Here is a 57,671-nt window from a genome sequence, read left to right as displayed (position 1 = left end):
GCGAAGGACGGAGAAGCCATCGTACCCGCGCACATTTACATCGCCCCGGGCAATTACCATATCTATGTCGTACGGCAGGGTGCCGGTCTTGTTATCAAGCTTTCTCAGGATCCGCCCCGTAACGGACATCGTCCTTCGGCGGATTACCTCTTCGAATCGGTCGCAAAGATTTATCAAAATCATGCGCTCGGTGTCATCATGACCGGCATGGGAAGGGACGGAGCGGCTCAGCTTGCGGAGATGCGAAAGCAGGGGGCGTGGACGCTCGGACAGGACGAAGAGTCGTCGATCGTCTACGGTATGCCGAAAGTCGCATGGGAATTGGGCGGCGTTCAGGAACAGGTGCCTCTCGACCGCATGGCGGCGAAGATAAACGAACTCGTTCGCGATCACTCGAAGTAAAAAAGAAGTCGAAAAGCTGTAAATCGACACGCAGGCGGGGGTATGTTCCGCATAAGCGGGGACTTTTGCCCCTGCTTATTGATACACGGCAGCGATATCGAGTTTTTCGGGATTTCGCTTTTTTTTCGCAACGAGCATGACGCAGGAGCCGGTCGCAAAGAAGAAAACCAGCACGCACAGCGCACGCAGCTGTTCAGTCACCGTTACATTGAAGACGGCTCCGATGGGGGATGCGGCAAAAAATCCTAAAACGGCGGCGAGCACGGGAAGAACGAGCGAAAAAAAGCTTTGCCGCGCTTCGTCTTTTGCGGATAACGCGATGCGCACTTTTTGACCGGGCTTTACGTCAAAGCGTTTGGTATTTGCTACGGTAATGTGCAGCGCGCACGATTTACAGTTTGCGTGGCAGGTTGCGCACGCGCTGCCGTTTTCCGCAGGCGTTACGGTAACGGTATTCGAATCGGCTGAAGTGACGATGTACTGTGTATTCATTTCGGCGCTCCGTGTTTTTCGATCTCTTTCATCCGCCTCGAACATTCCCGTTCGCCTTTTTCGTTTCCGAGTTCTTTATACGTGTCGCGGAGATTGAAAAGCGCGTCGTAATAATAGGGATTAAGCGAAACCGCGTGTTCGAACGAATCGCAGGCTGCAGTAAGCATTTGCCGGTTGAAGTAGATGACGCCGAGCGTGTTCCAAAGGTGCGGATTTTCCGGATTATACGCAAGCCCCTCTTCGCAATAATAGAGCGCAGCGGCAAAATCGCCGAGTCCGAAACACACAAGCGAAAGCGCTTCGACGATCTCTTCATCGGTGCAGTTTTGCGCATAAGCTTTTGTGAGCGCACCGCGCGAATATATCAAATTGCCCGCATCGCGGTAGGTAATACCGAGATTGAACCACAAAAGCGAATTGTCGTTTTCTATCGTAAGGGCGCGGACAAAGCATGCGATCGCTTCGGTGTAGTCTCCGTGCGAAGCGAGGATGATCGCCTGATTGTTGAGCTTTTCCGCCGTTTCATTAAGCATGCACTTTCTCCCGTACATAATCCGCTTCCTGTTTTGTTATCATTGAAGCGAATAAATCGATGATCAGCTGCGGCGTTTCGGTTTCGCTGGATGCGCCGTAAAGCGCGGCAAGTTCGGCGCTCTTTTCGCGGACGAGTGTCTTTCCTTTTTCAAACGCTTTTTCGACGGCACCGCTTCGTTCGATGAGCGAAATACACGCTTCAACTGCCGACGAATCGATGCCGCCGTCGTGTGCTTCGGCAAAAAATCGTGCGATGCGCGCTTTGTCTTCGGGGTGCGATTCTATGTGCAGCAGCACCGGCAGACTTTTTTTCCCTTCGACGATATCGTCGCCGCGTTTTTTGCCGGGGTTTCCCGTCGTGAGATTTTGCACGTCGTCAAGTATTTGAAAGGCCTCTCCGATTTCGGCGGCCGTCTTTCCGGCGCGTTCGATCTCTTCGTCCGTGCCGCCGCCTGCAAGCGTACCGATTTTCGCCGCGAGAGACGCGAGCGTTCCGGTTTTGTTTTGCACCATCGCCGAATACTCTTCGACCGACGGAAAGAGCTCCCGATTTTTGTGCCACAGAATATCCGCTGCCTGCCCGAGGTGGAGGCGGCGTACTTCGTTCGCATAAAGCGCGTAGAGTTGCGCCTTTACTTCGGGAGAAGCGGCAAGGCGATCGATACACACGCTCGCTTCGAAATAAAGCCAGGATGCCGCATTGAGCGCAGCATCGACACCGTATGTGATGTAAGCCGCAGGTTTTCCGCGCCGCGTGTCGGACGAGTCTTCGATATCGTCGTGGATGAGACTCGCCGTATGCACGAATTCGACAAGCGGCGCAAGCGAATACGTTTCGTCTTCGGTGAGAATAGCGCGGCTGCCGTAAAAAGAGCGCGCGTTTTCGGCACACAGCACGAGTAAAAGCGGTCGCCAGCGTTTTCCTCCGAGCTTGATGAGGCTTTTGCACGGCTCAGTGAGGCAAGCGATATGTGTATCCCGCACATCATTTGAAAACGCACCGAAAGAGACGAGCTTCCACGCCGCATCCGATGCGAGCGCGTTTTCGAGAAAGGTTTCGATCCGTGCAAGACGTGAAGAAAATACGCTGTCCATATTATATAATATACAATTATACCGCCGCAAAATCAATTCGTCTTTATAAACAAAAAAACCGAAACCGCGCCGATGCACGAATCGTGCCGACCGTCGATTTCGGTTTTATTAATTTTCGTATCGGCAGGCGCGCAAACGGAAGAACACCCGCCGCACGCCTTTTACCGAGCGATGTTTTAAATCGCGATATACGCGCGTTTATTTTTTAATATAATCGCAGGCCGCGTCTCCGGCGATTTTGCCGAACACTTCGATATCCGCGACCGCGTTGCCGCCCAAACGGTTTGCACCGTGAACGCCGCCGGTCACTTCTCCCGCCGCAAAGAGACCGGGAATCGCCTGACCTTTCGTGTTGAGCACTTCCGTCTTCGTATCGATTTTGATGCCGCCCATCGTGTGGTGTACGGCAGGTCCGATTTCGATCGCGTAGTACGGTCCCTTCGTCAGATCGCGCTCCAAGCCGTTCGGGTTGCGGTTGAAGTCGGCGTCTTTTTTGTTGTGCACATAATCGGCATAGGTTTTCAGCGTCTTTTCAAATTCCGCAGCAGGTATGCCGAGCTTTTGCGCAAGTTCTGCGGGCGTTGCGGCTTCGGTCAGCAAACCTTTTTTCGCATAGCCTTCGATCGCTTTCAGAGAAGCGCGCACATCCTGATCGAAGACGAGAAAAGCCGTTTTGTTCGGCTCTTTTAAAATCGCGGCTGACACGACATCGCGCGTTTCCATTTCGTTGATAAAACGCTTGCCCGTTCGGCTTACGAGGATCGCCCCGTTGCCGCGCACCGCTTCGGTGATCATGATGCCCTTGCCGGGAACGACCGTCGGATGCGTTTGGATCTGCTCCATCTGTGTAAGCGCGCCGTCGAATTTTTTGATCCATTCGAACGCGTCGCCCGTTGCGCCCGGATGATTCGTCGTGCCGAATCCCGCAAGCTTCGGATTGTATTTTACGACCATGTCGGAATTCGCACCGAAACCGCCGGTCGCGATGATGATCGCTTTCGCTTTGATTTTATAATCGCCGTTCGGAGACGTAACGGTAACACCTGCGGGTTTTCCGTTTTCCGCAAAGATGTCGGTCACTTTATTGTTGAGGCGGACATCCGCGCCCTGCTTTTGCGCCGCAGCGTATAAAAGCGGAACGAGGTGAGCGCCGATCGCAGCTCCTCCCTGCGGACGGTGAATGCGTTTGTTCGTCGCGCCGCCGAAAAGACCGACGTCGCTCAGATCCGCACCGACGATATCCGACTGCAGCCACTCTACGATCGCAGCCGAGTTGTCCACGAGCGTGTGAACGAGCGCGGGGTCGTTGAGATTTTTTCCGCCCTTCATCGTATCTTCGAAAAACTGCTCTTTCGAATCTTTAATGCCGAGCTTCTCCTGCTCTTTCGTATACGCGGCATTCAAACCGCCGGTCGCGCTGTTCGTATTGCCGCCGACGATACCCATCTTTTCAAGAACGATAACTTTTGCACCGCGGTGCGCCGCTTCCGTTGCCGCCGTAAGGCCTGCGCCGCCTGCACCGATAATGACGATATCGCACGACGTATCCGTCGCTTTTGCGGCAGTCGTCGTTTCACCCTTCGACGCTTTGATCGCAGCCTGCAGCGCCGCGATCGTCGCGTTCGACGTGATCGTCGCACCCGACATGGTATCGAGCCCTTCGACCGACTGCTTCGCAACCGCCTGATCGATAACGAATTGTTCCGCAGGCTGTGCAAAACCGGTTTCCGATTCTTTCGTCACCTTTGCACCGGTGATTTTGCCGCCCTTTACGGACAGGATCAATTCGATCGGTCCGTTGCGTCCTTCACCTTTTCCCGGCCATTCGCCGTCGACGAATTTTCCCTTTGACTTGCCTTTGGCACTCATCGCGATCGCCGCCGTCGCAGCAATGACAAACATACCGATCGCAATGCCGATAGCTTTTTTAGATTTCATACACGCTCCTCTTGCGCATGTGCGCATAATTATAGATCCGGCTTTTCAATTAATAAAAATATAACAAATTTTCGTACACAGTGCAATATTCAAAAAATCGGTCGTAAAAGGGAGGTCGTAAAGCGATATCGGAAAAACAGTCTTTCGGGCGTGCCCCTCGCTCCGCTCGGGTCGGGCTTTCCGGCGTTGCGCTGCCGCTCCATTCCTCCGCTCGCACATCGCTCGCTTCGGAACGGCTCCGCCGCGCCTCCAATCCCTCACGCAAGAGCGGAGGTGTACACAAGTTTTCGGAAAGCCGTCAACGACCGCTGTTCGAAATCGTTCCGGCATTTTCAATGCTGCCTCTAAAAAGTCGATTCCGGAAAATTTCATTTCCCCCTCTTCACACTTCCACCCGCACAACGATACCGTCGCGCCCGTTTTGCATATCGCCGATACGTGCAAGGCGTGCGTTAAAACGGAACGTATCCGGCTTGGCGGCGCGAAGGATCGCAGCCCCGGTCGCACGGATGTACCCGGCACGCTGCAACCCCGCATTGCCCAAGACTTTCGCGCAAACATCTTCCGCCGAAACGGAAATCGCATTGGCATCATGCGGATTGTACGGTTCGGCTTGTACGCTCACACGGAGCGAAGCATAGAGCTTTTTCTTTGCGTCGCGCACTTTTTGCGTGCCTCCTAAAATATCGTCGCCGATTTTTTCGGAAAGCGCATCGTCGAGAAAATCCGATCCGTCGTTCCAGCCGTAAAAGTTCGTCCCGACGATGCCGATCGTAAACACCGCTTTGCGATTTTTAAAATACCGTATAAACATCTGCTCGGGCGTTTCGTTTGCGACATCCGGTTTTAAAACATCTTTTGCCGCGCAATACAGCAAAAACCCCGTATCCGTTTTGCCTGCACCGAGCAACGCATTCGTTTTGTACAGCGCGGTAAAGGCGGCCGTATCGCTGTGCGTGCGCCCGTATAGCCACGCAAAAAGCGCTTCCGCCGCAACCGGTTTTACGATAAAGAACGTAAGCTGCGGAAACTTCATAAACAAAGCCGTCCGGCGTGCAAGCAGTTCCGCGGCAAGCAAAGAGTCGCCGCTTTCGACCGCAAGCAAAAGCGCGCCGACGTGGGTCAAAAATGCAAACGTATCGGCATCCGCGATTTCAAAATCGGGTTTAAGATACACGCGGATGTCCCTGCAAAGCGCTTCGTCCGCATACGTATACCATGCGCTCGAAAAATACGGACTCCCGTCGAGCGTCTGTCTCGCATCAAGCAGTCCGTCCGCAATGCCTTCAAGCTTTCCGCAAAAATCAAGCTGCCCCGTCCGCGTCCGATTAAAGCCCCAACAAAGGGGATCCGTTTTTCCTGCCGCCCGAACGATGACATCCGCATCGTTTCGATTTTTCAGTTCCGTCATACAAACCTCCGATCGTTGATTACAATCCCTATGAATACTCGATTCCGCCTGCCGTTGGCAATGATACGCAGCCTTTTCAAAAGCCCAATGCGGAAGTACAAGATCTCCAAACCCATGAAAAAAACAGAATAACACTGCCCAAAGCAATCAACTCACCGATGAGTCCTCCCCATGAAGCTGCTTCGGCTTCTCTTCTGAGCCGTTCTTCCTCTTCCCGCATTCTAAGCACCTGTTTATAGGCTCTTTTCGCTTCGTGAATGATATACGTATTTTCCGCATAAGTAAGACAATAGCCTTGAATACTTTCCCAAGCATAGTCCATGTTTCCGCCCGACTCATCCAGACATTCCAGCGCCGTGAAAGCCGCTCCGTCCTGAAGCATCTTTCGATTTTTCATCTGTTGTTCCGTCATACAAACCTCCGATAAAATTGCACGGCGAGTAAATCTTCGGATTTAAGAGCCGGACAATTCGTGCGCACCTTGCGCACAGTTCGATAAACGTGCCGAATCGCTACGGCACGATCATTGCCGTAACAGTGCTGTAAGAGTTTTACAAAGAAAGTATACAACAGGGGGTGTGTCAACAAATGATACAGATGAGCCGTTTTATTATTTTTTTGATTTGATCAAAACCGGTAAAAAACTAAAAAATCGCGGGCGGCGCGTTTACGCACTTGCTCCGTTCCGTCAATAGGGAACCTCGAAAAACTGCAGTTTTTCGAGGTAACTTTGAAAATGCGATGTTGTAACTCGCGATAATACAGCGAGTTACAACTCGTCAGCATCTCGAAAAAGTCGCTAAAGGTGAGTTTTTCGAGATGCCCAATACAATTTACCCATCTTCCGAACTTCCGCTTTTACCGCTTCGATAAGTTCCGGCGGATTGAGCACGGTAACGGCGCTCCCGAAGCTCATAACCCAATGAAGCGCTTCCGGCAGTTGATTCGTTTTAAATGAAAGATATACGCTGCCGTCTTTATTGTGCCGAAGGCGCTGCGTCGGGTGCCAGCTCCGCTCCAAAATATACGTGTTTATCTTTTCGTCGAACAAAAGCTCTATCTTTACCGGAGCGCCGGCGGTATTCCAAACGCCGAATTCGCTGTCGAAGTATTTTTTCGGATCAAAATCTTTCGGGCGCTCAAAACGCTCTTCCGTCGTTTTCGGATTTTTCATCCGCGAAAATGCGAATATCCTGCACTTTTTGTGTTTCAAACAATAAGCGAGCATATACCAGTTCCCTTTTTGGCAGATCACGTGATAGGGCTGGGCGAGCCGCACGCAATACGTTTTATCTCCGAGCGATTTGTATTCGAATTCGAGCGTACGCTGCATTTTCAAACTTTCGAAAACCGCATAAAAAACGCCGTTGTCTATCTGCGGCAGCGGATCGCTTATAAAGCTTAAATCGCCCGACAAAAAAAACGAATCGACGGAAACTTCTTCGGGCATGAGATTTATAATCGTATCGAAAATATTTTTCATGGACGATTCGAGCGGCGTATTTCGGTATTGCTCCAAGAGCGGAATAACCGCCGATACCGCAAACAGATCGCCTTCGGAAAGCATGACGCTCTTTATAAAAAACGTCGGATCGGTATAATAATAACCGCGCTTTTCCTCATCGTATTCAAGCGGAGCGTTGTACCGGTCGCGTAAAAAATCCATATCGCGCATAATCGTACTGCGCGACACTTCAAACTTTTTACACAGATACGATGCGTTCGGAAATTTCCCGCTGCGGATGATTTCGTCGATTTTGAGAATGCGAAAAACTTTTACTTTTTCTTCACGGTCTTTTTTCAGTTTTTTTGCCATACCATTATCAGTATAACACCGCTTTATAAAACGCGCAGAAAATATTTCCCGCGCCCGGTTTTTTCCCGTATTTTAAGTTTTCCCGCAGCAAAGCCCGATCGCGCCACTTCGGCTCTTTCTTTTAATCGGGACGAAACCTTTTTGCCGGCCGCCCTTCCGCCGCTTGCTCACGCGCGGCGTCCTCGCTCCGCTCCGGTCGCTGCCTTCGGCACGGCTCCACGGCGGCGTAGGTCGTATCGCGCAGCAGTGGAAACGGAAATTGCTGATTAAGGATACGCATACTCACAATCGCTCCTAACAGACACATCGAGATGCGTATTTTTGACACATATAGGTGCGCCAAAACGATTCAATATGTATATTTTTGACAGATTTTTTCCTCATTCGTAAAAAATTCGGCACCGCTTATCGCACGCAAAACGTAAAGCGCCCGTTCCGATGCAAAATTTCCGACAAAAAAACACCGTTTTCATCGATTATTACCGCCTCATCCGAGATAAAATCGCCGCAAACGTGATAAAATCGGCGTTTTTTACTGCTTTTACCTTTTTTTAGGCAGTTGGCATAAAAATTGCTATAAAGATAAGTGAGAGCTGCGGAATCGAAAGGATCGCAGACTGCTCGGAAACGGCTCTACAAAGCGGCTTCCGTGAATTACAAAAACATTTGGAGGTACGATAAAAAGCGTCGTCTGAAATATCGCCGTCGCTGGAGTCTAAAGCCGAAAAACGCTGAAGCGTTTTTCTTTTATCGGAGACACTCGCGATTTCTGTGCATTGCTCGAAATCGCAGCGTTCTTATCTCGAGTTTGCTGGATGTTTGCAGAAAACGTGTATATATATCGTTCCGATAAAAATCGTACGAGTACAATACACCGTATTTGCAAACTCGATTATTGAACGTGTGCGCATTTGCGCACGGCTAAAAACTTTTTCGAAAGTTGCAACTTTCTGCAAAAGTTTTTATGGAGGTTTGATATGAACGAATTGGCACTTTTCAACAGCTTTTTTAATCATGCGCTGAACGACACGATGGGCGATTTCAATTTCGGTACTTCTTTCAACGTGCCGAAAGTCGACGTAAAAGAAACGAAAGACGCGTACATGCTTGAAATGGATTTGCCCGGCATGACCGAAAAGGACGTAAACGTCGAACTCGATCACAACGTTTTGACCATCTCTTCGCATCACGAAGAGAAAAAAGAAGAGCAGAATAAAAACGCGAAAAAAGATGAAAGCAAATGGCTCATCCGCGAACGCCGCGTCAGCGAGTTCAGCCGCCGCTTTACGCTCCCCGACGATGTCAACGGCGAACAGGTTGCCGCGTCCTTTAAAAACGGAGTGCTCTCGGTAGCCATACCGCGTAAAGCGCTTTCCGCACCCAAACGCATAGCTATCACTGCCGACTGACGAAGGGTGAACGAAAAATACGGCACGAACACATCCCACGGTACACAGACAGTGCCGTATGAGTAAAGTTTTCAGAGAACACCCGCCGCGCGTTGCGCGGCGGGATTTTTTTAAAGATATGACGATACGCAACGTCAACACCGCCCGCGCTCTTGCAAAGTTTTTATGATATAATACACGCACTATGCAAACAGAAACCAAACCGAACTTCGCGTCGGACTATTTGGAAGGCGCTCATCCGACAATTTTGCAGCGCCTTGCGGAAACGAATACGGAGCAAACTTCCGGCTACGGAACGGACGAACACTGCGAACGCGCACGGAATCTTATTCGAACGGCCGCAGACTGTCCGAATGCCGCCGTTCATTTTTTTGTCGGCGGAACGCAGACGAATGCGGCGGTCATCGACGCTTTTTTGCGCCCGTACGAAGGAGTCATCGCGGCTGACACGGGACACATCGCCGTACATGAAGCGGGCGCGATCGAAGCGGGCGGCCACAAAGTGCTCACGCTCGCAGGAGAGGCGGGAAAGCTTTCGGCCGAAACGCTCAAGCGGTATCTGCGCGATTTTTATGCCGATGAAAACAGAGCGCACGCGGTTCAGCCCGGCATGGTCTATATCTCCCAGCCGACCGAATGCGGCACGCTTTATTCGAAAAAGGAACTTGCCGAAATTGCCGCCCTATGCCGCGAATATGCGCTTGCGTTTTACATCGACGGGGCGCGGCTTGCTTATGCGCTCGCCTCCCCGAAAAACGACGTAACGCTTTCCGACCTTGCGGCCGTTTCGGACGCTTTTTACATAGGCGGGACAAAATGCGGCGCTCTTTTCGGCGAAGCGCTCATCATTCCCGATAAAAACCGTTTGCCTCATTTTATAACGACGATAAAACGGCACGGCGCGCTGCTTGCAAAAGGCAGGCTTTTGGGCGTTCAATTTGAAACGCTTTTTGAAGACGATTTATACTTCCGTATCGGAAGCAACGCGATTCGCGCTGCAGACAAAATTCGCTCATTCCTCGATACCCACGGTTTCCGGCAGTATTTCGCCTCCCCGACAAATCAAATTTTTATCGTTTTGAAAAACGAAGATTACGCCCTGCTTTCTGAAAAAATCGGTCTTTCTTTTTGGGAAAAAGCGGACGAAGCGCACACCGTCGCCCGCATTGCGACAAGCTGGGCAACGACGGACGAGCAGGTCGAACGATTATTAAAAGCGCTTTCGGAACATTCGCCATGCGGAAAATCGTAACGGAAGATTTGATATACGAAATCCTTTCGGCAGTCGAAGAAATCCCCGAAGGCAAGGTCGCAAGCTACGGGCAAATCGCACGCCTCATCGGCAGGGACAAAAACGCGCGTCTTGTGGGAAAAGTGCTGAGCCGCGCCGAAAATTACGGCGACTATCCGTGCCATCGGGTCGTCAATCATTCGGGCCGCATCGCGCCGAATTTTCCCGAGCAAAAAAATCGCCTGCTGGCCGAAGGCGTTGCGTTCAAAAACGACACCTGCGTCGATCTGGAAAAGCACCGCTGGGAAATATAGAAAAACGTTTACTGTAACAGCGCAAGCGTTTTTTCGTAGATTTTCCGTTTTTCTTCAAACTTCTCCTGCAGCTTCTGACGTTCACCCTCGTCGTTACATTGCTTGAGTTTTTCGGGAAAAGCGTTTTCATCTTCAAGATACTGCTTTTTTACTATGTCGTACGGACGGTTTCCTTCTGCGTCCATAGCATTTTTATCGGCATTGAAACGGACACATAAATACCATATAACACGCGGCAAATCGTCGATATACAATTCATTGTAAGAATGGGAATCTTTGCAAACGTAAAAAAGAGCTCGCTCGACATCCGCCCCGTACCGGACGAGCATCTCTGCGTATTCCATATTGTAATATACGGCGATCGATAACGGACTATTAGTACGTCCGTTATTCGGATCGGCACCCGATTCCAACAGCAGCTCTACGAGCGCATCATTATTGCCGTACCTGATGCTTCCTTGTAAGGGGGTTGTGTGACTGTCGAGGCGCGATTGAACGGCGCGATCGATGTACCTGATGCTTTTCGGAGAAGGGGTTGCGTGACCTCTTCCGATTTTTTCGTCAGGACGCAATTCCATATCTGCGCCGAAGCGTATCAAAAGCCTTATGATTTCCATTATATCGTCGAGCTGCTTTTTCGTCAGCTTGTCACGCCGCCGCGCTATGACGCATGCGGCCGTCAAAGGAGTCGCACCGTCCCATGACACATAATTGACGGCCGCGCCTTTTTCAAGGAGACGGGCAACGCGGGATTTATCTATCCGCTCTATTGCCGGAAGCAGCGGTCCTCGAGTCGATTTGAATACTACCGCATCGACGACGGGCTGAATATTTTCATCGTAGATTATCCCGATAAAAAGAGGCATTACAAAAATTATGCCGATCACAATACATTTTACAGCTTTCTTTTTGGGTCTTTGCACCCCGCTTATTTTTTTGCGGACAGCTCGGACAAGCAATAGGATCAAACCGATAAGCACCAAAAGCAATCCGATCATACTGGGTATAAACGATATGATACATATAGTATCGCCTATCGAAAAAGAAAGCATCGTCAGCCCTTCCGTAAGACAGCGAAATCAATAAAAAACGGCATCTCCGTATGCTTCGGCAAGTTCCCGTTTATTTATTACGGACGTTCCGTAAAAAGCCCGTTTCCCGATTTCTACTTTTCTGTTCAAAAGCACAATATTTTTCAGATTTGAACACGATGAAAAAGCGAAATCCTCTATACGAATAACGCTTTTCGGAATCAATACGGATTCGAGAGAATCACAGCCGACAAACGATTTGCCGATTTTTTTTATTCCTTCCGCAAGCGTCACTTGTTTTAATTTTGAGCACCCTTGAAAAATATTGTCGGGCAATTCGTCGATGCGGGTCCGTACCGTAACGGAAACAAGATTGCCGCACTGCCGAAAAGCACCGGTTCCGATCTTTTCAACCGTTTTGGGAATGACTACCGTTTGAAGCGCAGCGCAGTTTGCAAAAGCGTTTTTCCCGATCTCCTTTATATTTTTCGGAAAAACAATCGATTTGATACCGCTTTGTCTGAATGCTCCGTCACCGATCGTCGTAACGTCGTCGGGAAGTACAACAGTCTCATCCGAGCCGTTGTATTGCGTAAGCACTCCGTTGCTGCGGATAAATTTCATATTATAAAAATTATCCGCGCGCTTACGTGCAATTTCAGCTTCCCGTTCTTTTCGCTTTTTCAATACGTCCGGCCATTGTTTATCGAAAGCTTTTAATACGGCCTTCGATTCTTCGGTTGCTTCGCATTTTTTTAATTTTGCCGCGTACGTTTCCGAATCTTCAAAATCGAAATCGGTAAAATTTTTCGAATAGCAGCGGATGATTCCCCACCATCCTTTGTAATACGTGGGATAAAAATACGAAATAGCTTCGTAATGCCACAACGCATCGTTGATTTCACCGATTTTATAATCCGCATCGGCTTTATACTCGTAATACGCAAGAAAAGAATTGTAAGTCCTATCCCAATAGAACACGTCGATGTCATCGGCGACAATGATAACGGTATTGTCCGCCGAAGCGGTGCCGATACCGAATAATACAATACAAAGTGCAAAAAAAATAATTTTTTTCATTTCATTCCTCATCGCCAGCAATTATATACCATCGTAATAAAAAAACACAACATATTAAACAAACGATTGTCATAGATATACAAACAACCGTTCGTTAGTTATCCACATTGTTGAAAGCTTGTGGATAAGTTTTTTGTTTCACGTGAAACATTTGATAAGTACGAGGAAAATTCAGGAAAGCTTCGCCGCACGCCGAAAATAACCATTCCTCTTTTATAAAATTATCCTGCCCTGTACCTGCCGAAAGCGTTGTACCGTCCGCCGTATTTTAAAAACTTTCGACCTTATATTCACCCCTAACTTTGTATTATCGTGTTTGCTTTCTCAATTGTTTCACGTGAAACATATCGGCCGAATACCGATCTGAATCTCCGACGGTCGACAGGCATCACTACTAATACATTTTATCCGTCCCACAACAGCCTTATAGCACAAATAATGTTTCACGTGAAACACTCAGTGACAGTCGCTCATAACTGCCGCTACCGCATAAAGAACAATTAATGTTTCACGTGAAACATCAAGCGGCAGGCAAGGTTTTTCCACAAGTTATGCCCATTGTTGAAAACCCTGCAAGTATTATGGTCATCCCTAGTTCACAGGTTTGCGCTGTATTTTGAATTCGCGGAAAGCGTCGGCTTTATCGGCAATACCAAAAACCCTTAAACAAAAAAAAGAGAGCCGGACCGCTTTCCGCGATCCGGCTCCTGCCTGATGACCACCCGCAACCGTATAAAATGCGCAACATCGGTTGTCCCGTATTGTCCCATTATACGACAATGCTGCATTTTTGTCAGCATATTCTTAAAAAAAATACGAAATTTCTTAAAAAAATCGACTCCGACAAAACCGTCTATTTCTTTGTATTATAACAAAATACATACGACTACGTGTTTTTTGTATCGTCTTTATCCGCTTCTTCATCGGCTACGCGGTCGATGCCGACCAGATAATCGGGTGCGTCGACTTTGACGACGGAAACCCCCGTCGAAGCAGTGCCCTGCTCTTTGATATCGCCTGCCGCAACACGGAGCGTTTTCCCTTGGCTCGTGATACACAACACTTCATCTCCGTCGGCGACGGCAAGGGCGCCGATTATTTCGCCGCGCTCTTCCGTATTGCCGTAGCACCGCTGGCCGCCGGTACCGCGTCCGTGCGATTTGAAATCTTCGGAATCGATGCGTTTGCCGAAACCTTTTTCGGTAACGAGCATGATGCTTTTACCCGCTTCCGCCCGCACGGCCGCCGCGATTTCGTCTCCTTCGGCAAGTTTCATACCGCGCGTTCCGCGGCTTGCCCGCCCCATCGGCCGCACGTCGTCTTCCGATATGCGGAGCGCTTTGCCTCTGCGTGAAACGAAAAATACGTCGTTTTTGCCGGCGGTCAAAATCGCACTGACGAGCTTGTCGCCGCCGTCGAGTTTGATCGCAATAACGCCCTTCGTCTTTGCGTTTGCAAAATCGCTGAGTGCGGTTTTTTTGACAACGCCGTTCGTCGTCGCCATGAGCACGTAATTATCTCCGCTGAATTCTTTTACCGTCACCGTCGTCGTAATCTCTTCATCGGCGGAAACGGCGAGCAGGCTTTTGATGTGCGAACCGCGGCTCATCTTCGACGCTTCGGGAATTTCGTGGACTTTTATCCAATACGCTTTTCCTTCGTTCGTAATAAACATGATGCAGTCGTGCGTCGATGCGATAAAAATCTGATTGATGTAATCGTCTTCGACGAGGTTTGCGCTGAAGCTGCCCTTGCCGCCTCTCCCCTGACTTTTGTACTGCGTCGCGGCAAGCCGCTTGATATAGCCGAGCTTTGAAACGAGGATAACGACGTCTTCCTGTTTGATCATGTCTTCGACGTTGATCTCTTCGATTTCATCCGCAACGATATCGGTGCGGCGGTCGTCGCCGTATTTTTCGGCAAGTTCATTCGTTTCCGTTTTGACAAGCGCGAGCAGCTTTTCGTGATGCGCAAGGAGATCGCGTAAGTGTGCGATAAGCGCTTCAAGTTCCGCAAGCTCTTTTTTCAAATCGTCGATTTCGAGGTGTGTGAGGCGTTTCAGCTGCATATCGACGATCGCCTGCGCCTGCACGTCATCGAAATCGAAACGCTTTTTGAGATTGTTTTTCGCTTCTTCGGTGTCGCGGCTCGCGCGGATTATTTTGATCACTTCGTCGATATTGTTTATCGCAACGATAAGCGCCTGCAAAATATGCTCGCGCGCGAGCGCTTTGTTGAGTTCGAACTGCGTACGGCGCGTGACGACCTGATCGCGGTGTTCGACAAAGTGCTGTACAAGCTGCTTGAGCGTGAGGATCTGCGGCCGCCCGCCGACGAGCGCGAGGTTGATGACGCCGAAATTCGATTGAAGCGCCGTCTTCGTAAACAGCTGATTCAATACGATTTTCGTAATCGCGCCCCGCTTCAAATCGATAACGATCCTCATACCGGTGCGGTCGGAACTTTCGTCGTTTATGCCGGTTATGCCGTCGATATCTTTGTTGCGCGCGAGTTCGCCGATGCGTTCGCACAGCACTTTCGTATTTACACCGTAGGGCACTTCCGTAAAGATAATCGACTCTCGGCCGCCTTTTGCCGTTTCGATATTGAACCGGCCGCGTACGATTATTTTGCCGCGGCCCGTTTTATACGCCTGTTTGATGCCGCCTCTCCCGAAAATAATGCCGCCGGTCGGAAAATCGGGACCGCGCACGATTTTGCTCAATTCTTCTATCGTTATGTCGGGATTGTCGATATAGGCCGATACGGCCGACGCGATTTCACGGAGATTGTGCGGCGGCATATTCGTCGCCATACCGACTGCGATGCCGGACGCACCGTTTACGAGCAGATACGGCAGTTTCGACGGGAGGACGGTCGGCTCTTTTGCCGTTTCGTCGAAGTTCGGAACAAAATCGACCGTATCTTTGTCTATATCCGCGACCATCTCTTCGGCAAGCTTTGCCATCTTCGCTTCGGTATAGCGGTATGCGGCAGCGGGGTCTCCGGCAATCGTACCGAAGTTTCCCTGCGGCGTGATCACCGGATAGCGCAGATAAAAATCCTGACCCAAGTGAACGATCGCGTCGTAGACGGAAGCATCTCCGTGCGGGTGGAATTTACCGAGCACGTCTCCGACGATTTTCGCGCACTTTCTCGTCGCACCGCTGCTTCGAAGACCAAGTTCGTCCATCGCGTACAATATGCGGCGGTGAACGGGTTTTAATCCGTCGCGGACGTCGGGGAGCGCACGGCTCGTGATGACCGACATCGAATAATCGATATACGCCTGTTTGACTTCCGCATCGATAGGAATCGGTATCAGCGTACCGCCTTCCGGTGTTTGTATCTCTTCCATAATTGCAATCCTTATTGATTTTATCGGGTCATTATGCTTGCGTTTTGCCGCCGAAAGCACGAGCTGCGAGCGATCGAGCCGGCGGATAACAAGCGCAAAACGTCAAACGTCCAAATTGGCGTAAACGGCGTTTTCTTCGATAAACTTGCGGCGCGGTTCAACCGCTTCTCCCATGCACACGCTGAACATTTTGTCGGCGGCGACGACATCGGGAATCGTCACGCGCTTCATTTTACGCCTCGCGGGATCCATCGTCGTTTCCCACAGCTGCGTACCGTCCATTTCGCCGAGACCTTTGTAGCGCTGAACGGAAGCCTTTGCCGCATTGTCGCCGAGCTGCTTCAAAACTTCGGCTTTTTCGTTGTCGTCGTATACGTACCATTCTTTTTTATTCCAGCTCACTTTGTACAGCGGCGGCATCGCAAGATACACATAACCGTCTTCGATGATCTGCGGCATATAGCGGAAAAAGAACGTCAACAGCAGCGTGCGGATATGCGAACCGTCGACATCGGCATCGGCCATGATGATTATCTTGTGATAGCGGAGCTTCGATATGTCGAAATCTTTACCGATCCCGGCGCCCAAAGACGCGATAACCGGTTCGAGTTTGTCGTTGTTGATCACTTTATCGATCCGCGTCTTTTCGACGTTGAGCATTTTGCCCCACAGCGGAAGGATGGCCTGCCGCTTCGAATCGCGGCCTTTTTTGGCCGAACCGCCTGCAGAATCGCCCTCAACGATGTACACTTCGCATTCGGCGGGATCTTTCGACGAACAATCGGAAAGTTTGCCCGGAAGACCGAAACTGTCGAGACCGCTTTTACGCCTCGTCGCTTCTTTTGCCCGCCGAGCCGCGATCCGCGCGCTCGCTTCACCGACCGCTTTTTCGAGGATCTTTTCCAAATCCTGCGGATGCTGTTCGAAAAAGAGCGTCAATTTTTCTTTGATGAGGGAATCGACGATCGTGCGCACTTCACTGTTGCCGAGCTTCGTTTTCGTCTGCCCTTCAAACTGCGGTTCGGGCACTTTAAGCGACAAAACGGCGGTGATGCCCGCGCGGACGTCTTCGCCGGTGAGCTTTTCGTCCATCTTTTTGGAAAGTTTTTGATTCGCTTCCAAAAATTTATTGAGTACGAAAGTCAGCGCGATTTTAAAGCCGTCGAGGTGTGTTCCGCCTTCGACCGTATTGATATCGTTGACGTAAGTGTAAATCGTTTCGTTATAGCCGTCGTTGTATTGGAGCGCGAGTTCGGTCATAATGCCGTTGTCTTCGCCTTCGATAAACGCCGGTTCCGCCGGAATGACGTTTTTCCCTTCGTTGAGATAGTTTACGAATTGGCGGATGCCGCCGTCGAATTTAAAGACGACCTCTTTCGGCGTTTCGAGCCGCTCGTCGCGGAATACGATCGTAATGCCGCTGTTCAAAAACGCGAGTTCGCGCAGGCGCTTTGCAAGGACGTCGAAATCGTATGTCGTCGTTTCGGTAAAAATCGTTTTGTCGGCTTTCCAGCGTATCTGCGTGCCATGGCGGTCGATCGGCCCGATTTCCTGCACTTTCGTCTTGGGTACACCGATTTCGTACCGCTGAAACCAGCGTTTGCCGTCGGAATCGATCGTCGCTTCCATCCATGAGGAAAGCGCGTTGACGCAGCTGACGCCGACGCCGTGAAGACCGCCGGAAACTTTGTATGCGCCTTTGTCGAATTTGCCGCCGGCGTGCAGACGCGTTAAAACGAGTTCCAGTGCGCTCACGTGCTCCGTCGGGTGCATACCGACGGGAATACCGCGCCCGTTGTCTTCGACGCGTACGATATCGTCTTTTTCGAGGGCAACGATGATCCGGTCACAAAAACCCGCCATCGCTTCGTCGATACTGTTGTCTACGACTTCATATACGAGATGATGAAGCCCCTGCGGACCGGTCGAACCGATATACATACCCGGCCGTTTGCGCACCGCTTCGAGACCTTTTAAAACTTGAATGCTGCCCGCTGAATAATGTTCCGGTGATTGACTCATGCTTTACCTTTGATGATTTTCAGTATATTTGTATATATTATAGAAAAAATTGATACTTCACTATAGCAAAAAAAGGGAAAAAAGTAAAGAACGAGCGATTTCGAGCAGTGCGGAGAAATCGCGAGTGTCTCCTATCACAAAGCGCGCATAAACGTCGCGCTTTGTGTCCTTATAAGGAATTGCAGTCGGCTTTCATACTTTTTATTACATCCGAACGGATGAAGTATGAAAGCCTCCGCACGGATAACAGAAAAACGGCTTGCCCGTTTTTCGACTCCAGACTTAAAAGAGCAAATCCGAGCAGTGCGCAGGATTTGTGAGTGTCTCCTATGCCTCGCGTTTCGCCTTTTTTATTTTATTATACGCTTCTTTCTTGAGAGCGGCCGATTATTTTAATTTGTAATTATCGAAACCAATTACCAATTAATTAATCGCTTCCACCTCTTCTTTGGAAAGGCCGGTAGCTTGCATTATCTTTTGAACGGAATCGCCGAGCTGTTTCAGTATCTTCGCCGTTTCAAGAGCTTTTTGACGGGAACCGTCGGAAAGACCTTGTTGTATTCCCTGCTGTATGTCCTCTTCCCGGGCATCCATTTCAAACCCCGACATAAAGCGGTATTCCTGCCGCGCCTGTTCGTTCTTGAGCTTAGCGGATAAACGAAAATGGCGTATAAAACCGGCAACGGACGAAGTGCCGAACTCGAGACATTTTGGCTCATTCATAAAAAAAACCGCCCCAAGCCGGAGCTTTGTCAGGCTTGAGAGCGACCGATTCAATTGTTAATTTGTAATCAAATAGGGACAGGGCGACACCCCCGTTCAGGGCAGGGGTTTCTCCCTGCCCCTATAACCCCATCCTTCTTCCTCGCACTGCTAAAGGGGATACTCCTTTGGAATCCCCAAACCGGAGGTTTGGGCGGTGTTCAATTATCACCCCTTATTCCTGCGCCGTAACGCAAATGCCGCGCGCTTCGCCTTTTTCGGTGCCGAGTTTGTGTTCGGTAACGCTAAGGTCTGCTGCAATGTGCCACCACACAGGCTTGTACTTGTTGTCGGTATCCTCATAAAAACCTGCGGCATACAGGTCATCGCGGCCGGCGCACAGTGCAAGAGAAGCGCTGTAAACGGTTGAAAGTTCTTTGTGAAGCGACGCATTTGTCCCTTCGATTTTCCATACGGCAGCTTTACCGTCCGTAGTCTGTCCTGCAGCGTAGACGGCGCCGTTACACACGCACAGGGCATAGACCCCTTTGGCTCCGGAAACGGTAATCGGGGTAACGGTCGTGCCGTCTACTTTCCACAGGTTTCCTGCGGCAACATAGACCGAAGGGCCCGCCGTGCACAGGCCGTACGTCATACCGAGAGGAGTCTCCTGGCCTGTCAGTCCCAATGGCAGTTCGCTCACCGTGCCCGCATCGGGCTTTGTCCATAAAAAGATGGTGGTTTTGTAGGTAATCTTGTCCTCTTTAAAACCCGCCGCATACAGTTTGCCGCTTCCGGTACACAAAGCTTCAGCTCTCGATCTGTTTACCGCGTCGGTTTGTTTGTATAAAAAGGTTACGGCAGGGTTGCCTGTGTCGCTGATGTCGGTAATGCTTGGACCTTTATCGGTGCCGTCATACGTATAGCCTGCAACGAATGTCTTTCCGTTATAAAAGGCGATGTCATACGCATAAGTGTAGCTGTTCATGCCGATCCAGTGCGGGCCGCCGTCTTTTTTCCACACGCGCGGACTGGCAACGCCGCTGTCAACTTCCTCACCTGCAATGTATACGTCCTTTCCCCGGGAACGCACCGCATGCGGATATACCTTGACAGTGGGGCCGGGTGCGTCCGCTCTGAGTTCCGTAGTTATGCCGTTTATCCACACATAGGCTCTGTCGTCGCTTCTTCCGCTTACGTACACGTCGACGGGGGCGGTTTTAAAGTGCACGGCGATGTTTGCATCCGCCGTTACAGTATGGCTGTACGTTGCATTTGTTTCTCCCGCGATGTCGCTGCCGCCGTTCGTCCATTTTTCCACCGCGTAGCCGAGAGCGGCCTCTGCGTTAAAGACAACGGTTTTGCTTTTTTCCACTTGCGCAGGCGAGATGATTTCGACGCCCTCAACTTCGGCTTTGAGCGTGCCGCCCGTGCCGCTTACACCGAAGCTGACCGTGCACATAGTCGGCGGCGCGCTTGTAAGCTTAAACTTTACCGTTACGGTTGCCGGCTGCACTACTTTTATCTTTGCGCTCGTGCTCTCGCTTACTCCGGTTCCTTCTTCAAAGGGACCCGGACTTACCGTCCAAAAGTCAACGTTGTGCGTTGCGGGATTGTCCGGTGTTGCGGTAAACTCGACGATTTTGCCCTGCTCCACCGTATCGCCCGTGTGGATTTCGCGGCCGTCAACTTCCGCTTTGATCGTGCCGTTGCCGCCTTCTACGCTGAACGTTACGGCGTGTTTGGGCAGGGGCGGCGTGCTGCCTCCCGAATCGCTGCCGTTCGAGCAGCCTGTAAAAACGAGCGCTGCGGCAAAAAGCAAAACGCCGGCCGCTATCGGTACTTTTTTTAAAAGGGCTTTACCGAGCTCCCCCCCCCCTATACAGATGTACAGGGTTCATCTTGTTTACACTCATCATAAACCTCCTCTGAAAACTTTTGCAGGATGCACGACTTCCGATGTCGAACACTTCCACTATCTTATGATTATTATAACATATTTAATCGCTTTTCACAACTTTTATTAATTATTAATTCAGGGCGAGCGCGCCGAATCGGAGATGTGACGAATTGTTGCCGCGCGAGACGGCTCATCTTACAGTTGTTCGATTTCCACTTCGGTGAGACCGGTAATCTTGCAAATGTCTTCAAGCGGATAGTGCATAGCAAGCATGGTTTTTGCCGTTTCAAGCGCTTTTTGATGTAAGCCTTCGGAAAGGCCTTTCGCTTCGCCTTCTTGTAACGCTTCTTCCCGTTGTACGGCAACGTCCACATCGTAATCGTATTCGGCAATTAACATGTTCATCACCTCCTTTGACTTCCGCTGTAAGTATTCCCGTAAGATGTCGTTTTGTATGCACTCTTTGATCGCGTTCTGAAAGCCGTTTTCGCTGTCGAGCTTCGTGTGTCTTCGTACGGCATCTACGAACAGCGTGTATTCTTTCAGCGGTTTACACGTATGTAAGATTTCACTCCCCTTATTATAATTGATATTCGTCACGCTGACAACGACTTCGAGAGAGGATTTTTCGGGCATCGTCATAAAGGCATCGGAAAGTCGGAGCGTTGCTTTTTCAGAGTAATCTTCTTCTCCGTTATAGAACACGTAAAATTCGGGCGTCGGAATCTTTTTCAGACGTCTCAGATAACGGTCGCGAGGGTTTTGGATACGTTCGTAGAGACGGGCTGCGTACTGTAAAAAGCGCAACGGCATGTTCGCGTTGACAGTCGATTGGTGCTCAACCAATACGATGATTTTTCCGTCGACGAGGCAGGCGACATCGTTGCGGAAAGCCATATACATGACCTGTTCGAGCCGCAGCGGTTCGAGTTCCGTCGATGTATCAAGCTCTGTCCTATGCAATGCGTTGTAAAGAGCGAGAAAGTTCGCCTTTGCGTTTTTGTCTTCGCCGAAGAAGTCGACAAAGACGGAATCTTTATACCGACGATTATACTTTGCCATAAAATACCTCCGGGATAACCGCACCGGAAATGGGTACTTAGAAAAGAAGCGTATACTTACATAAAAAAGGCGGAACGCGAGGCAGCGGAACTGCCGCCGAGCCGCTCAGACCGATGGCAAGCAATCTCTTTGTAAAAAGAGATTGCGCAGTCCGATTCCGATTACGGTCTGCCGCGGCGGACGGCAGGGCTGCTGCCGGGAGTGCAGCCGATTTTTTATGTTATACGCTATTTTTTAGGAATACAATTTTCGGTGCGGTTATCCTGATAATACTTCACTAAATATATATCGCAGAAATGTTGCGATTTCGGAGTTTTTTGAAGCAATTTTGGAGAAGGCGCTACGGAACCGCCGTTCGGGGCAGTTACGGTTATTTTCATAAAAACCGCGTAATTTGTTAATTTACGGGCGATATATAGGTCAGCGGCTTTCCTTGCCGCACTATCTCAACAATCGAAGGTGCAGCTATGGAATATACCCATAAACCCGTCGACGAACTCTCCTTTACCGATGACTTTATGTTCGGCACGGTCATGAAGAATAAAGTTATATGTAAGGGTGTATTAGAGCGCCTTTTGCATATCAAAGTCGGTAAAATCGAATATCCCTCTCTGCAAAAAACGATCACTCCGTTTTACGAAAGCAAGGGCATACGCCTCGACGTCTACGTTTCCGACTCGGAGCGTGTCTTCGATATCGAAATACAAACATCGATTCCACCTTCTCTTCCCAAACGCACGCGCTATTATCAAAGTCTTATGGATGTCGATAACCTCCTGCGCGGACATAATTATGCCGAATTAAAAGAAAGCTACGTCATCTTTATCTGTACGCAGGATCCCTTCGGCAAAAGCTTACCTGTGTATACATTCCGCAGCGTGTGCAGTGAGGACGGCACTCTTTTTCTTGATGACAAAAGCGTTAAGGTGTTTTATAATGTGGGTGCCTACGGTAAAGAAGATGAACCTGAATTGAGCGCATTGTTGGAGTATCTTTGCGAGAGGCGGGCGACGAGCGGTTTTACACAGCGGATCGATGAGCTTGTCGAAAAAGCGAAACGGAACGAAAAGTTCAGGAGCTGGTATATGTCGTTGAATATTTGGAAAGATGATTTACTAAGAGAGGGTTCACAGCTGGGTGAAAAGATCGGCTTTGAGCGGGGAATACGCAAAGGCAGAAGAGACGGACTCTTACAAGGTCAACGCGACGGTATTGCCGCGGGAGCTTATCAAAAAGCACGGGAAACGGCGAAGCTGATGGCTGAACGCAAGTACCCGCTCTCTGAGATTCGCCTTATGACCGGCCTCTCGGAAGCGGAAATCGAAAATTTGTGAGTGTCTCCTATCACAAAGCGTACATAAACGCCGCGCTTTATGTCCTCATAAGGAATCGCAGTCGGCTTGTATACCTTTTGTCGCATTCGAAAAGATGAAGTATAAAAACCTACACCCGGCCGGAGCGGTGCCGCAGGCAGCCACCGGAGCGAGCGCAGGCGAGTGAGGAGGCCGAGCGTGAGTGAGCCGCGAAGGGCGGGTTCTTCCGACCGGCTCCGTCCGATTAAAAACTTGCGACGTTTTTATTTTACATAGGGTATGTAGTCACCGTAGCCTTCTTTTTCCATGTCGGCATAGGGGATAAACTTGAGAGAAGCTCCGTTTATGCAGTAACGAAGTCCGCCCGCATCTTCCGGCCCGTCGTCGAACACGTGTCCCAAATGAGAGTCCCCCGTTCGGGAATGCACTTCAGTGCGCAGCATGCCGAGACTCGTGTCTTTTTCGTAGCCGACGGCATCGGTCGTTATGGGTTTCGTAAAACTCGGCCAACCGCAGCCTGCGTCGTATTTGTCGGTTGAAGAAAAAAGCGGCTTTCCCGTTACGACGTCGACGTAGATCCCTTTTTCATCGAAAGCGTCGTATTCGCTCGTATAGGGGCGTTCGGTCGCTTGTCGCTGCGTTACGTCGTATTGCAGCGGAGAAAGCTTTTTTTTGAGCGCGTCTTTTGTCGGTACTGCAAAACGGCTTTCATCGTACAGCGGTTTTTCCGCGAGGTGCAAATCGATGTGGCAATAGCCGCCGGGATTTTTATCGAGATATTTTTGATGATAGTCTTCGGCGCGGATAAAATTTTTTAACGCTCCCGTTTCAATAGCGAGCGGTTCGGAATATTTTTTTTGCATAAAATCCAAAAATGCCTGCACGTCTTTTTCGTCCGCAGCATCGGTATAGTAAATGCCGGTGCGGTATTGGCGGCCTCTGTCGTTTCCCTGCCGATTGACGGAAGTCGGATCGATGATCCTGAAATAATGCGCAAGTAATTCTTCCAGCGTAATCGTCGTAGGATCGTAGACGATGCGGACGGTTTCCGCGTGATCGGTTTCGGATAATTCGTAATACGAAGTTTTGTCGGTTTTTCCGTTTGCGTATCCCGTTTCGGTGAGCACGACGCCGGGAAGCCGTTCGAAATAGGCTTCGACGCCCCAAAAACAGCCGCCTGCAAGGTAGATTTCTTTTTCGTGTTTCATCGTTTTACCGCCTAATGTTACATTGTTTTGAGCATTTTTCAAAACAGTTCGTTCCTGCGATTTTGCACAAGACGCACACAATACAAAGGCACATAAAAATGCGACAATCGTTTTAATACATTGTAATCGTTTCATATTTATACCTCAATCTATTTTATAAATAATAACATGGAATAATAGTTACAGTCGACAGAGTAACCGTAGCAAAAATGTGTACACGGAAAACAAGCTTATAAATGAAACAAAAAAGGCGGAACGCGAGGCAGCGGAACTGCCGCCGAGCCGCTCAGACCGATGGCAAGCAAACTTTTTTGATAAAAAAGTTTGTGCAGTCCGATTCTTATTACGGTCTGCCGCGGCACTTGCAACGAGCGCGAAGCGCGAAGTTCCCCGCGCAAACGGCAGGGCTGCTGCCGGGAGTGTAGCCAATTTTTACATTATATGCCATTTTTTAGAGAACACACTTTCCGGTGCGGTTATTCTAATGCGTTTTAAAAATTGACAGATATGAGAACTTTCGTTTATAATTGATTTCTATGCCCAATAATAACTATCGCGAAGTTTGGTTCTATGCGATGGATCAAATTCACGAAGAATATAAAAATGCAGGTCCTCAGCAGGAAACGGAATTCAAGCTCTGGTTCAATATGCAATATATTGAAGATACCGACAATACGATAACCGTGTCAGTTCCGTCCGAATTTTTGTGGCAGACGATGCTCAAAAAAGGCAATATCGATAAAATTGCAAAAAAAATAGAATCGCTGACGGGTCAAAAAAATATCAAGCTGCAGCACATCGTAAGCAATGAAAATATTGCCGAAAAAGGAACTGCACAAAATACCGCTCCGCAAAAAAAGAACGACGAAAAAACCGCTTCTCCGGCATCTCAAAAAAAACATCCGCAGCTGAACGAAGCTTTTACATTTGAAACCTTTATACCCGGAGAAGACAACAGCTTTGCATACAATGCGGCGCTTGCAGCGGCAAAATATCCGGGAAAAAAGTTCAATCCGCTTTTGCTTTACGGCGGTGTCGGGCTCGGAAAAACGCATCTCATGCAGTCAATCGGAAATTATCTTTTTCATCGAGATGAAAAATTGAAAATCTGCTATATTTCGGCGGAATCGTTTGCGAACGAATTCATCTGGTCGATCGGCTTGAAAGCAAAAGCGATGGATAAATTCAAATCAAAATACAGAAACCTCGACGTGCTGCTCATAGACGATATTCACTTTTTGCAGGGAAAGGAAAAAGTACAGGAAGAATTGTTTTACACGTTCAATGCGCTTCGCGATAAAAATTCGCAGCTCGTATTTACGTGCGACCGTCCGGTTAAAGAGCTGAAAGTATTTAACGAACGTCTGCAAAGCCGCTTGTCGAACGGATTCAGCATCGATTTAAAATTGCCGTCGTATGAAACGCGGCGTGCGATTTTATTAAATAAATTGAAATTGCTCGATAAACAAATTCCCGAAGACGTCATCGACTATATCGCAAAAAATATCGAAACGAACGTGCGCGATTTGGAGTCGGCTTTGACGAAGATGACGGGCTATGCGGAATTGATTCAAAAACCGGTTACGATCGAAGTGGCGCAACAGCAGCTGCGCGATATTTTTTCGAGTCCGTCGGCCGGAACGATTTCCATCGAAACGATCCAAAAAGTCGTCGCCGATCTGTATACGATTTCAGTCGCGGATTTGAAAAGCAAAAAGCGCGATCAAAAATACGTGATCCCGCGACAAATAGCCATGTACATCGCACGCGAGCTCACCGAATATTCGTTTACGGAAGTCGGTAACGAATTCGGCGGGCGTGATCATTCGACGGTCATGCATTCATACGATAAAATCTCGTCGGAGATAAAAATCGATTCGTCGCTGGAAGCAAGAATTCAACTTTTGATGAGGGAAATCAAAGATTACAAAAAGTGAATAATGTGCTATAATGTTGTGGAAAAAACACAAAAAAAGGTATACAATGTGGAAAAGTGTATAATATGTGGACAGAGGGCAGCAAGTTATATACGGCGTAAATCCCGATTATACAATTAAATACGTGAGATTTCCACAATTTGCCCGACCTTACTATTATTATGACTAAATTTATATATATATATTATAAATTTAAGAAGCGACATTGTGTTAATAAAAACGACTTATTGCAAAAAAAACAATAATTTTGTGATAATCGATACAGGAGCTTACTATGAAATTTTCTTTTGACAGAGATGCGATGATCAAAGAAATCGCCGTCGCTCAGGAAATCATTACGAATAAAAGCGCGATTTCGATTTTATCGAATATCTTTTTCAGCGCGGAAAACAATACGCTTACGATAAAGGCGACCGATTCGTCGGTCGGTTTTTTAACAAAAATTCCGGTCGATGTGCAGGAAGAAGGATCGACGACGGTGTACTGTGACAAGTTTATGAGTATCCTCGCGTCTTCTCCGCAGGGTGAAATCGAGTTCAAACAGGAAGATGTAAAAATAACGATTACGCCTGTTGCCAAAAAAATAAAATTTCAACTGAAGAGCATCGCAAGCGATAAATTTCCTTCGGTCAATGAGGCACAGGATGTACCCTTTTTCGACGTCGCGGCAAAAGATTTGAAAGCGATGATTTCGCAGACGATATTCGCCGTTTCGGAAGACGTGAATCGCTATTTTATGACGGGCGTTTTCTTTACTAAAAAAGATGACGAATTGGTTATGGTTTCGACCGACGGCCGACGTCTTTCATATTCGGCAAAATCGATCGCACAAGGTATAAAAGATTTTCCGTCGGCTATCGTTCCGATAAAAATATTGAGCTGTATTTTAAAGCATGCGAGCGATGAAGGAAACGTTTCGGTTGCCGTCGTCGATAAATTGATTTATGTAAGATTCGGCAATTACGAATTTTCGTCCGCGCTTCTCGAAGGACAGTTTCCGAATTATCAAAAAGTCATTCCCGAAAAACAAAAGTTTTCTTTCCAAGTTAATAAAAACGATTTGGATTCGGCACTGAGGCGCACGACGATCCTCATCGACAAAAAAGTGAGCCGGCTTTTGTTCAAAGTATCGCCGGGAACGCTGACGCTCATTTCACCTGAAACCGATTTGGGAACGGCGGTCGAAGAGATCCCGTGCAGATATGACGGCGAAGAAGTGACGATTGCGCTCAACTATCTCTATGTTGCAGAGCCTATCAAAGCGATCGGTACGGAAGATATCGTTTTTGAATTTACCGAACCTATGAAAGCGATCACGATGAGAGCCGAACCGGCAGCCGATTATTTCCACATCATCATGCCGATGAATCTCAACTGATGCCCTTTTTATCGCTAGCAGTCGACAATTTTCGCAATTTGAAAAACGGCAGGATCGATTTTTCCGGAAAGGAAATCTATTTTGTCGGTACGAACGGGCAGGGGAAAACGAATATCCTCGAAGCGCTGTATTATTCCGCGTACGGTTCTTCGTTCCGCACGTATACCGATTCGCAAATCGTAAAAACGGGAGAAGCAGCCTTTGCGCTTCACGCGCTCTACAAACAGGAAAGCGGCAATGTTCAAAAAATCGACATACGCTGTGCGGACGGTGTCAAACGAATCGAAAAAAACGGTAAGAAAGTTCAGGATCGAAAGGAATTGATAAACACGATCCCGTGCGTGCTCTTTTGTCACGACGATATGCGCTTTGCGACCGGAGGACCCGAGCATCGCCGTTTTTTTCTCGATCAGTCGCTGACGATGTTCGATACGCTGTACATCGATGATCTGCGCAATTATAAAAAGATTTTGAAAAACCGCAATCAATTGTTAAAAGATCGTTCGTACGAAATGCTCGACGTCTACGATACGCAGCTTGCACAGTGCGGACTCGAAGTGCAAAAAAAACGCAAAACGGCGGTCTTTCAATTCGATCAGATTTTTGAAAAATTATACGAAGCCGTCGCGGGTATAGACGGTGTACACATCGTCTACGTGCCGTCGTGGAAAGAGATGCCGGACGGAGCGGGTACTCGCTTTCCCTTGCCGGAAGAAATACGGGAGCGGCTTTCGGAAAGACGCGACCGCGACAAAATGATGGAGACGACGATGAGCGGACCTCACCGCGATCGAATTCTTTTTATGCGCGGAGGAAATCAATTTATACCGACGGCATCGACGGGACAGCAGCGGCTTACGGCGCTTTTACTTCGGGCAGCACAAGCCGTCTATTATACGAGGGTCACCGGAATAAAGCCGGTTTTTTTGATGGACGACGTCATGCTCGAACTCGATCCCGACAAGCGGCAAAAAATGACGGCGATTTTGCCAGATTACGATCAGCTTTTTTGTACATTTTTGCCGGGCGAGCCGTACGAACGCTATAAACGTTCGACGACGCGCATTTTCGGTATCGAAAACGGGGAATGGCACGAGATGCGGGAAGAGGGATCAACAAGCTCTCCGCAGAGCAATGAAGTATCGAATCGGCCGCGCGAATAAAATCGTCGGGAGCGTATATGAATAACGGTGAACAAAATATCGTTTCCGCAGCTGATATGATAACGAGCGTATTTTCGAACCTCGACAAAAAGACGCTCGAGGAAAGCGGAAAACTCATCGACACGTGGAAGCGCGTCGTGTCGAAAGTGCATTCTTCCGGCCGCGATTACGGCGAGCAGCTTTGCACTCATACGAATCCCGTACAGTTTGAAAAAGGCGTTTTACTTGTTGAAGCCGATCATCCGGGCTGGATCCAGATTTTGCAGATTTATTCGAAATTTATTTTGACAGGCTTGCAGCGAGCTGTGCCGGAACTCGGCATAACGACGCTGTCGTTTAAACTGAAAGGAAGCGGCGCGGAACTCTGCGGCAAAAGCTACGACGAACAGGTCGCCGAAGAGCGGCGGAAAATGGAAAAGCGTTATAAAATGCATTACGGCGAGCCGGATAAAAAGGGCGCACGTAAAGGTCAGCCTCTTTCTCCCGAATTGCAGGCAAAACTTGATGCGCTGAAGGTGAGCATAGAAAAAGCCGCGAAAACACAAACATAGCACGTAAACTTAACGCGTAAACCGTTTGCATTGCAAACTCGCTCATTTATCACGCGATCGATACTGTCAAAAAATACCGTCGTTGCGTATCTGCTTTTCTTGTGATATATTTTTATTATGAAAGGCATCATTCTTGCAGGCGGGTCGGGCACGCGCCTCTATCCGATTACGAAAGCGGTTTCAAAGCAGATTTTGCCGCTGTACGATAAACCGATGATTTATTACCCGCTGTCGGCGCTCATGCTTTCGAAAATACGCGAAGTTTTAATAATTTCAACGCCGCGCGATCTGCCGGTTTTCGAAGAGCTGTTCGGGAGCGGAGAGCGGCTCGGTATGCGTTTCGACTACGCGGTGCAGGATAAACCGCGCGGGCTTGCCGACGCCTTTATCGTCGGAAAGGATTTTATTAAAAACGATACGGTCGCGCTGGTACTCGGCGACAATGTGTTTTACGGACAGGGTTTTTCGCGCAGCCTTTCAAACGCGGTCGAACGCGTCGACACAAAGGGAGGAGCTGTCATTTTCGGTTACTATGTCAAAGATCCGAGCGCGTACGGCGTCGTCGAATTCGATAAAGACGGTAAGGCGATCGGTATCGAAGAAAAGCCCGCTCATCCGAAAAGCAATTACGCCGTTCCGGGTTTGTATTTTTACGATAACAACGTCGTCGATATCGCATCGAACGTAAAACCTTCGGCGCGCGGAGAAATCGAAATCACGTCGGTAAACAATGTGTATCTCGAACGCTCCGCTCTGTCGGTCGAACTGCTCGGACGCGGCATGGCGTGGCTCGATACCGGCACATACAACGATTTGCTCGAAGCGGGCAATTTCATTGCGACGATCGAAAAGCGGCAGGGTTTGTACGTGTCGTGCATCGAAGAGATCGCATACCGGAACGGCTGGATCTCGCGGGATGATTTATTAAAACTTGCCGGCGGCTATAAAACGGATTACGGCCGATACCTCGAATACATCGCAAGCTTGTGATGAGGTCTCTACGAACGGTGCGGGAGATTAAAAATATATACGTATTTTTGAGGACATGCGCCTCATGCGATACGAATTATTAATTATTAATTTTGGAGTGTGCGGTGCCGTTTGCGTTTAAGCAATGCTCGATTGACGGAATTTCTATTGAAGGGTTGTTTGAAATAGTGCCGAAAGTGTTCGGCGATGCGCGCGGCTATTTTTTCGAATCGTACAGCGAGCGCGATTTTGCCGCCGCGGGGATCGATGCGCGCTTCGTGCAGGACAATCAGTCGCGCTCGACAAAGGGCGTTTTGCGCGGTTTGCATTTTCAGACGAAACATCCGCAGGGAAAACTCGTGCGCGTCATATCGGGCAGCGTGTACGATGTCGCTGTCGATTTACGAAACGACTCTCCGACTTTCGGAAAATATTACGGAGTGATACTCGACGGCGACAAGCAAAATCAATTTTACATTCCGAAAGGCTTCGCACACGGATTTTATGTGCTGAGCGATGACGCGGTGTTTGCGTATAAATGCACCGACTTTTACGACCCCGCAGGTGAAGGCGGCATCATGTGGAACGATGCGGCGATCGGGATCGATTGGGAGCGTGCGGCTCCCGGCGTGACGCCGCTCCTTTCGGAAAAGGATAAAAAACATCCCTCATTCGATAAAGATACACGCTATTTTTCAAAGGACGGTATATGGCTCGGAAATTAACGAATATCATGGTCACCGGCGGCGCCGGTTTTATCGGCTGTAATTTTATCCGCTTTTTGCTCGGGAACGAAAGCGGTTTTGCAGGGCGCGTCGTCAATGTCGATTGTCTCTCCTATGCGGGCAACCTTGAAAGCCTTTCCGACATTGAAGCTGCCTACGGTTCGTCACGCTATTTTTTTGAAAAAGCCGACATCTGCGACAGGGCGGAAATCGAGCGTATTTTAAAACAGTACGATATCGACACGATCGTGCACTTTGCGGCGGAAAGCCACGTCGATCGTTCCATTTTGGGGCCGGAAACCTTTATAAAAACGAACGTCATGGGAACGTTTACGCTGCTCGACGCCGCACGCAATTTTTGGCAAAAGCCGGACGGTTCGATGCGCGAAGACGTGCTCTTTCACCACATAAGCACCGACGAAGTGTACGGTTCGCTCGGAGCGACGGGGGCTTTTTCCGAAACGACGCCCTATGATCCGCGCTCACCGTATTCGGCGAGCAAAGCGTCGAGCGATCACATCGCGTCGGCATACAGCCACACGTACGGTTTGCCGCTTACGCTTTCGAACTGCTCGAACAACTACGGACCCTATCAGTTTCCCGAAAAACTCATCCCTCTCATGATCGCGAACATCCGAGACGGAAAGGCGCTTCCGGTATACGGCGAGGGTACGAACGTGCGCGATTGGATTTACGTCGAAGATCATAACCGCGCGGTGTACCTCATTTTGCAAAAAGGCGAGGCCGGACAAAAATACAATATCGGCGGAGAAAACGAACTGCAAAATATCGAACTGCTGCGAAAACTTATCGAGCTTACGGCGGGCGAACTGCATAAAGATGTTGCCGACGTTGAAAAGACGATCGTCCACGTAAAAGACCGCCCCGGACACGATCTCCGCTACGCGATCGACTGCACGAAAATCAAAACCGAACTCGGCTGGCAGCGCAAAGTTTCGTTCGACGAAGGGCTTCGCCGTACGGTGTTGTGGTATCTATCCCATGGAGATTGGGTCGATCACATCCTTTCCGGCGAATACAAAACGTGGATCGCGGAAAATTACGCGAAGCGCTGAGGAAAAATATATAGGATGGGGAAGGGATCCGTTATTATCATCGGCGCGGGTATCGCAGGACTTTCGGCGGCCGTTTATCTGCAGCGGTCGGGATTCGACGTAACGATTTATGAGCAGCATACGATCCCCGGAGGTCTTTCGACGAGCTGGTCGCGCAAAGGATATTTTTTCGAAGGGGGTATGCACTGGCTTACCGGTTCGTCCGAAAAACTCGTACTCAACCGCATGTGGAAAGAAGTCGGCGCACTCAAAGAAAACAATCCCGTTCGTTATCGGGAGCCGCTGTACACGCTTATCGACGGAAAAACGTGTATACGTCTTTACCGCGATATCGATAAGTTGCGAAAGGAATGCATCGATGCCGCGCCCGAAGACCGCAAAGCGATCGAAGCACTGTGCCGCGATATTAAAACGTTTTTGCCCGTGCACTTCGTATTGCGCGACATACCGTGGATAAAAACGAAATCGCCTGTGATTCCGACTTTGCACGAACTGCTTCCCATGGCGCCCGCAGCCATTCCCGCACTTTATCTGAAAAACGTATCGTACGAGGATTATCTTTCCCGTTTTAAAAATAAAAAACTGCACGCTTTGTTCCATGCCGTTATCGGCACGAGGTTCAATGCGCTGTCGTTTGTATATACGCTTGCATCTTTCGCTTCGGGCGACTGCGGATACCCGAAAGGCGGTTCGCTGCGTCTTGCACAAAACATAGCCGACACTTTCATTTCGCTCGGCGGAAAAATCGTATACCGCACAAAAGTAATGCGCGTCGTAACGGATGGGCGGCGGGCAGCAGGCGTTGAAATCGGACGGGCAAATGCGCTTACGGCACTCCATGTATCGTCCGGTGCAGCTGACGGGAACGAATGCACGGAGCAAAAGCCGGAAACGAAAATTATTAAATCAGATTTTGTCATTGCGGCTTTCGATACGAGACGCGCAGTCGATTCGCTTTTTGCAAAACCGCTTGAAGAGCGATGGGCGAAACGGATGCGCAAAATCGTTACAACGGAACAGAATATGTTTATTGCGCTCGGTATAAAAGCCGACTTGTCGAATTATCCGTCCGGTCCCGTACTTCTTCTCGATGAGCCGTTGGAAGCGGCGGGTCTGCGCTTTACGGAAATCCGCCTGAACAATTACGCGGGCTATGCAAACCATGCGCCCGAAGGCTGTACGGCGCTCACCTGCCTTTTGCTCGGCGGAAGTTACGATTGGTGGAAAGCGAGGAAAGCCGACGGCACTTACGGACAATGCAAAAAAGAAATCATCGATAAATTTATTAAAATAATCGAAAGCCGTTTTCCCGAAACGAAGGACATGATCGAAGTGACCGATATGGCTACCCCTTTGACCTACGAGCGTTATACTGCGAGTTTTGAAGGCAGTTGGATGAGCGTATGGAAGCCCGGAGATCCGATGTTCATATTGCCTGCGAAATCGAAGACGGTACGGGGTCTTTACTTTGCAAGCGAGCGTTCGATGATGCCCGGAGGTCTTATAATCGCAGGATGGGCGGGCAGACGCGCGGCGCAGACAATTTGCAAAGATACGCGAACCGAGTTTATCGCGCACGATTGAAAAAACGCACGATTGAAAAAGCGGGCGATATATTTTTTGAACTCGACAGTGATTTGCACGAACGGGATGCGATATGCGGCATAGTGCGAATTGAACAAATCGATATGATGTTTTATAATAACCGCCGAGAATTGAGAGGATAGAAATGCCCAAAATCGAAGTCAACGAAAAAAGTTTTTTCACTTTGCTCGGAAAAAAATACGATTACGATACGCTTGAAAAAAAATTGCCCTGCGCAAAAGCCGAACTCGATGAAAAGCCCGACGCGTCCAAGCCTGAAGATGAGCGCGTTATTAAAATCGAACTCAACGATACGAATCGCCCCGACCTGTGGTCGACGGTCGGCATCGCGCGGCAGCTCTCCCTGCACGACGGAGCGGCGCACGCCGATTATCAAAAATTCATGTCGGCTCCCGATGCGATAAAAGATCCGGCCAACCGCATCGTCACCGTGGACGCCGAACTGCAGCATATCCGTCCGTACATCGTCGCTTTCGTGATTTCCGGAAAAGCGATCGACGATGCGATGCTGAAAGATATCATTCAAACGCAGGAAAAACTCGCGTGGAATTTCGGACGCAAGCGGAAGACGATTTCGATGGGCGTGTACCGTGTTTCCGACATCGCATTTCCCGTGCATTATAAAGCCGTCGATCCCGACGCAACGTCTTTTGTGCCGCTGCAGTGCACAGAGCCCATGACGTGCCGGCAAATTTTGAGCGACCATCCGAAAGGAAAAGAATACGGCTGGATTTTAAAAGATTTCAAAAAATTTCCGCTGCTCGTCGACGACAAGGGCGAAATCATGTCGATGGCGCCGATCATCAACAGCGCGACGCTCGGTGCGGTACAAGTCGGAGACACGGGCTTAATGGTCGAACTGACAGGCGACGATATGGAAAGCCTTATGCTCGCGGCGAACATCGTCGCTTGCGATTTTTTCGAAAGCGGCTACGAAATTCTTCCGATGCGCGTCGACTATCCTTACGAAACGAAATTCGGTAAAACGGTCGTATGTCCGTATTATTTTCAAGTTCCGACAAAAGCCTATCTTTCACATATCAATAAAATGCTCGGCTCGTCGTTTACGGCGGACGAAGTCTGCGCCGCGCTCTACCGCATGGGCGATAAAGCGACGGTAAAAAAATTGACGATCGGCGGAAAAGACGACGAAGAGTTTACGCTCTTTCCTCCGCCCTACCGCAACGATTTTTTACACGAAGTCGATGTGATCGAAGACGTGATGATCGGGCGCGATATCGATTCGTTCGAACCGCAAAGCCCGAGCGATTTTACGATCGGCAGGCTTTTGCCGATAACGCAGTTCAGCCGTAAAGCGAAAACGCTTATGGTCGGACTCGGCTATCAGGAGATGATTTTCAACTATGTCGGAAGCCGCCGCGATTACATCGACAATATGCTCATCGACGAATCGAGCGTTATCGAAATCGCAAATCCGATGAGCGAAAATTATCAATTTATCAGACCGGAGATGATATCTTCTCTGCTCCGCGCGGAAAGCAAATCGGCGAACGCGCAGTTTCCGCACAAGATTTTCGAAATCGGCAAAGTCGCGTACCTCTGCGACGAAGAAAATACCGGCACGCGTACACGCCAACACTTGGGCTTTTTGACGGCGGCGGCAAATGCGAACTTCAACGACGGGGCGAGCGAAGTCGCCGCTCTCCTGTATTTTCTCGACCACACGTATAAAGTACAAGAAAGCTCCGATCTGCGCTTTATCGTCGGCCGTCAAGCATCCGTTATCGTAGGCGGCAAAGCAGTCGGTGTCTTCGGCGAAGTCGATCCGCAAGTGCTCGAAAACTGGGCAGTGACGGTGCCCTGCGTCGCGGGCGAAATCGATTTGGAAGCCTTGCTCGAAAGCTTCTGAAAGAGAGCTTCCGGTTTCAGCGATTTTTTCAGTGTTTGCTCGCGAGATCAGCGAAACTCCGCTTCCTCAGGCATAAGTTCGTATGCGATGCGCGGAGTACCGTCGGCTACACGGATGATGCCGCATTCTTTGAAACCTGCTTTTTCGATCGCACATCGCATCGTTTTGTTGTCGGCGTGCGTGTCGATTCTGAGGTGAGAATTGCGTGTTTTGCAAAACGCGATCGCTGCGGCAAAAACGCCTTTTACTTCGCCGTCGCTTGCGATACGGTGAATCGTCCCGTAGGGTGCATCGCTTTTCCACGCGCCTTCGATGCGCGCATACGTCGGATCGTCGCCTAGGATAAATGCAAACACTCCGTGTATGCCGCCGTCCGCTTCGACGACGTAATTTCGTTTTTCCCGTATGTCATCGTTTATTAATGTCTCCGGCGGAAAGTTTTCTCTCCACTGCGTCGGATTTCCGCTGTGCTTCATGTACTCGCGGGCGCGCGCATAGATACGCAGGATATCGTCGAAATCTTTTTGCAGAGCGTTTCGAATCGTCATATTGCCCCTATTTATTAATCTAGTGCGTAACGTTGTGCAGCCATTTGCCGTTGCGCACGCGGAGCAGACCCGCACCGGATTTAAAAATTTGTTCGATCTGCAAACACGCATAGATAACGTAAGGTTCCGCGTGCAGCACAAAAGCCGCTATGTATGCGATCGGGATCGCGACGAACCACATCCATACGCCGTCGTTGATTGCCGCGTAAATCGTGTCGCCGCCTGAGCGGCACATACCGACGATGAAAAACATATTGAACGCATTTACCGGATAGACGCACATGAGGATGCGCAGCATAAGCCGCGCTTGACGGATGATATGCGGACCGACATTGAACAGAAGGGGAAGCGCGAGCGAAAGCGGAAAGAGCAGAGAGCCGATAAGGACGGCCATCGCGGGCATAAACCATGCGAATCGATTTGCATACCGGCGCGCTTCCGCTTCGGCACCTTCGCCGATTTTTTTTCCGATGATGATCCCCGCGCCGTTTCCGACGCCGATAAAAAATACCCACGTCAGCTGGGAAATCGTTCCGGTTATATTGAACGCTGCAAGCGCGTCGGTACTCGCGTGCGAAAAAATCGAATGCTCCATCGTGATCCCCAAGCCCCACAGCGTTTCGTTTATGATGACGGGAAGCGCGATTTTGACAAAGCGCGCGAGGAAATCGCGATCGAACGAAAAGAGTTCGGTAAAACGACCGCACGCTTCATATTTTTTCCGATACGACCAACCGACCGTGATCGCAAGCTCTACGAACCGGGAAATCACCGTCGCGATCGCGGCACCTTGTACCCCCATCGCCGGTACGGTTAGGGCGGTTCCGAAAACGGAAACGGAGGCGCCGAAAATCAAAAGATAATTGAAAACGACGTTTACGAAAAACGATATTGCCGTGCTTACCGTCGGCAGCCGTACGTGTTCGGTCGCGCGGAAAGCCAGCTGAAACGCAAAGCTCAGCGCAAGCATCGGATAACTCGGAGCGATGCAGCGCAGATACCGGCCGCCGAGAGCGATGACGCGCTCATCCGAAGAATACAGCGAAATCAATTCGTGAGGAAAAAAAAGTGCCGCTGCGGTAAAAGCAAGAGAAAGGACGAAGGAAAGCGCAAGCGTAATGCCGAGCGTACGGCGGATCCCGGCGATATCTTTTTTGCCCCAATACTGCGCGACAAAGATGGCGCCGCCGCTTGAAATGCCGAAGAGCATCATATTGAGGATAAAAAAAATCTGATTGCCGAGACCGACCGCTGCAATTTCCGTTGCACCGAGCCTGCCGACCATCACCGTGTCGAGCATGTTGACGAAGGTTTGCAAAAAATTCTGCAAGACGATCGGAATGGCAATCGTAAAAAGCGTGCTGTAAAACCCCGGCAATGCAGTCATAATCAACCCCGCGCGTTCATCGCGCTCATCGTATAAAGAGTACCGTCCGATTCGAAAACAAATGAAACCCGACGTCTTTTTACAATACAATAAAATGTTTGTCAAAACAATATGTTCGCGCGTAACTTGCCGTTCTTATATTTTTTTCGTATATAGGGCATCTCGAAAAACTCACCTTTAGCGATTTTTTCGAGATGCTGACGAGTTGTAACTCGCTGTGTTATCGCGAGTTACAACATCGCATTTTCAAAGTTACCTCTAAAAACTGCAGTTTTTAGAGGTTCCCTATAGGGCATTTTTTCGGCACCTTTTTGGAGTAGTCGATGCACATATCGAAACACCGGTTAAAATATTTTTTTTCATCGCTGCCGTTCGTATTTTTTACGGCATCGTTTTTCGCCGCTCCGCCCGAGCCGAAAGAGCTCGGCATTCTCCGCAATGCTTACCCCGATATTTCTTTTACCGCGGTCTATGACGCTGAGCTCGCCGATTTTAAAATCGATGTCGTGCAAAGCGGCAGATCGGGACGTAAAGCGGCGGTATTGTATTGGGCGGACGGCAAAATGCTTCCTGCAGATAAACTTGCCGAGCGCGGATCTTATTGGCCGATCCTCTATCCTTACGCAAAAGAAGTTCCCGATCCTGCGACGTTCTCCGAAGAAGACATACGTCGCCTGCGCAATTTTTCTTCGGCGGAAAACCGTTCGCGTCAGGCCGGCACATCGCCCTATTTTTTCAATGCGATTTATGACTGCGCGACACGGCAATCGACCGAAACGCACATAAAGCGCGTGTCGTTTCTCGGTAAATATACGAATGCGCACGAACGGATTTTTGCACCGCTTGCGCGCGTCGAAAACAAAATCCGCGATCGTGCAAAAACCGATGCCGCCGTGCAGCGCTTTATCGACGAATTGGCGCGCGTAGACAGCTACAACTGGAGGGAAATCGGCGACCGCGCTTCGCGTTCGTTTCACAGCTACGGCATCGCGCTCGACGTTCTGCCGCGCGGTTGGGGACAAAAAAATATCTACTGGGCATGGCGGCGCGATATCGATCCCGACGGATGGATGACGCTGCCGCTCGAAAAACGCTGGATGCCGCCGGCCGGAGTGATCGAAGCGTTTGAATCGGAAGGATTTATCTGGGGCGGCAAGTGGCCGATTTGGGACAATATGCACTTCGAATATCATCCCGAACTGATCGCATACGCTTTGAACGGATAACAGATAAGTAAAGACAAATCAAATACCGTTTATGTACGGTTCGATGAAGCACACCGCAAAAATTAATAATCGGCTTGTATAAAAATTAATAAAGCGTATATAATTGCGTACACGCAAAATGAAAAATTATTTACGGAGGACAATAAAAATGGCAGTATATGATTTCGATACGATCGTCGATCGGAAACATACGGCATCGTATAAATGGGATGTAAAAGACGGTGAACTTCCGATGTGGGTCGCCGATATGGATTTTAAAGCGGCGCCGGAAATAATCGATGCGATTTCGGAACGCGTAAAGCACGGCGTGTTCGGTTATCCGGTCATCGAAAACGATTGGTACGATGCCCTTATCGGCTGGTGGAAGGCGCGGCATAACTTTGCGATTGAAAAAGAATGGCTTTCGTTTTGTACGGGCGTCGTACCCGCGCTTTCGAGCGCCGTGCGGAAATTTTCGACGCCCGCCGAATACGTCGTTGTTTTGACGCCGGTATACAATGTTTTTTTCAATTCGATCGTCAACAACGGAAGGCGCATTCTCGAAAGCCCGCTTGCGTATAAAGACGGCGCGTACGAAATCGATTTTGCGGATTTCGAAAAAAAGCTCGCCGATCCGCAGACGTCTCTTTTTATTTTGTGCAACCCGCACAATCCCGTCGGAAAAATCTGGGACGCCGAAACGCTTGAACGCATCGGAAAACTCTGTGCGAAGTACGGCGTTATCGTCATAAGCGACGAAATCCACTGCGACCTCACCGATCCCGGTGCCGCCTACGTTCCGTTCGCATCGGTTTCGGAAACCTGCGCGATGAACAGCGTTTCCTGCGTTGCAGCCTCGAAAGCGTTCAACATCGCAGGGCTGCACACTGCCGCCGTGTTTTCGAAAAATCCCAAGCTTCACGCGAAGATCGATCGGCAGCTCAACACCGATGAAGTTGCCGAGCCGAATGTATTCGCATGTATCGCTGCTGCTGCGGCATTTACGAAAGGCGGGGTGTGGCTCGACGAACTTCGCGCATACATCTTCGAAAATAAAAAGGCGGTGCGTGAATTTGTTAAAAATGAAATACCCGAAATCTTTGTCGTTCCGTCGAACGCGACGTATCTTTTGTGGCTCGACTGCTCGAAAATCACCGAAGACTCGAACGACCTTGCGCGTTTTATCAGAAGCGAAACGGGGCTTTACCTTACTGCAGGCGCGATTTACGGCGGAAACGGTCGCTCTTTTCTTCGCATGAACGTCGCCTGTCCGAAGTCGACGGTGAGCGACGGACTTGCGCGGTTGAAAGCGGGAGTGCGCGCGTACTGCGCTAAGCGGAAATAATACGAACGGTGTGCCCTCAGGGACTGTCGAAAAAATAACCGAGTTTTGAGACAGCCCTCTCTGGACAAAATTCTAACAATTCGCTATAGTTCCGTAGGTTACCGAACAATCGGTAACCTACGGAACTGTTTGGGAATTGTATGAAGGAAGGCGTTTCAACGCGGGACAAAATAATCGACGCAGCATTTTCGTTTTACCGCAAGCCGGTATTTACGCATATTTCGCTGTCTCAGATCGCGCAAAAAGTCGGCATCAGTAAAGCGGCCATCTTTAAGCATTTTCCGCGCAAAGCGTCGATCAGACAAGCGATGAATGCGCGCATGTTCGACGGCATCGCGGAAGTCGTGCGGCGGATGCTCGAATGCTATCAAAACGGCAAGCGCATCGAAGCGATGTCCGAGGCGGTCGATTTTCTCGTCAATCACCGCGAATACGTCATGTATTTTCAATCGCAGCAATGTATCGTAGACGAAGGAGCCTTTGTACGGGAATTGCGGAAGCGCAGCATACGGGTGTTCGATTCGCTTTTTGCAAGGGACGGTTCGATCAAAGATACGGATCTTTATGTGACGAGCATCTACGTCGGTACGACGATTTTTATTTTTACGCTGATCCGTTTCGACGCGCTCGATACGAATACTCCGAACCTTGCGGACTCCGCCGACTTTGCGAATAAACTTGCAGCCCTGATTGAAAACGGTATCGGAAAAAATATTCCCGAAAGAAAGCGGCTCGCACAGCTCGATGCGCGTTTTAAATCCGCAATGCAAAAGAAAGCGCCGCTTACCGACGAACTTCTTGCACTCGCTTCCGTCGTGTCCGAATACGGAGCGGTCGGCATTACGATCGAACGCTTGGCAAAAAAATTGCATCTCGCTAAAAGTTCGCTCTATTCGCGCTATAAAAGTAAAAACGAAATGGTCGAATCGCTTATAAAAAACGAAGTGATTCGAATGCACGGTATGATCGCCGAAAATATGGACGGTTTGACGACGGATGAAGAATGTACGTACGCCGTCCTCCGAACGGAACTGCTGTATTTTATAAAGTATCCCGAGACAGTCGATATCTGTTCGAGTCTCATCGGCATCAACGATTTTGTCGATCGTGCTGAAGCGCCGGATTTCGTCGATACGATATACGATTCGGTTTATTGGAAGCGTTTTATCGCTTCGCTTCCCGATGTCGGTATACCCCCGACCTCTCAACGCGTTCTCGGCTGGTTTTTCGCGATCGTCGTTACGATGTTTATCCATTGCCGGAGGCTCGGTTTTTCGGACAAGCGTATGTTTGCCGCATTGAAAAAATTATACGCGATGACGGAATCGGGGATCGGCAACACTGCCGTTCGTAAGAGGGGCGGAAGCTGACGATCGCGGCACTTGCAAAGCGCGAAGTCGTTCGTGCAAACGGCACGGAAGACGGCTGCGGTGATACCGTTCCTTAAAATTCAACAGTCGAATAAAATATCAATTTTGGAGACTGTTGAATTGGTGCGCGAGAGCGCACAGTTAATAAGCGATGTTTCGGGTGCGGTTAATAATTTGTATGAACTTAGGAGCTAAGATGAATATATGCAATAAAAAATACAAAGCGATATTATTAATTTTTTTAAGCGTCGTGCTGCGCTCGTTCGCTCAAAGCGGCGAAACGGTAACGTTGACGATCGATGAAGCGGTCGACTATGCGCGTGCCCACAGCCGCGCGCTCAAAAGTGCGGATATCGATTTGGAGATAGCCAAGCGCGCGTCCGACAATGCGTGGAACGTATTTTTACCCGACGTGCAAGCGACGGGAACGCTCAGCCGTACGACGGATATCAGTTCATCGCTCGAGCAGCAAAATACTCTGTTGCGATTTTTCGGTCGACCGCCCGTTTCGGAAACCGAAAGCATGCACTGGGCGGCTGTCGGGAACTTGAGCGCGGGACTGAATTTAAGCCTTGCGTACATCGGTCAAATACGTGCGGCAAAGGCGGGCTATGAAGGCGGCCAAATCACGCGGGAACAAACCGAGCGAAAAACGATTACCAATGTTAAAAAGCTGTTTTTCGGTCTTTTGCTGCAGCGGGACAACCTCGCGATTCAGCGGGAAACGCTCGAAAACGCACGGCGGCGGAGCGTGCAGGCGGCGGTGAATTATCGAAACGGGAGGATTCCCGAACTGCAGCTTTTGCAGGCGCAAGTGCAGTATGAAAATCAAATTCCCGAAACGGAGCAGGCGGAAACTTCTCTCGCGCAGCAGCTTGATATGTTCGTGTTTTTGCTCGGTATGCCTTCCGGCACGAAGATCGAACTTGCGGGTTCGATCGATCCCGCTCTTATCGATGTCGATGCCGACGATTTGATCGCGACGTACGGGAACTCGTCGCTTGCTCTGCGCTCCCTCGACAACAATATCGAAACGCTCGAGTACAATCTTTCGGCACTCGATTTTGCAAGTTTTTCGCCGGCACTGTCTTTGAATTGGAATTATCAGCCGATGCTGCGCGACGCCCTCGATTCGAATTGGTTCGATAAGGATAATTGGAACGATAACGGCGCGTTCAGTGCGACGCTCGCGTGGAACATCACGAATATGCTGCCGTTTTCCTCGAACCGCCAAAAAGCGAAAGACCTTCGCGCGAATCTCGAAAAGCTTAAAATCTCGCGCGAACAGCTTACTGAAAATCAAAAGCTCGAAGTGCGCACTGCGATCAATACGCTCGATCAGGCAAAACGCCAGATCGCTTCGATGCAGCGCAACGTCGAACTTGCGCAGCGCTCGTATGCGATGACGCTGCGTTCGTATCAAAACGGTACGACCGAACTGCTCGACCTCCGCGATGCGGAACGTCAGCTCAATCAAGCACGGCTCGGTTTGGCGAATCAGCGCTATCAATATATTACGGCATTGCTCAATCTCGAAGAAACGTTGAATACGGATTTGACGGTAAAGAGCGCCGCAGCAACGACAAACGGAGGAACTCGATGAAATATTCGAATCGCTTTATACAAATCGCCCGCATCTTATCGCTCGTTTTAATAATCGCTTCGATCGCGGGCTGCAAAAAAAATACGGCTGCCGCCGGCGGTGAAGGAGACGATATCGTCTACGCCGTCAACACATATAAAATCGAAAAGGGCAACCTCGATCAATATCTCGAATTCGGAGGAGACGTCGCATCGGTTTCGGCGGTCGACGTGCTGCCGGATATGAGCGGAAAAATTTCGCGCGTGCTTTCGAACATCGGCGATACGGTTGCAAAAGATCAAGTGATCGCATACGTCGACGCGAGCCGTCCCGGCATGTCGTACAGCGAAAGTCCCGTGCGCGCTCCGGTAAGCGGAAGGATCATCACATCGATGCCGTCGGTCGGTGCGACGGTTTCTCAGACGATGCCCGTCGTGCAGATCGGCAGCACGGACGATTTGGAAATCCGCGTCAATATTCCCGAACGCTTTGTGAGCCGCATTCAACGCGGCCAGTCGGCGACCGCGCAGTTTGCAGCTTATCCCGGCATCGACTTTACGGCAAAGGTCGTCGAAGTGTCTCCCGTCCTCAACACGACGACGCGGACGATGGCGGTAAAGCTGCATCTTTCTCCGCCCGATGAACGCATTAAAGTCGGTATGTACGGAAGCGTCCGCCTCATCACCGACAGCATACAAGACGCGATCGTCGTCCCGTCGGGATCTGTCATCACGCGGGCGGGTAAGCCGTACATATTTGCAATTGCGTCTCAGTCGCAAAGCGATAAAGCAGCCGTCGTAAAAATGCTGGCGGTAACGGAAGGCATCTCCGTCGACAACCGTACGGAAATTACGAGCGGGCTTTCTGCAGGCGATGAAATCGTCGTAAAAGGGCAGACGCTCTTGAACGACGGCGCAAAGGTAAACATAGTCGGTGCCGCAAACTGAAGTGAGATCAGGTCAATTTCGAATTTTCTAAAACTCGGAATTTTCCGAGCGTTTTGAGCATCGATATTCAATTTATTAATTATTAAGGAAGTCGTAAATGACATTATCGGAATACTCCGTCAATAAGCCCGTTACCGTATTGCTGACGTTTATCGCGCTCATCGGACTCGGTATTTACTGTACGACGCAGCTCCCTGTCGATATGTATCCCAATATGAAGCTGCCGTATATGCTCGTTTATACCGAATACAAAAATGCGGGACCGGAAGAAGTCGAGCAGAGTTTGACGCGCATATTGGAGAACGGGCTTTCCGGTGCGACCGGTTTGAAAAAAATGCAATCGCAGTCGTCGTCTGGTTTAAGTCTGATTTTTATGGAATTCAATTTCAATACGAACCTCGATGCTGCCGTCGCCGAAATACGCGATAAGATCGATTTGGTGCGGAGTTATCTGCCGACGGGTGCATCTTCCCCTACGACGATCAGAGCCGATCCGTCGCTCATGCCGATCATGGCGCTCGCGCTGCAGGGGAACAGAACGCCCGAAGAACTCCGCCGATACGCGAAAGATATCGTACAGCCGCGCCTCGAACAGATCGACGGCGTCGCGTCTGCCGAGATTGTCGGCGGCCGCGAAAAATCGATCAACGTCGACATACCGCGCGACCGGCTCGAAGCATACGGTCTTTCGATCACTTCCGTCGCGCAGATGATTGGTTCGCAAAACGTACAGAGTTCCGGCGGTACGATCACGAGCGGCGATATCAATTACACGATAAAAACGAGCGGCAAATACACGAGCGTCGAAGATTTGAAAAATACCGTCATTTCGTATAAAGCGTCGGCCGCTCCGGGATCGGCGAGGCCTCGCATTACAACGATCCGCCTGCGCGACGTCGCCGACGTGTACGAAGGTTACAAAGACGAAAACACACTCGCCTATTTGAACGGAACACCCTGCGTTATACTGAACATCCAAAAACAGAGCGGAAAAAATTCCGTAAACGCGGCGCACGCCGTGCGCAAGGCGGTCAAGGCTATAAAAGTCGAATTGCCGTCCGACGTCGATATCATCGAATCGTCGAACGATACGGATATCATCGAGCAGACGATTGCGGAAGTCGTAAAGTCCGTCATCCAAGGCGCGCTGCTTGCGGTCATCGTGCTGTTTATCTTTTTGCGTTCGATTAAGAGTACGGTCATCATCGGACTTGCGATCCCCGTGTCGGTTTTCATCACGCTCTTTCTCATGTACTTTACGAAGATTTCGATCAACATGATCTCTATGGCGGGTTTGCTGCTCGGCATCGGTATGCTCGTCGACAACTCGATCGTCGTCCTCGAAAATATCTACGCGTACCGGCAAAAAGACGCGAAGCCGCGCGTTGCCGCAGTGCTCGGCTCTCAGGAGATGATCCTTTCGATCAGCGCGAGTACGTTTACGTCGGTATGTATTTTTCTTCCGATGCTCATGTTCAAAGGTCAGCTCGGCATGATGGGACAGATATTCAACGATCTTGCAATGACGATAATCTTTTCGCTTTTGTGTTCGCTCGTCGTCGCGATCGTTCTCGTACCCGTGCTGAGCTCGAAGTATCTCCGCATCGATAAACTCGCGGACAGGGGAGAAGGCGTGCGGTTCGAAATCAACCGCCGGTTTACGTACTTTTTTTCGCTTCTCGACGATGCCTACGCACGCGGCGTGAAATTCGTATTGCACCGTCGTAAACTGTGTATTTTTTCACTCATAGGCTTGTTGGTGTTGTCCGTTGCGGCCGTCAAATTCATCGGTTTTATTTTTATGCCGGAACCCGCATCGAATACCGTTTCCGTCAAATTCGAATTGCCGAAAGGAACTCGGCTCGAAGTCACCGACGATACGCTTCGGGGCTTTGAAACGACGGCGACGCAGGAATTAAAAGGTGTCAAATATTCATCGACGACGGTCGGCGGAACGGATATATTTTCATCGACGTCGGGAACGAATACCGGAACCGTGACGTTTACGCTGTATCCGGCAGAAGAGCGCGAAAAGGGCTGGGACAACGAAAAGTCGGCAAAGGCGAAGCTTCGAAAATATTTTAATAAAATACCGGGTGTCAAAGTGAGCTTCGCGCAAAATCAAAACGGTATGTCCACCGGCGGTATGAGCATCAATGTCAAGTGCGACGATCTGAACAAACTCCGTGCAACCGGTGCTCAGCTTGAAGAGCTTTTAAGAGAGCAGGCGCAGGATGTCGTCACCGAAGTTTCAAGCGATTTGGAAGACGGGCTGCCGCAGGTAGAATTGGTATTCGAGCGCGAGCGTATGTACGAGTTGGGAGTAAACGTATATACGGTCGGAAGTGAAGTGGCGGCGCTCATCAACGGTACGACTGCAAGCCGTTATACCGACAACGGCGACGACATCGACGTCATCGTGCGGCTTTCGAAAAAAGATAAAACGAAGCTTGCCGATTTGGATTTGCTTTCGATCGTAAACGCCTCGGGAGAACGCATCCCGCTTTCGAATTTCGCGCACTATAAAGAGACGACTTCTCCCGTGACGATTTTACGCGAAAATCAGGCGCGCGTCATTCACATCACGGCTAAGCCCGTGTCGGGACTTTCGCTTGATAAAGTGCAGGATAAAATACAAAAACTTATAAATGCGAATATCCCGAAAGACGAAAACGTGCGCATCGGATTTTCCGGCGACTATGAAGATATGATGGAAGCCGTGAGAAATTTCGGTTTGATTATCATAATGGCGTCGATCCTCGTGTTTATCGTCATGGCGAGTCAATTCGAGTCGTTTATGGATCCGTTTATCGTTTTGTTTACTATACCGCTGTCCTTTATCGGTGTCATCGCGATCTACGCGCTCAACGGTTCGCGTTTAAGCGTCGTCACCGTTATGGGCGTACTCGTTCTCGTCGGTACGATCGTCAACAACGGTATCGTCCTCGTCGACTACACGAATCTGCTGCGTAAGCGCGGCCTTGCGCTCGAAGATGCGTGCGTCGAAGCCGCGCGAAACCGCCTGCGCCCCATTTTGATGAGTACGCTTACGACCGTCATTTCGCTCATGCCGATGGCGTTTTTCCCCGGCGAGGGCTCGGCAAGTATGCAGCCGATAAGTTTGACGGTGTTCGGCGGTATGACCTTCGGTTCTTTGATGACGCTCTTTGTGATGCCGACCGTGTATTATATCGTCAATTCGAGACGACAGCGGAAGCTTGAGCGAAAACTGCTTCGCACTCGCGAAGCGTAACGGAGTTACTATGGACGAAATAAACGGAATACGGCGCGTTCGAATGGAGATCATATTTTCGCAGGCGCTCGAAGAAGATTTTCAGCAGGAATTTGCCGAACGCAGAGTCGGATTGCACTTTACGAAAATTCCTTCGGTGATGGGCGCCGGTTACGGTAATCCGAGGCTCGGAGACTCGGTGTGGCCGCAGCTCAATGCGATGTATATCATCTACTGCGACCGCGACGAAGAAGCGGAACTGAAAGCGATTATTAAAAAGCTGCGTGAAAAATACCCGACCGAATGTGTCGGCTGTTTTATAAACGAAGCGGAAGAGTTTTAGCGCCGCGCGAGATTTTATCGGCGTAACGCGGAGAGTCTTTGTTATGATACGGCGTTTCTGAAAAAGTGATTAAAATTTGCAGGAATTGCCTGCTGCCATTGTCGCTGTGGTGTCAACCGCTACCGAAACGGCGCTTTTCGAGCGGCGAAAATTCTCAAAAAAGATTGTAAAAAAAACTTGCGTTATTTAAAAAGTGGCCTTATACTTATCCATAAGCAGTTTGTAAGATATTACTGATATATTACAAACTGCCGTGAGCTGGATATTTTGCTGTAAAGCACAGAAAAGATGGAGGTGTAAGGTGTCAAAAATCGTGAACAATCCCGACCGCGTTTCCCCTGAAGCGGAGGTGAACCGTGCTCAAATCGAGCATCGCGCTACATGGATGGGATTGATTTATGACGAACTGCGCAAAGCAGGTGTTTCGAACGCAGAAGAAATCATACGCAAAGCGATTATGCGTTGCGGCGGAATTCACGGGGGCGGATTTCGGGAACGCTGTAAAGATCCTTCCGATCCGCGTCAATTCGAAAAAGCTTTTTTAAACGATGTCGGTAAAGCGTCTTTTCACATGGACAACATTCAAGCCGATGAAGATAAGTTGCACATTTCCTTCAATTATTGCGCATTGTGCAGCGCGTGGCAAAAACTCGGCTTCGACGATGAAACGTGCGAAAAACTTTGCGATATGGCGATGGACGGCGACCGCGGTATCGCGAAAGCTATGGGGCTGCAGCTTGACCTGGGCGATACGATTGCAAAGGGATGTCCGACTTGTGAGCTTGTATTTCACAGATAAAAGCATGAAGCCATAAGCGAAACGATAGAAGGTTTTGCCCGTAAATGACGATAAAACCGTTTATCGCGGATTATATGGCGGCAAAAACCAGGAGGTGTGTATGAAAAAATTGATTGTTGTTCTGACGGCGGTGCTTTTATGTGCCGGCTTTACATGGGCGACAGGTTCTTCCGACGGCGCTGCCGGCGATGTGATTGAACTCGGCGTATTGGCGCCGCTTACCGGAACAAATGCCGAATACGGAAAGGGATTTCAAGTCGGGGGTCAGATGGCTGTCGATGAAATCAATGCAAAGGGCGGCGTCCATGGCCGGAAGTTGACTCTCGTTATAAAAGATTCGAAAGGCGATCAAAAAGAAAGTTCCGACCTTGCACGCCAGCTTGCGGATGACGATAAGATTCTTGCGATCATCGGCGATTTTACCAGCGGTTGCTGCATGGCGAACGCTCCGATCGTTGATGAGGCCGGTATCGTACAGCTTTCTCCGACGGCATCGAATCCGACGTATGCCGGTATGAGCGACTGGTGTTTCAGCATTATGGGACGGCAGGACGGCGAAGCTCCGTTTTTTGCGCGCTATATTTTAAATAAATACATGGGCGTAAAAAAAGTCGGCGTTATCTACATCAACAGCGATTGGGGCATTTCGGCATTCGACAATTTTAAAAAAGAAGCGAGTGCTGTCGGTCTCGATATCGTCGCAAATGTAAGTTATGTTCAGGATGAAAAAGATTTCTCTTCACTCATCACGCGTCTGCGTTCCGCTCGTCCCGATGTCGTGCTTATTATGGATCAGGGCGCCGTTCCGCAGGTTATCAATCAGATCCGCGCGGCCGGATGGAATATTCCGTTGACGACACTCGGACCGGGAACATCCGAACAGCTTATTAATTTGACAAAAGAAAATTCGGAAGGTCTTTTGCTTTCGACCCCGTTCTTCTTCGATCCCGCGGATCCGAAACTCACGGCGTGGAAAAACGAATTTACGAAAAAAGCCGGCTTCCAACCGACCGTTCACCCCGCGTGCGCATACGATTGCGTATACCTCATGGCGGATGCCATCGCTCGCTGCGCTCCCGACAAAATCACGCGCAAAGCGATTCGCGACAATCTTGCTTCCGGCAATTTTACGGGAATCACCGGCCCTCTTAAATTCAACCCCGCAGGCGATATCACACGCGTGTATATGATTTGCGCCGTCGAAAAAGGCCAGTATGTCGTAAAGGCCGGATTCGATTATTCCAAAAAATAATTAATCAACAACCCCGACGCAAGCATCGGGGTATGTTGTTCTCATAAGGTGGTTGCAGTCGGCTTTAATACCCTTTGTTACGACGCAAGCGTCGGGGTATTAAACCCGCCGCACGAATAAAATGCGTTGTCGGCGGCCGTTTTCATTCGGTCGCCGATTTCAAGCACTTGGGGAGGATGCCCGGGTATGGAGTATTTTTTAAATCACTTGATAAACGGACTGTGTCAGGGTGCGGTATATGCGCTCATGGCTATCGGATATTCGGTCGTCGTCGGCGTTGTCGGTATGGTTACGTTTACGCACGGTGAAGTGATCATGATCGGTTCGTTTGCGGCTTTTTATACGTTCGAGCTTTGCGGAAACAATATCGTACTCGGCATCATATCGAGTTTTATCGCTTCATGGCTGATCGGCATCCTCGTATATAAAATTTGTTATGAAAATTTTTTTACGGCTCCGCGCCATATTTCACTTCTCTGTACGATAGGCTTTTCGATGCTTGTTAAAAATCTTGCGCAGATCATATTCGGTCCGAATCAAAAGCCCATGCTCGACGTTATCGCTCCGCGCTTTTTCAAAATCGGTACGGTTCAGATATCGCAGGTACAGCTGCTGATAATGATAACGGTCATTCTCCTCGCCGCGGCGCTGTCGTTTTTGTTTTCCCGTACAAAATTCGGTATCAAGCTTAAAGCGGTCAGTCAGGATAAAACTGCTTCATACATGATGGGCATCAATGTAAAGCGTATGGCGATGCTCGGAAATTGTCTCGGCTGCGGACTCGGCGGCATTGCGGGGCTTTTGTCGAGCATTTATTATCAAATGCTGCAGGCGACGATGGGCGGTTCGATGGGTATGAAAGCGTTTTCGTCGTCGGTGCTCGGCGGTTTGACCGACGTGCGGTTTTCCGCGCTCGGAGGATTGTGTATCGGCATAATCGAAAATTTCGGCATCATGATTTCGTCGGCGAGTTTCCGCGATATATTCGCATTCGGATTTTTGATAGCCGTTTTAATTATTAAGCCGACGGGCTTCGTTTCAAAGCGCGGAGTAAAAGTATGAGAGCGGTCGTCGATACATTGTATTCCGTAAATGCATGGTGTAAAAAGCATGTCGTCGTCACTGCCGTCGTTCTGGTTGCGGTGATGCTTGCCGTTCCGCAGGTATACGGCAAAAGCTATTTTATGGGTGTTATGTGCCGCATCTGCCTGTATGCGCTTCTCGCCGGTGCATTGAATATCATCAACGGCTACAGCGGGATGACTTGTCTCGGAGCCGCCGGATTTTTTTGCGTCGGTGCATATACCGAAGCAATCCTTGCGACGCGCGCCGCGTGGAATTTTTGGTTTATACTTCCTGTTGCAGGCCTTATCACTGCGATTATCGGACTGCTTGTCGCGCTTCCGACGCTTAAAATGAGCGGTATCTATCTGTCGATCGTGACGCTCGGTTTTTCCGAAATCGCACGTCTTGTCGCGCTTAACTGGACGGGTCTTACCGGCGGCGCGCTCGGCATAAAAGGCATTCCGATCCCGCAGTTTTTCGGTATCGCAATCAGAAATCCGCGCCGCTACTATTACGTGTTTTTCGGGTTCGCGCTTTTGTTTTTGTTCGTGTCGCACCGTGTTATCAATTCGCGGATCGGGCGGGCATGGATGTCGATACGCGAAAACGAACTTGCGGCGAAAAGTCTCGGTGTGGATTCCTCTCGGTACAAAATTTCGAATTTTATGTACGGCGCATTTTGGATCGGCGTTGCGGGAGCCATATACGCTCCATACGTGCGCTTTATCGATTCGACGTATTTTACGCTCGATGAAGGGTGGAACATCCTGTCGATGGTTATCATCGGCGGTCAGGGGACGCTCGTCGGCCCCGTCGTCGGATCAATAATCGTCAACTTTCTTACCGAAGTGCTGCGACCGATAGGCCAGTGGCGGCTCGTCGCATACGCGCTTTTAATAATCATCATGATGTGGTTCCGTCCGCAGGGGCTTGTCGGCGCTTCGGCCGTCGCGGGAAATCTCAGCCTGCGCCGTTTCGTAAAGAGGGCGGCGAAGGCGGGTGAGACAAAAAGCGCTGACGGAAAACGCGATACGGAGGTCTCAAAATGAATACTCCTGTCTTAAAAGCGGAAAACGTGTGTAAGTATTACGGCGGTCTTAAAGCCGTGGAAAAAGTCAGCATGGAAATCGAAGCCGGAGATATTTTCGGTATCATCGGACCGAACGGTGCGGGCAAAACGACGTTTTTCAATGTGTGTTCGGGAATGGACTATCCGACGTCCGGTAAAATCCTCTTCTGCGGCGAGGACGTTACCGGCATGAAACCCGAGCGTGTCGCAGCCAAGGGAATGGCGCGTACTTTTCAAAATATCATGCTGTTTCGCTTTATGTCCGTTTTGGAAAATATTAAAATCGGATTTCATCTTCAATTGAAAACGGGATTTGCGGATGCGATTATCCGGGATAAAACGTATAAAAACGATGAAGAATTCGCCGCGCAAAAAGGACTTGAAATTCTTTCGATGATCGGACTTGAAGAGTATGCCGATACGCTTGCGGGCAATTTGCCGTACGGCATTCAGCGCAAAGTTGAAATCGCACGCGCGCTTGCGTTGAATCCGAAAATTCTTTTGCTCGACGAACCGGCTGCCGGTATGAATCCGAACGAAACGAAATCGCTTTCGGAATTTATTATTAAACTCAATAACTTGGGATACACCATTGCGGTCATCGAACACGATATGAAATTCGTCATGGGGACGTGCAAAAAAATTCTCGTGCTCAGTTTCGGACAGAAGATATGCGAGGGCACTCCCGATATCGTAAAAAACGATAAAGAAGTGAGAGAAGCGTATTTCGGCAAAGGCCTTTTGACGGGGGAGGAGTCCTATGCTCAGCATTAAAAACTTAAGCGTCAATTACGGCAGCATATCCGCGCTCCGAGACGAAAATATCGAAGTGCAAAGCGGAGAACTCGTCACACTCATCGGCGGAAACGGCGCCGGCAAGACAAGTACGCTCATGGCGATTTCAAACCTCGTGCCAAAATCGGGCGGAACGATTACGTTTAAAGGCAAGGATATTACGAACCTCGCTCCCGATAGAATCGTAAAAATGGGACTCGCGCATATTCCCGAAGGACGAAGGATTTTCCCGGCTCTTACGGTCTACGAAAATCTTGTTACGGGAACGATGGGAAATCCGTCGATAAAAAATAAAGATATACCGCTTCTCGTCGAAGAGCAGTATACATTGTTCCCCCGTCTAAAAGAGCGCGAAAAGCAGGCGGGCGGTTCTCTTTCCGGCGGGGAGCAGCAGATGCTCGCGATCGCGCGGGGACTTATGCTCAAGCCCGATATCATCATGCTCGACGAACCGTCGCTGGGACTTGCGCCGATCATCGTCGAAGAAATTTTCGAACTGCTTGCCAAGCTGAAAGCGGACGGCAAAACGATTTTACTGATCGAACAGAATGCATCGATGGCCTTGTCGATCGCGGATCGCGGTTATGTTCTTGCGACGGGCGAAGTAATTATGGAGGGAACCGGAAAAGAATTGCTTTCCGATCCGCAGGTGATCAAAGCGTATTTGGGCGGATGACAGCGTCATAATCGATTGTCCGCAATATAAATTATTAAATCAATATCAATATGGAGGTGCGTATGAAAAAGATTATTAACAAACCGGAAGATTTTGTAAATGAAATGATGGAAGGCATCGAACTTGCGTACGGCGACAGAGTGCATTTTCTCGACGGCGACTGCCGCGTGCTCGTTTCGGGTTATCCCGTAAAAGACGGTAAAGTCGGCATCGTGACGGCCGGAGGCAGCGGTCACTTGCCGGTGTTTTTGGGCTATGTCGGAAGCGGTATGCTCGACGGCTGCGCGATCGGCAATGTGTTCGCTTCTCCGTCATCTCAGAAGATGGCAAATATGATTAAAGCGTGCGACCGCGGCAGCGGCGTTTTGTGCCTGTACGGAAACTACGGCGGCGATAAAATGAATTTCGACATGGCTTGCGAAATGGTCGACATGGATGATATCAAAACGAAAACCGTACTCGTGTGTGACGACGTCGCTTCCAGCGCAAAAGAAACCGCGGCCAAACGTCGCGGCGTTGCGGGTATGGTGTATGCGTTTAAAGTTGCCGGTGCGGCCGCCGATAAAATGATGTCGCTTGACGAAGTCGCTTCCGTTGCCGAAAAGGCGCTTGCAAATATCAGAACGATGGGTGTCGCGCTTTCTCCGTGCATCGTTCCGGAAGTCGGAAAGCCGACGTTCTCCATCAACGACGATGAAATCGAAGTAGGAATGGGCATCCACGGCGAACCCGGGATCGAAGTGCGCAAAATGATGACGGCCGATGAAGTCGCAAAAGTCATCCTCGACAAAATCCTTGCCGATATGCCGCTCGCTTCCGGCGATAAAGTTTCGGTTATGGTAAACGGACTCGGCGCGACGCCGCTTGAAGAGCAGCTCATCGTTTATCGTTCGATCGCAAAGATGCTTGCCGCAAAAAATGTGAGCATTTTTATGCCGCACATCGGAGAATTCGCGACGTCTATGGAGATGGCCGGTTTGTCGATCACCGTATTCAAACTCGATTCGCAGCTTGAAGAATTGCTCCGCGCTCCGGCATCGACTCCGTTCTATACGAATGAAAATAAATAATTATTATTGAAAAAATATACAAAAGATGTCGAAACTGCCCGAAACTTTCAGCTTTTGGGCAGCCCGTTTAAAATTATTAATTTTCGGAGGATGCCGATGAACGCACAGGATGTAAAAGGTGCATGTAAAATCATAAGCGATGTGATGACGAAAAACAAAGATTATCTCATTCAGCTCGACCAGCAGAACGGTGACGGCGATTTGGGTATTTCCATGAGCGAAGGTTATAAAGCGGTGAGCGATTTTCTCGATACCGCCGATGAAACTGACTTGGGAAAATTATTTATGAAGATGGGGATGACGTTTAACGAAAAGGCGCCGTCGTCGCTCGGGACGATTACGTCGATCGGCATTATGGGTATGGCGAAAGCGATGCGCGGCAAAACGGATATCGATTTGGCGGAAACGAGTGCCGCATTTAAAGCGGGGATCGAAGCGATCAGTGAAAAATGCGGTTCGAAGGCCGGAGAAAAAACGATCATGGACGCCTTTATTCCCGCAGTCGATGAACTTGAAAAGCACAGCGCCGACGGTGAAAAAAAAGCGTTCGAAGCTGCCGCCGCCGCCGCCGCAAAGGGTTCGGAAAATACGAAAAATATGAAAGCGGTACACGGACGTGCGGCCTATTATGCGGAAAAAAGTATCGGAGTGCTCGACGGCGGATCGGTCGTCGGCAAACTCTTGTTTGAAGCGATAAATACGTATTGTCAGGGAAAATAATTATCATGGACAAAAAGGTATACGATGCATACGTAGCGATCCTCAAAACCGAACTTGTTCCTGCGCTGGGCTGTACCGAGCCGATCGCCATCGCGTTTGCGGCGGCAAAAGTACGTGACGTGCTCGGGAGTTTTCCCGAAACGATACGGGTCGAAGCGAGCGGCAATATCGTCAAAAACGTACAGGGCGTGACCGTTCCGAACTCCGGCGGTTTGAAAGGGATCGATGTAGCGGCGACGATCGGCGCCGTCGGCGGAGATGCTGAAATCGGTTTGGAAGTGCTTTCGAAAATCACCGAAGAGCAGATTAAAAAAACGAAACAGCTTGTCGATTCCGGTTTTTGTACGTGCAGTCTTGTCGACGGTAAAGACAATCTGTATATCCGTGTGACGGCAAAAAGCGGAGAAGATACGGCGGTTGTCGTCGTTTCGGAAAAGCATACGAATATCGCATACGTCGAAAAGAACGGAAAGGTACTGATCGATGTGAAATCGACCGGTGTAAAAACCGATGCGGGAAATGAAGCGAACAAATCGCTGCTTTCGGTACGGGATATCATCCGCTTTGCGGACGAAGTGAACATCGACGATGTGCGCGCCGTTATCGAACGGCAGATCGAATACAATACCGCCATATCGAAAGAGGGGCTTGCACGCGAATACGGAGCGAAGGTCGGACGCACGCTCGAAAAATTATACGATAAAAACGACGTACGCGTGCGTGCGCGGGCTGCGGCCGCGGCGGGAAGCGATGCGCGTATGAGCGGATGTCCGCTGCCCGTCGTCATAAACAGCGGCAGCGGCAATCAGGGGATGACGGTATCGCTGCCGGTGATCGAATATGCGAAAGAATGGAATGTCCCGCACGACAAATTGATCCGCGCCCTCGTTTTGGCAAATTTGATCGCGCTTTTGCAAAAGCGGTATATCGGCAGTTTGAGTGCGTTTTGCGGGGCGGTATGCGCTGCGACCGGAGCGGGATGCGGTATCACGTATTTGCACGGAGGCGATGAAGATGCCGTCGCGCGTACGATTACGAATACGCTTGCCGATGTAGGCGGTATCGTGTGTGACGGAGCAAAACCGTCGTGCGCGGCAAAAATCGCATCGGCTGTAGACGCCGCCATATTGGGATTTGAACTCGGCTCTCGTGAAGGTATCGCGTTTAAAAGCGGTGAGGGGCTCGTAAAAAAATCGGCGGAAGACACGATACGAAGTTTCGGCCGCATGGGCCGCGACGGAATGCGTTCAACCGACACCGAAATATTGCATATCATGTTGGAAAAATAAGGTTTCCGATCATGGCAGCGACACGACAAAAGTATTCCAGCAATACGTTGAAAGATGTGTATTACGATATCATCCTTCAACGCATCATCCGCGATGAATACAAATCCGGTGACATCATTACGGAAAAATCTCTTGTCGACGAATTCGATGTAAGTAAATCGCCGATCCGTGAAGCGCTTATTTCGCTGTGCAATGAAAAATTATTAAAAAGTATTCCGCGTTTCGGATATGAAGTATCGGCGATTTCCGATAAAGCTGTTTTGGAAATGCTTGATTACCGTGTCGTATTGGAATGCGGATATCTCGATCGGAATTGGGATGCGATAACCGAGGATCGGATCGCACAGCTGGAGAAGTTGGTATATAAAGATTACAGTAAGCCGGAACAGAGGGAGGCGCTCGAACACTGGGAAAAAAATTGTACGTTTCATCTGACACTTTTTTCGTTTTCGAACAGTGTTTTTTCATACGAACAGCTTGCCGCCGTTATGCGCGCGCTCGGTATCGCGTACGTGCGTTCGTATTGGAAAACACTGCATCTTACACGGGTGCAAAGCGGCGCAAATTATCACAAACAGCTTATCAATTATTTAACGGAGGGAAACAGGCAAGCGGCGGTCGAGTGTTTGCAGAAAGACATTGTGGAATTTTTTACACCCGGAAATTAAAGTGCCGTCGGGAGAGGGGCGCGGAAACGGTTTCCCTTGCTGACTTACGTCGGCGTACGGCCGTGAAAATTTTTAAATGCGAGACCGAACGAATCGGGTGAATCGTATCCGGCATCAAGGGCAATATCGATTATCTTTTTATCCGTTTCTCTCAGAGCCTCCGCCGCATGCGTCAATTTTCTGAACCGCATGTATTCCGATAAAGTCGTTCCGGTCAAAATCGAAAAATTCTGCGGAACATCGAATACGAATATCCCGACAGCCGGCGTATCTCATGTTTCGCCTGTCATACAACGCAATCGCGTATATAATACCGTTTTTAACGCGAACGATATAGCAGCCCCTCCCTTGTCAAACGCATAGAGCGAACAGTATGATTATTGAGACGACGGTCGGCAAATATCGCGTGCAGTCGACGTATGTTTTTGCGGATATAAATGCTTTGCGAACGGCATACCCTGATTTTTTTGTAAAGTAAATAATTTATCTTATGAGTATCGAGAATGGAAAATGAAATTAAAGAAAAGTGTGTATAGTAAGATTTTTATCGGCAGCAGTGTTTTTATTACTGCAAATATTTTTATGTTTATTTTATGGCTTTTTGGATTAAAAGATATGGAAGTAAATTTTTATATAAGCGGTTTTTCCGGTTTAATTACTTCTTTTATATTGAATAACAAAATAAACACAATTCCGTATGATGAATACGATAATGAT

Annotated in this window: 49 protein-coding genes and 1 pseudogene (1 of these 50 running past the window's edge); 32 read left to right on the top strand and 18 right to left on the bottom strand. The window is 49.5% G+C overall.

Going from position 1 to position 57,671, the window contains the following annotated elements:
* A protein-coding gene (locus JSQ97_RS07305) for a protein-glutamate methylesterase/protein-glutamine glutaminase (protein WP_187384075.1) crosses the window boundary here: on the top strand, positions 1–402 show its 3' end. It extends 783 nt beyond the left edge of the window; 402 of the gene's 1,185 nt are visible here — the last part of the coding sequence; its start codon lies beyond the left edge, outside the window; it ends in the stop codon at positions 400–402.
* A 75-nt stretch (positions 403–477) separates the two neighbouring features.
* Here the strand turns inward: JSQ97_RS07305 and JSQ97_RS07300 are convergent, their stop codons facing one another.
* From JSQ97_RS07300 to JSQ97_RS07270, 7 genes are all read right to left on the bottom strand, one after another.
* On the bottom strand, positions 478–894 hold the full coding sequence (locus JSQ97_RS07300; protein ID WP_205075448.1) for a SoxR reducing system RseC family protein: 417 nt from the start codon (positions 892–894) through the stop codon (positions 478–480).
* Positions 891–1,427 (bottom strand): tetratricopeptide repeat protein, encoded by a 537-nt coding sequence (locus JSQ97_RS07295; RefSeq protein WP_187384078.1) that lies wholly within the window; start codon positions 1,425–1,427, stop codon positions 891–893. Before JSQ97_RS07295 ends, JSQ97_RS07300 begins: the two co-directional genes overlap by 4 nt.
* Entirely contained in the window at positions 1,420–2,523 is a 1,104-nt protein-coding gene (locus JSQ97_RS07290; RefSeq protein WP_205075447.1) for an FPP/GGPP synthase family protein, read from the bottom strand. The genes JSQ97_RS07295 and JSQ97_RS07290 overlap by 8 nt, the downstream gene beginning before the upstream one ends.
* Before the next feature lie 198 nt (positions 2,524–2,721).
* Positions 2,722–4,461, bottom strand: coding sequence for a flavocytochrome c (locus tag JSQ97_RS07285; RefSeq protein ID WP_205075446.1), 1,740 nt, complete (start codon positions 4,459–4,461; stop codon positions 2,722–2,724).
* 382 nt (positions 4,462–4,843) lie between these two features.
* Positions 4,844–5,872 (bottom strand): hypothetical protein, encoded by a 1,029-nt coding sequence (locus JSQ97_RS07280; protein WP_205075445.1) that lies wholly within the window; start codon positions 5,870–5,872, stop codon positions 4,844–4,846.
* Between the two features lie 76 nt (positions 5,873–5,948).
* Positions 5,949–6,284 carry a hypothetical protein gene (locus tag JSQ97_RS07275; RefSeq protein ID WP_187384131.1) on the bottom strand — a complete coding sequence of 112 codons (336 nt, stop codon included), beginning with the start codon at positions 6,282–6,284 and terminating at the stop codon, positions 5,949–5,951.
* 387 nt (positions 6,285–6,671) lie between these two features.
* On the bottom strand, positions 6,672–7,688 hold the full coding sequence (locus tag JSQ97_RS07270) for a helix-turn-helix transcriptional regulator (RefSeq protein WP_205075444.1): 1,017 nt from the start codon (positions 7,686–7,688) through the stop codon (positions 6,672–6,674).
* Between the two features lie 977 nt (positions 7,689–8,665).
* On the opposite strand from JSQ97_RS07270, the gene JSQ97_RS07265 reads away from it, so the two are divergent.
* The 3 genes from JSQ97_RS07265 to JSQ97_RS07255 all read left to right on the top strand — a co-directional run bounded on the left by JSQ97_RS07265 (position 8,666) and on the right by JSQ97_RS07255 (position 10,642).
* Positions 8,666–9,097, top strand: a complete 432-nt coding sequence (locus tag JSQ97_RS07265; RefSeq protein ID WP_205075443.1) for an Hsp20/alpha crystallin family protein — start codon at positions 8,666–8,668, stop codon at positions 9,095–9,097.
* A gap of 184 nt (positions 9,098–9,281) precedes the next feature.
* Positions 9,282–10,349, top strand: a complete 1,068-nt coding sequence (locus JSQ97_RS07260; RefSeq protein WP_205075442.1) for a threonine aldolase family protein — start codon at positions 9,282–9,284, stop codon at positions 10,347–10,349.
* Positions 10,334–10,642, top strand: a complete 309-nt coding sequence (locus JSQ97_RS07255) for an MGMT family protein (protein ID WP_205075441.1) — start codon at positions 10,334–10,336, stop codon at positions 10,640–10,642. The genes JSQ97_RS07260 and JSQ97_RS07255 overlap by 16 nt, the downstream gene beginning before the upstream one ends.
* An 8-nt stretch (positions 10,643–10,650) precedes the next feature.
* On the opposite strand, the gene JSQ97_RS07250 is transcribed toward JSQ97_RS07255, so the two are convergent.
* From JSQ97_RS07250 to JSQ97_RS07220, 7 genes and pseudogenes are all read right to left on the bottom strand, one after another.
* Positions 10,651–11,508 (bottom strand): ankyrin repeat domain-containing protein, encoded by an 858-nt coding sequence (locus tag JSQ97_RS07250; RefSeq protein ID WP_205075440.1) that lies wholly within the window; start codon positions 11,506–11,508, stop codon positions 10,651–10,653.
* A gap of 213 nt (positions 11,509–11,721) precedes the next feature.
* Positions 11,722–12,753: a leucine-rich repeat domain-containing protein gene (locus JSQ97_RS07245; RefSeq protein ID WP_205075439.1), complete on the bottom strand. Its 1,032-nt coding sequence runs from the start codon at positions 12,751–12,753 to the stop codon at positions 11,722–11,724.
* Between the two features lie 886 nt (positions 12,754–13,639).
* Positions 13,640–16,111, bottom strand: a complete 2,472-nt coding sequence (gyrA, locus tag JSQ97_RS07240; protein WP_205075438.1) for a DNA topoisomerase (ATP-hydrolyzing) subunit A — start codon at positions 16,109–16,111, stop codon at positions 13,640–13,642.
* A 102-nt stretch (positions 16,112–16,213) separates the two neighbouring features.
* Complete coding sequence (gyrB, locus tag JSQ97_RS07235; protein WP_205075437.1) at positions 16,214–18,133, bottom strand: DNA topoisomerase (ATP-hydrolyzing) subunit B; 1,920 nt, start codon at positions 18,131–18,133, stop codon at positions 16,214–16,216.
* Positions 18,134–18,556: 423 nt separating this feature from the next.
* Positions 18,557–18,778 (bottom strand): annotated as a pseudogene (locus JSQ97_RS07230) (hypothetical protein); the annotation flags it as partial.
* Positions 18,779–19,070: 292 nt separating this feature from the next.
* Entirely contained in the window at positions 19,071–20,657 is a 1,587-nt protein-coding gene (locus tag JSQ97_RS07225; protein WP_239447019.1) for an InlB B-repeat-containing protein, read from the bottom strand.
* A 273-nt stretch (positions 20,658–20,930) separates the two neighbouring features.
* Entirely contained in the window at positions 20,931–21,797 is an 867-nt protein-coding gene (locus tag JSQ97_RS07220; protein ID WP_205075436.1) for an Rpn family recombination-promoting nuclease/putative transposase, read from the bottom strand.
* 467 nt (positions 21,798–22,264) lie between these two features.
* On the opposite strand from JSQ97_RS07220, the gene JSQ97_RS07215 reads away from it, so the two are divergent.
* Positions 22,265–23,131 carry an Rpn family recombination-promoting nuclease/putative transposase gene (locus JSQ97_RS07215; RefSeq protein WP_205075435.1) on the top strand — a complete coding sequence of 289 codons (867 nt, stop codon included), beginning with the start codon at positions 22,265–22,267 and terminating at the stop codon, positions 23,129–23,131.
* A gap of 242 nt (positions 23,132–23,373) precedes the next feature.
* Here JSQ97_RS07215 and msrB read toward each other — a convergent pair whose 3' ends face one another.
* Positions 23,374–24,453: a peptide-methionine (R)-S-oxide reductase MsrB gene (msrB, locus tag JSQ97_RS07210; RefSeq protein ID WP_205075434.1), complete on the bottom strand. Its 1,080-nt coding sequence runs from the start codon at positions 24,451–24,453 to the stop codon at positions 23,374–23,376.
* 401 nt (positions 24,454–24,854) lie between these two features.
* Between msrB and dnaA the strand changes: the two genes are divergently transcribed.
* From dnaA to pheT, 9 genes are all read left to right on the top strand, one after another.
* Complete coding sequence (dnaA, locus tag JSQ97_RS07205) at positions 24,855–26,255, top strand: chromosomal replication initiator protein DnaA (protein WP_205075433.1); 1,401 nt, start codon at positions 24,855–24,857, stop codon at positions 26,253–26,255.
* Positions 26,256–26,529: 274 nt separating this feature from the next.
* Entirely contained in the window at positions 26,530–27,633 is a 1,104-nt protein-coding gene (gene dnaN, locus JSQ97_RS07200; protein WP_205075432.1) for a DNA polymerase III subunit beta, read from the top strand.
* Complete coding sequence (gene recF, locus JSQ97_RS07195; protein WP_205075431.1) at positions 27,633–28,796, top strand: DNA replication/repair protein RecF; 1,164 nt, start codon at positions 27,633–27,635, stop codon at positions 28,794–28,796. Before dnaN ends, recF begins: the two co-directional genes overlap by 1 nt.
* A 17-nt stretch (positions 28,797–28,813) precedes the next feature.
* Positions 28,814–29,347, top strand: a complete 534-nt coding sequence (locus JSQ97_RS07190) for a DciA family protein (protein ID WP_205075430.1) — start codon at positions 28,814–28,816, stop codon at positions 29,345–29,347.
* A 117-nt stretch (positions 29,348–29,464) separates the two neighbouring features.
* Positions 29,465–30,337, top strand: a complete 873-nt coding sequence (gene rfbA / locus JSQ97_RS07185; protein WP_205075429.1) for a glucose-1-phosphate thymidylyltransferase RfbA — start codon at positions 29,465–29,467, stop codon at positions 30,335–30,337.
* 104 nt (positions 30,338–30,441) lie between these two features.
* Positions 30,442–31,041 carry a dTDP-4-dehydrorhamnose 3,5-epimerase gene (rfbC, locus tag JSQ97_RS07180; RefSeq protein ID WP_205075428.1) on the top strand — a complete coding sequence of 200 codons (600 nt, stop codon included), beginning with the start codon at positions 30,442–30,444 and terminating at the stop codon, positions 31,039–31,041.
* A complete protein-coding gene (gene rfbB / locus JSQ97_RS07175; protein ID WP_205075427.1) occupies positions 31,026–32,117 on the top strand; it encodes a dTDP-glucose 4,6-dehydratase in 1,092 nt (363 codons plus the stop codon). Before rfbC ends, rfbB begins: the two co-directional genes overlap by 16 nt.
* 15 nt (positions 32,118–32,132) lie before the next feature.
* Positions 32,133–33,701 (top strand): phytoene desaturase family protein, encoded by a 1,569-nt coding sequence (locus tag JSQ97_RS07170; RefSeq protein WP_205075426.1) that lies wholly within the window; start codon positions 32,133–32,135, stop codon positions 33,699–33,701.
* 145 nt (positions 33,702–33,846) lie between these two features.
* The gene (gene pheT / locus JSQ97_RS07165) at positions 33,847–35,592 is read left to right on the top strand and encodes a phenylalanine--tRNA ligase subunit beta (protein ID WP_205075425.1); all 1,746 of its coding nucleotides are present in this window, start codon (positions 33,847–33,849) and stop codon (positions 35,590–35,592) included.
* A gap of 47 nt (positions 35,593–35,639) precedes the next feature.
* On the opposite strand, the gene JSQ97_RS07160 is transcribed toward pheT, so the two are convergent.
* Positions 35,640–36,140 carry a GNAT family N-acetyltransferase gene (locus JSQ97_RS07160; protein WP_205075424.1) on the bottom strand — a complete coding sequence of 167 codons (501 nt, stop codon included), beginning with the start codon at positions 36,138–36,140 and terminating at the stop codon, positions 35,640–35,642.
* 19 nt (positions 36,141–36,159) lie between these two features.
* Positions 36,160–37,527, bottom strand: a complete 1,368-nt coding sequence (locus tag JSQ97_RS07155) for an MATE family efflux transporter (RefSeq protein WP_205075423.1) — start codon at positions 37,525–37,527, stop codon at positions 36,160–36,162.
* Positions 37,528–37,850: 323 nt separating this feature from the next.
* Here JSQ97_RS07155 and JSQ97_RS07150 point away from each other — a divergent pair, with 323 nt between their 5' ends.
* The 17 genes from JSQ97_RS07150 to JSQ97_RS07070 all read left to right on the top strand — a co-directional run bounded on the left by JSQ97_RS07150 (position 37,851) and on the right by JSQ97_RS07070 (position 56,954).
* Positions 37,851–38,753 carry a M15 family metallopeptidase gene (locus JSQ97_RS07150; protein ID WP_205075422.1) on the top strand — a complete coding sequence of 301 codons (903 nt, stop codon included), beginning with the start codon at positions 37,851–37,853 and terminating at the stop codon, positions 38,751–38,753.
* Positions 38,754–38,901: 148 nt separating this feature from the next.
* Positions 38,902–40,077, top strand: coding sequence for a MalY/PatB family protein (locus JSQ97_RS07145; protein ID WP_205075421.1), 1,176 nt, complete (start codon positions 38,902–38,904; stop codon positions 40,075–40,077).
* Between the two features lie 140 nt (positions 40,078–40,217).
* On the top strand, positions 40,218–41,447 hold the full coding sequence (locus tag JSQ97_RS07140) for a TetR/AcrR family transcriptional regulator (RefSeq protein WP_205075420.1): 1,230 nt from the start codon (positions 40,218–40,220) through the stop codon (positions 41,445–41,447).
* A gap of 196 nt (positions 41,448–41,643) precedes the next feature.
* Positions 41,644–43,050, top strand: coding sequence for a TolC family protein (locus JSQ97_RS07135; protein ID WP_205075419.1), 1,407 nt, complete (start codon positions 41,644–41,646; stop codon positions 43,048–43,050).
* Positions 43,047–43,976 carry an efflux RND transporter periplasmic adaptor subunit gene (locus tag JSQ97_RS07130; protein ID WP_205075418.1) on the top strand — a complete coding sequence of 310 codons (930 nt, stop codon included), beginning with the start codon at positions 43,047–43,049 and terminating at the stop codon, positions 43,974–43,976. Before JSQ97_RS07135 ends, JSQ97_RS07130 begins: the two co-directional genes overlap by 4 nt.
* Before the next feature lie 97 nt (positions 43,977–44,073).
* Positions 44,074–47,229, top strand: coding sequence for an efflux RND transporter permease subunit (locus JSQ97_RS07125; protein WP_205075417.1), 3,156 nt, complete (start codon positions 44,074–44,076; stop codon positions 47,227–47,229).
* 10 nt (positions 47,230–47,239) lie between these two features.
* Positions 47,240–47,551, top strand: a complete 312-nt coding sequence (locus tag JSQ97_RS07120; protein ID WP_205075416.1) for a PG0541 family transporter-associated protein — start codon at positions 47,240–47,242, stop codon at positions 47,549–47,551.
* A gap of 301 nt (positions 47,552–47,852) precedes the next feature.
* Positions 47,853–48,350, top strand: a complete 498-nt coding sequence (locus tag JSQ97_RS07115; protein WP_370590042.1) for an L-2-amino-thiazoline-4-carboxylic acid hydrolase — start codon at positions 47,853–47,855, stop codon at positions 48,348–48,350.
* A 100-nt stretch (positions 48,351–48,450) separates the two neighbouring features.
* Entirely contained in the window at positions 48,451–49,602 is a 1,152-nt protein-coding gene (locus JSQ97_RS07110; protein ID WP_239447018.1) for an ABC transporter substrate-binding protein, read from the top strand.
* Positions 49,603–49,788: 186 nt separating this feature from the next.
* Positions 49,789–50,664 (top strand): branched-chain amino acid ABC transporter permease, encoded by an 876-nt coding sequence (locus tag JSQ97_RS07105; RefSeq protein ID WP_205075415.1) that lies wholly within the window; start codon positions 49,789–49,791, stop codon positions 50,662–50,664.
* Complete coding sequence (locus JSQ97_RS07100) at positions 50,661–51,716, top strand: branched-chain amino acid ABC transporter permease (protein WP_205075414.1); 1,056 nt, start codon at positions 50,661–50,663, stop codon at positions 51,714–51,716. Before JSQ97_RS07105 ends, JSQ97_RS07100 begins: the two co-directional genes overlap by 4 nt.
* On the top strand, positions 51,713–52,510 hold the full coding sequence (locus tag JSQ97_RS07095) for an ABC transporter ATP-binding protein (RefSeq protein WP_205075413.1): 798 nt from the start codon (positions 51,713–51,715) through the stop codon (positions 52,508–52,510). Before JSQ97_RS07100 ends, JSQ97_RS07095 begins: the two co-directional genes overlap by 4 nt.
* Positions 52,497–53,207 carry an ABC transporter ATP-binding protein gene (locus JSQ97_RS07090; RefSeq protein ID WP_205075412.1) on the top strand — a complete coding sequence of 237 codons (711 nt, stop codon included), beginning with the start codon at positions 52,497–52,499 and terminating at the stop codon, positions 53,205–53,207. The genes JSQ97_RS07095 and JSQ97_RS07090 overlap by 14 nt, the downstream gene beginning before the upstream one ends.
* Positions 53,208–53,269: 62 nt before the next feature.
* Positions 53,270–54,277: a dihydroxyacetone kinase subunit DhaK gene (locus JSQ97_RS07085; RefSeq protein ID WP_187384100.1), complete on the top strand. Its 1,008-nt coding sequence runs from the start codon at positions 53,270–53,272 to the stop codon at positions 54,275–54,277.
* A gap of 96 nt (positions 54,278–54,373) precedes the next feature.
* On the top strand, positions 54,374–54,997 hold the full coding sequence (locus tag JSQ97_RS07080) for a dihydroxyacetone kinase subunit L (RefSeq protein ID WP_187384099.1): 624 nt from the start codon (positions 54,374–54,376) through the stop codon (positions 54,995–54,997).
* A 5-nt stretch (positions 54,998–55,002) separates the two neighbouring features.
* Positions 55,003–56,286, top strand: coding sequence for an L-cysteine desulfidase family protein (locus JSQ97_RS07075; RefSeq protein WP_205075411.1), 1,284 nt, complete (start codon positions 55,003–55,005; stop codon positions 56,284–56,286).
* Between the two features lie 11 nt (positions 56,287–56,297).
* A complete protein-coding gene (locus tag JSQ97_RS07070; protein WP_205075410.1) occupies positions 56,298–56,954 on the top strand; it encodes a GntR family transcriptional regulator in 657 nt (218 codons plus the stop codon).
* A gap of 44 nt (positions 56,955–56,998) precedes the next feature.
* Here the strand turns inward: JSQ97_RS07070 and JSQ97_RS07065 are convergent, their stop codons facing one another.
* Positions 56,999–57,145: a helix-turn-helix domain-containing protein gene (locus JSQ97_RS07065; protein WP_239447017.1), complete on the bottom strand. Its 147-nt coding sequence runs from the start codon at positions 57,143–57,145 to the stop codon at positions 56,999–57,001.
* A gap of 319 nt (positions 57,146–57,464) precedes the next feature.
* Here JSQ97_RS07065 and JSQ97_RS07060 point away from each other — a divergent pair.
* Positions 57,465–57,671: hypothetical protein (locus tag JSQ97_RS07060; protein WP_205075409.1), on the top strand; the 207-nt coding region annotated here is incomplete at its 3' end.

Origin of the sequence: Treponema sp. Marseille-Q4523 (genome assembly GCF_016901105.1) — a bacterium.
GTDB lineage: Bacteria > Spirochaetota > Spirochaetia > Treponematales > Treponemataceae > Treponema_D.
The sequence above is the reverse complement of the archived record's forward strand: the minus strand, read 5'-3'. Positions and strand labels throughout refer to the sequence as shown.

Bases quoted from the DNA above. Each gene is read 5' to 3' on its own strand.
- JSQ97_RS07070 (WP_205075410.1), top strand. From the start codon at position 56,298: ATGGCAGCGACACGACAAAAGTATTCCAGCAATACGTTGAAAGATGTG.
- JSQ97_RS07265 (WP_205075443.1), top strand. From the start codon at position 8,666: ATGAACGAATTGGCACTTTTCAACAGCTTTTTTAATCATGCGCTGAAC.
- JSQ97_RS07125 (WP_205075417.1), top strand. From the start codon at position 44,074: ATGACATTATCGGAATACTCCGTCAATAAGCCCGTTACCGTATTGCTG.
- JSQ97_RS07295 (WP_187384078.1), bottom strand. From the start codon at position 1,427: ATGCTTAATGAAACGGCGGAAAAGCTCAACAATCAGGCGATCATCCTC.
- JSQ97_RS07275 (WP_187384131.1), bottom strand. From the start codon at position 6,284: ATGACGGAACAACAGATGAAAAATCGAAAGATGCTTCAGGACGGAGCG.
- JSQ97_RS07150 (WP_205075422.1), top strand. From the start codon at position 37,851: ATGCACATATCGAAACACCGGTTAAAATATTTTTTTTCATCGCTGCCG.
- JSQ97_RS07170 (WP_205075426.1), top strand. From the start codon at position 32,133: ATGGGGAAGGGATCCGTTATTATCATCGGCGCGGGTATCGCAGGACTT.
- JSQ97_RS07105 (WP_205075415.1), top strand. From the start codon at position 49,789: ATGGAGTATTTTTTAAATCACTTGATAAACGGACTGTGTCAGGGTGCG.
- dnaA (WP_205075433.1), top strand. From the start codon at position 24,855: ATGCCCAATAATAACTATCGCGAAGTTTGGTTCTATGCGATGGATCAA.
- JSQ97_RS07290 (WP_205075447.1), bottom strand. From the start codon at position 2,523: ATGGACAGCGTATTTTCTTCACGTCTTGCACGGATCGAAACCTTTCTC.
- recF (WP_205075431.1), top strand. From the start codon at position 27,633: ATGCCCTTTTTATCGCTAGCAGTCGACAATTTTCGCAATTTGAAAAAC.
- JSQ97_RS07145 (WP_205075421.1), top strand. From the start codon at position 38,902: ATGGCAGTATATGATTTCGATACGATCGTCGATCGGAAACATACGGCA.
- rfbB (WP_205075427.1), top strand. From the start codon at position 31,026: ATGGCTCGGAAATTAACGAATATCATGGTCACCGGCGGCGCCGGTTTT.
- JSQ97_RS07255 (WP_205075441.1), top strand. From the start codon at position 10,334: ATGCGGAAAATCGTAACGGAAGATTTGATATACGAAATCCTTTCGGCA.
- rfbA (WP_205075429.1), top strand. From the start codon at position 29,465: ATGAAAGGCATCATTCTTGCAGGCGGGTCGGGCACGCGCCTCTATCCG.
- JSQ97_RS07090 (WP_205075412.1), top strand. From the start codon at position 52,497: ATGCTCAGCATTAAAAACTTAAGCGTCAATTACGGCAGCATATCCGCG.
- gyrA (WP_205075438.1), bottom strand. From the start codon at position 16,111: ATGGAAGAGATACAAACACCGGAAGGCGGTACGCTGATACCGATTCCT.
- JSQ97_RS07080 (WP_187384099.1), top strand. From the start codon at position 54,374: ATGAACGCACAGGATGTAAAAGGTGCATGTAAAATCATAAGCGATGTG.
- JSQ97_RS07190 (WP_205075430.1), top strand. From the start codon at position 28,814: ATGAATAACGGTGAACAAAATATCGTTTCCGCAGCTGATATGATAACG.
- JSQ97_RS07220 (WP_205075436.1), bottom strand. From the start codon at position 21,797: ATGGCAAAGTATAATCGTCGGTATAAAGATTCCGTCTTTGTCGACTTC.
- JSQ97_RS07120 (WP_205075416.1), top strand. From the start codon at position 47,240: ATGGACGAAATAAACGGAATACGGCGCGTTCGAATGGAGATCATATTT.
- pheT (WP_205075425.1), top strand. From the start codon at position 33,847: ATGCCCAAAATCGAAGTCAACGAAAAAAGTTTTTTCACTTTGCTCGGA.
- JSQ97_RS07300 (WP_205075448.1), bottom strand. From the start codon at position 894: ATGAATACACAGTACATCGTCACTTCAGCCGATTCGAATACCGTTACC.
- JSQ97_RS07100 (WP_205075414.1), top strand. From the start codon at position 50,661: ATGAGAGCGGTCGTCGATACATTGTATTCCGTAAATGCATGGTGTAAA.
- JSQ97_RS07155 (WP_205075423.1), bottom strand. From the start codon at position 37,527: ATGACTGCATTGCCGGGGTTTTACAGCACGCTTTTTACGATTGCCATT.
- JSQ97_RS07245 (WP_205075439.1), bottom strand. From the start codon at position 12,753: ATGAAAAAAATTATTTTTTTTGCACTTTGTATTGTATTATTCGGTATC.
- JSQ97_RS07280 (WP_205075445.1), bottom strand. From the start codon at position 5,872: ATGACGGAACTGAAAAATCGAAACGATGCGGATGTCATCGTTCGGGCG.
- JSQ97_RS07085 (WP_187384100.1), top strand. From the start codon at position 53,270: ATGAAAAAGATTATTAACAAACCGGAAGATTTTGTAAATGAAATGATG.
- JSQ97_RS07215 (WP_205075435.1), top strand. From the start codon at position 22,265: ATGGAATATACCCATAAACCCGTCGACGAACTCTCCTTTACCGATGAC.
- JSQ97_RS07065 (WP_239447017.1), bottom strand. From the start codon at position 57,145: ATGCGGTTCAGAAAATTGACGCATGCGGCGGAGGCTCTGAGAGAAACG.
- JSQ97_RS07140 (WP_205075420.1), top strand. From the start codon at position 40,218: ATGAAGGAAGGCGTTTCAACGCGGGACAAAATAATCGACGCAGCATTT.
- msrB (WP_205075434.1), bottom strand. From the start codon at position 24,453: ATGAAACGATTACAATGTATTAAAACGATTGTCGCATTTTTATGTGCC.
- JSQ97_RS07285 (WP_205075446.1), bottom strand. From the start codon at position 4,461: ATGAAATCTAAAAAAGCTATCGGCATTGCGATCGGTATGTTTGTCATT.
- JSQ97_RS07135 (WP_205075419.1), top strand. From the start codon at position 41,644: ATGAATATATGCAATAAAAAATACAAAGCGATATTATTAATTTTTTTA.
- JSQ97_RS07260 (WP_205075442.1), top strand. From the start codon at position 9,282: ATGCAAACAGAAACCAAACCGAACTTCGCGTCGGACTATTTGGAAGGC.
- JSQ97_RS07270 (WP_205075444.1), bottom strand. From the start codon at position 7,688: ATGGCAAAAAAACTGAAAAAAGACCGTGAAGAAAAAGTAAAAGTTTTT.
- JSQ97_RS07250 (WP_205075440.1), bottom strand. From the start codon at position 11,508: ATGCCTCTTTTTATCGGGATAATCTACGATGAAAATATTCAGCCCGTC.
- JSQ97_RS07110 (WP_239447018.1), top strand. From the start codon at position 48,451: ATGAAAAAATTGATTGTTGTTCTGACGGCGGTGCTTTTATGTGCCGGC.
- JSQ97_RS07130 (WP_205075418.1), top strand. From the start codon at position 43,047: ATGAAATATTCGAATCGCTTTATACAAATCGCCCGCATCTTATCGCTC.
- JSQ97_RS07095 (WP_205075413.1), top strand. From the start codon at position 51,713: ATGAATACTCCTGTCTTAAAAGCGGAAAACGTGTGTAAGTATTACGGC.
- gyrB (WP_205075437.1), bottom strand. From the start codon at position 18,133: ATGAGTCAATCACCGGAACATTATTCAGCGGGCAGCATTCAAGTTTTA.
- JSQ97_RS07075 (WP_205075411.1), top strand. From the start codon at position 55,003: ATGGACAAAAAGGTATACGATGCATACGTAGCGATCCTCAAAACCGAA.
- dnaN (WP_205075432.1), top strand. From the start codon at position 26,530: ATGAAATTTTCTTTTGACAGAGATGCGATGATCAAAGAAATCGCCGTC.
- JSQ97_RS07160 (WP_205075424.1), bottom strand. From the start codon at position 36,140: ATGACGATTCGAAACGCTCTGCAAAAAGATTTCGACGATATCCTGCGT.